Consider the following 56,019-nt stretch of genomic DNA (forward strand, 5'->3'; position numbering starts at 1 on the left):
GCCGCGTCTGATTTTGCGCACGTGGCCGTCGAGGTAGCTGTAGTAGGTGGGTTCGTCCTGGGGCGGGATCAGGGCCGTAAGAAGTCCGCTTTCGTTGTACTGGTATTCGGTCACCGCGCCGAGGGGGGCTTTTTCAGCGATCAGGCGGCCTTGTTCGTCGTAGATTTTTTGATGGGTGGCGCCGTCCGGGTCGGTCTGGCTGACGAGGCGGGCGTTGCTGTCGTGTTCGTAGAGTTGTCGGCTGCCGTCCTGATGGTGGACGGTGACGGTGCCGGCGTCGTCCCATTCATAGCGGGCGTGCATCTGCCCGAAGTTGTTCCAGTGGCGGATGCAGCGCGCCTGTTTGCCGCGGTGTTGCCACTCCCAGTAAAACGTCGCGCCACCGGCCAGTTGCCGTTCCTGGATGACGTGGTCGGCGTCGTAGCGGTAGTGCTCGGTTTCTTGCAGGGCGTTGGTGGCGCCGATCAGTTGGCCCGCGTCGTTGTAGGTGTAGGAGACGGCAGTGTGCAGGGTGGTCCAGCGTTCTAAACGCACGCGGTGTTTGGCGTAGTGCTCGTCGGAGCGTTCGATGAATTCGCGGCTGTGGTCGTAGTACTGGTAGTCGACGGCGCACAGTCGGTTGTTGTGGTAGCGCAGCATCAGGGCGCGTTCAAACTTGTCTTCGATGCGGTGCAGGCGACCGTCGCGATGGGTGATGGTCAGGCGGTTGCCGTAGGCGTCGCTGATGGCGATCAGTTTTAAGTCTTGAAAGTGGTAGAAGCGGCGGGTTGCGCCCGCTTGGGCGAGGATCAGTTCGCCGTCTTTTTCGCCGAGGTAGATCGCGGCGCGGGCCAGGCTGTTGGTGATGGCCGGGCGTTGTGCTGTGGGGCGCGGGAAGCGGGTCTGGCGGTTTTCGTGATCGGTCCAGAGCAGTTCGTCGCCGTCTTCTTGCAGGCGATGGTTCAGGCTGTGGCTCCAGCCGAAACCGAGGCTGCTTTGGCTTTCGACGGCGCTGGTGCGGTACAGGCGCGTCCACTCGAAGGGCAGCACGCCATCGAGCACGGTGTCGGTGAGGGTCAGCAGTTCTTCGCCGGTGACCATCGACACCGGACAGCCTTGGGTGCAGGTTTTGTCAGCCGGTTCGGCGGGCTGGTCGTTGAGGTTTTTCGATTGTGCCGGGACGTCGTCGACGTGCTGGACTTGCACGATTTCGGTGTAGCTTTGAGGTTTTGCGCGAACGGCTAATGAGGCGTCTGCGATGGATTCTGTAACCGCTCCACTCTCTGGATGAGTGACCTCAACCAGGCCTTTTTTCGCCGAATTAAAAACGCCTTCACCCTGTAAGAGTATGGGTTTGCTGAATTCAGTGTGGGTCGTCGAGCGGGCTTTGCTGGTGCGCATCAGCATGTCGATAAATGCATCCAGCAACTGCGTGGATTTGGCTGCTTTGCTCACGCCAACTGCAGCTGTTATCGCAGCTGTTATCGCAGCTTTTGCTACTAATCCCAGGCCGCCAGTCAGGATCAAGCAGACGCCAATGTTGATGAATGCTTCGCCGGCCAAGAGCCCGGCTTCGCCGGCCAAGAGCCCGGCTTCGCCGGCCAAGAGCCCGACTATTTCGCTAAGGATGGGTGGCGGCATTAACCTGAGCCACGCAATAAGCGCTGAGAAATACGCCCATAACAGCGGCTCGTCAGTGGCCACCAAGTACAGGGGGTTGAGTGACTCTTTGGTACCGTTTAATAATTTTTCGAGTTGATCAGCACTGAAAAAAGCGCTCAGTCTTTTGAGGTGTTCCTCCGGGTGAGTCACGATGTGGAGCAGCTTGTTGATGTTTTCCCACAACGTCATCAAAGATTTGATAACGCCCTCGATCAGCGCCTCTGCATTGATCCATAGACGGCCTGCGCTACTGGCTTGCTCATACCTCTGCCACAACGGTAAATACTCGGTGTTCCATTGAGTGGTTAGCCAAGTGCCGAGCTCGTTGAGCAAGCCCTGATAGGAATTGAAAAAACGATCGATCTGCTCCGGGCTCGTCTGGGGGAAAAACGTAACGCGGTATTCCTGATTGGGTTTGCAGCCCTCCAGCAGCTTGCGGCCGCTTTCATCAATGAACGTGTTGATTTCCGGCGCATCGATGGCTTCTTCAAAGCCTTTGTTTCTGCCACTGAGGGGGTGAGGACGCAGCGGAGTCAGGCGTACCGGAGTGTTGCCAATCGGTACAAAATGCGCGGACTCAAAGGCGTGAACGAGCGTCAAGGTTCCGTCTATCGCACACTGGGCGTAGTTATTGGACGGGCCACGGCGCTTAACAGGACGGGTGATGGTGCTATCACCGGCACTGAACTTTTGCTCGACATCAAGCATGCCGCCAAAGCGTTTTTCGGTCTGTTTGCGATAGCCCACCAGGCAATCGTTGAATTGCACAAGGATGGTCTGCACATCCGGCAGAATGCTGTTGTGCCCGGTCGGCGTGTTGGCACTCATCGACCGAGTTCCTGCTGTATGTAGGCTATAAATCGCTGGTTATCGTCGTCCTGGGATGCATCCGAAAACGTTACGAAATGCTCGACCTTCTGGCGCAAGACCGACTCGGGCGTGGAGAAATACAGCTCGGCTCGAGTTTCTTTCAGCCACAGCATCAAATTGTTGATCACGTTAGTGAGGTCCTTGTCGGCGAGGGTGTTGAGCAGGTTTTGGGGAACCTCCCACCAGGGAAATGATTGAGCCGGGCGCGCCGCACCCTGGCCTACTGCCACGGGCTGGCCGTTGATCCAATAGCGGTCAAACACCGGTAGAACGTCAGTCGCCGCAGTGCTCAGGTGCTGAAGAATCGGCAGCCAGTGGCGGCCGTCCCAGAACCGAAAAAACACGGCCTCGCCGGCAGGCATCAAGACTTGAGTCAGGCCGCGTAAATGCTCAGTGATCAGTTCTGGGGCAGCGGTAGACACGGCCAGCCAGCCCCAATCGTCAGCGTCGGTTTCAGCTACCCACTGTAGAAACCCGCTGTCAGGCGTCAGGCTCAGTAAATAAGGCATGACAGGCAGCCAATCGGCGTAGGGCGTGTTGGCCCACAGCGCTATCGCTGGCTCGACCCCGCACCGTTTGCGGTAGGCCGCGAGCGGGTCGGCATCACTGGTTGAGCTGATCACCGCGTACAGGCTTTCACCGGGACGCAGCGGGTTTTTGGTCAGCCATTGCTGTGGGTTGAGGGGGTCAGAAATCACACACACCTCCTTCGCACTCTTCGCACAAAGGTGCGTGGCGTTTGGGGCTGTTGATTGGGTTGGGGGTCAGCAAGGCGGGTTTAGGCAGCAGTGCCACCAGATCCAGATCTAATCGGTCACTGACCCGTAGCCAATAAGAGAGGTAGGGCGTACTGATGAGCTGTTCGCCATCAATGGTCAGGTTGAAACGAAACGGGGGCTGTGAGGGTGACATCCTCGATTCCTTACGCTGCGGTCGCCCTGATGTAACAAAACGTCAGGGCCTAATCAGTGCGCAAGTGTGCAAAGGCTGTGTTGGTGCTGTATGTAGGATGGGTCTTATCGCGCTAGGGTTTTGTTTGATTGTTGAGTAGGAGAAATAATTTTGATGACGGTCTCCAGCGACATATTCAACTATACGAATGTCTGGGATCGCGCCTGATTCGCGGCATGTAACTTAATAGCCGTGTTGCACTCGACGGCTGCAACCGACCTACTTCATGACGAGACTTTAAGGGGGTTTCACAACGTTAATATGCCGCGAAACTTAACAAACAGGGTTATTTGTAGGCTAATTCACACAATATTAAAGCCAACTTCCTACCCAATAAAACATTGTAGATGTCAGTTAGTGTGGACTATAAATGTAATACGTTATTACAAGTTACTTCAGCACTGATGTTTCTTGGCGCCATCCCGTTTTGCATATCATCTTTAGTTACTGTGCTGACAAGGAGTAAGGATGTTGCGTTCCCTGACCCCTCCCGCCGCAAGTCGTCCCTATAGCGAAGTTTGCCAACCCCATGAAGTGCCACAGCCGGCAGGTTCAACTGCTGACTTGGTGTGTGCTCGCATGGATGCAGGCAGGTTGCGTTTCTCCAGTCAGGAAGACCGACACCAAGCCTTTTCCAACGGTGTATTCCTGCTGCAAATTCCCGATGATCTGGATGTGGGCGCAGCCGATCAATTCGCCAATGAGTTCTATCGAGGGGACGCCAGCCTGTACGGCGGGTTCAAGGCATTAACCTCTACCTCATTTGACGACGCCTTGTTGGGGTTCCATCGCTGGGTCGATCAGATAGAGCAATTCTTGCTCGAACGCAGGTTCTGGGGCAGTCACTACCCCGTCGAGATTGCGCTTATCGGCGAACAAATGACCGCTTTATCCCAACAAATAGTCTGTGCCGCGCTGGAGTTTGCGGGCATCCCGCCTTCAGTCTGGCTAAGGGGGAGCGGCAGCTGTTCTCACGCAGAAGGCGCCTATCATCTGACGTTCAATCATTACCGCGCACAGCTGGACGCCGTGGGTTTGAGTTCGCACAAAGATGATGGCTTTCTGACGATTTTACGAACCACCCGCCAGGGACTTGAAGTGAATCGGTGTGATCGCTGGGAACGGGTCGACGCCACACAAGATCTGTTCGTGATTAACTTTGGCTTATCAATGGAAATCCTGACGGCCCGCTGCCCGTCGCCGGTATCGGCTATTTTGCATCGGGTCTCGAAACAAACCGAGGATCGAACCAGCTTTGGTCATTTCAGCTCGAGCAACTTTATAGAGCGTGATCAAGGCTGCTTTACGTATTGTCCTGAACAAGGCCTGCAACGGGCACTCGGTAAACCGGCACTGTTACAGGCTCAAAGCCGCGAATATTGCTCGCACATTCTTTATTCGGGTTGTTCTCGAGATGAAACAGCCTGATTGGCACTCGCCCAAGGGCAATAACAGCCTACCGCCAGAGTATGCGTGGCGTTTGCCGGGCGGCCTTGGCTCAGGGCTTGCAAAACAGGTTCGACAAAGCTGTTGCTCGCGTTGCAGGTAGCCCCTTCACTGTAAGGCCCGATGTAAGCCAATTTACCGCTGCGGTCCCAGATCGCGATGGCCGGACTGGCGCTCAAATGTTCTGCGCCGTGGACATTGGCCAATGGTTTGAGGGCACCCAGGCTGATGGGCAATTGGCCGTGTGTGCCGGGTCGTTGAACGGCATAAAACTCGACACCTTGTGGCGCGTAGTGGGCGACCAGCTCACTCAAGTGCTGGTAGTTGCCCACATTGCACGGGCAACCCGGGTCCCAGAAGTGCACGACGCGAATGGCGCCCGGCCCTGACAATTCAGCAGGTAAACGCAGCGTGTCCCCGGCGAACAGCACTGCTTGATCACTGAACGTGCGAATGTAACGGCCTTGAAACCAGTCGTAGGCCCACCATAACCCCACAGCGCATAACAGCGTCAGCAGACAGGCCAGAAGGTTTTTTAACGTGAACACAGGCATGCCATCGGGTCCTCGAAGGACGCGTAGCTTGCCATGCTTGAGCCGACAGATGAATATCGTCGGTCTATAAAGCCTGTTTGGAAATTGCTATGTCCTCACCCTTTTCTCCCGATGGCTTGCGCGCCAGCTTGCAACCCTTGAGCACAGGTCAGCCACTTTCGAGCGATGGTTTGGCGTACCAGCATTTTTACGGGCTGGATTTTGCCCAACGACCTGCACCTGTGCGCCGGCAATTGGGACGCTTCAGTGCGGCAGGTTACGATTTGGTCAGCCAAGTCTGGTGGCCCGAACGTGCGGTAGCAACGCTCTTTGTGATCCACGGGTTTTACGACCACATGGGCTTGTACCGGCATGTCATCGAGTGGGGGTTGAACCACGGTTTCGCGGTGATTGCCTGTGACTTGCCAGGGCATGGGTTGTCGAGTGGCGAGCGCGCCAGGATTGATGATTTCGCGCAGTATCAGGCGGTGTTACAGGGTTTGTTTATCGAAGCACAAACACTGGATTTACCTAAGCCCTGGCATCTATGTGGCCAGAGTACGGGGGGCGCCATTGTGCTGGACCATGTCCTGCGCTATGGCGATTCAAGCCCGGCTCAGGGGCAGGTGGTATTGCTGTCGCCATTGGTCAGGCCCAAGGACTGGAACTGGTCGAAATTCAGTTATTACCTGCTTAGGCCTTTCGTCAAAGGAATCGCCCGGCGCTTCAGCGAGAATTCCAATGACCCCGACTTCTTGCCTTTTCTTCAAGCCGATCCCTTGCAGCCATTAAGGCTGCCAACCGCATGGGTCGGGGCGCTCGCACGCTGGATACCCCGTATCGAAAACGCACCGCCTTGCACCCGGCAGCCCATAGTCATTCAGGGCTCGGCCGACAAAACCGTCGATTGGCAACATAACCTTGAAGTGTTGAACGCCAAGTTCAAGCAGCCGCAGGTGCTGGTGTTGCCGAACGCGCGGCATCATCTGGCGAATGAGACGGCTGAGATACGCGAGGAATATTTTGCGTTTCTGGACCGTTTTTTTTGAGCTGAGTCGAGGGTGTAGAACCCTGCTGAGTACCGTGTTTCATAGGTACTCAGCAGAGTCTGCTCAGTCCTTTTTGAGGACTTTGGCCAAGACGATTTTCGGCCCTTTCATCTTCTTGATGATGATGCGCAAGCCTTCCACTTCAAGGGTTTCTTCTTCCTCCGGCACCCGCTTCAAGGTGTCGTAGATGAGCCCCGCAATGGTTTCGGCCTCTACGTGATCCAGGTCAACGCCCAGCAAGCGCTCGATCTTGAACAACGGCGTGTCACCGCGCACCAGCAGTTTGCCCGGCTGGTACGAAAGAATGCCGCGCTCAGCCTTGCGGTGTTCGTCTTGAATATCGCCGACCAATACTTCCAGCACGTCTTCCATCGTCAGGTAACCGACCACTTTGCCATCGGCTTCTTCAACCAGAGCGAAGTGCGCGCCGCCCTTGCGGAAGCGTTCGAGCAACTGCGACAGCGGCATATGACGCGACACGCGCTCCAGAGGGCGGGTCAGCTCTTCAAGATTGAAGGTCTCGGGCAAGTGATCGAGGTCGGCCAGTTCCAGCAATAGGTCTTTGATGTGCAGCAACCCGAGGAACGTGTTGGTTTCAGCATCGTAGACCGGGTAACGGCTGAATTTGTGACGACGAAACATCGCCAGAATTTCTTTCAGCGGTGCTTTGGAGTCCAGGGTCACCAGGTCTTCACGGGAGTTGGCCCAGTCGACCACTTCCAGCTCACCCATCTCGACCGCCGAGGCCAGTACGCGCATGCCTTGGTCGCTGGGGTCCTGACCACGGCTGGAGTGCAGAATCAGCTTAAGTTCTTCACGGCTGTAAGCGTGGTCATGATGGGCACCCGGCTCGCCCTGCCCTGCAATCCGCAAAATGGCATTGGCACTGGCGTTGAGCAAATAAATGGCCGGGTACATCGCCCAGTAGAAGAGGTACAGCGGCACGGCGGTCCACAGCGACAACGTCTCAGGTTTGCGGATGGCCCAGGATTTTGGCGCCAGCTCGCCCACCACAATATGCAGGTACGAAATGACAAAGAAGGCGGCAAAGAACGACACGCCTTTAATCACTTCGGGCGATTCGACACCGATAGCGCCCAGCAGCGGCTCCAGAATATGGGCGAACGCCGGCTCACCAACCCAACCCAGGCCCAGCGATGCCAGCGTAATACCCAGCTGGCAGGCTGACAGATAGGCGTCGAGCTGATTGTGAACAATGCGCAGGATCCGGCCGCTCCAGCCGTTAACGTCGGCAATGGACTCGACCCGTGTGGCGCGCAATTTGACCATGGAGAATTCAGCGGCAACGAAAAATCCGTTGAGCAGAACCAGGATCAGAGCAAAAAGAATCATGCCGAAGTCGGCGAAGAGTGAGGCGAGGGTCAAACCAGGGGAAGGGTCCATGATGGAGTTTTACGGGTTCCGTTATTTCGAGAAAAGAAGGGGTTCAGGTCTGTTAATCAGACAGATGTAACGCAATGTAGCGGCAGATGCGGCCCTTGCCTAGTGGGCAAAAGCCGCAGGTGCTTAGTCATTGGCTGTCGAAAGCGCAGGTCTGGTCACCTGCAAGGCAGCGAAATGGCAGGTAAAGGTGCTGCCATGCCCCAGCACGCTGCTGATTTCCAGACGCGCGCGGTGGCGCAGCAAGACATGTTTGACGATGGCCAGGCCCAATCCGGTGCCACCCGTGCTGGCATTGCGACTGGAGTCCACGCGATAGAAACGCTCAGTAAGACGCGGCAGGTGCTTGTTGTCGATGCCGACACCGGAGTCCTGAACACTGAGGTGCGCGCCCGATGCATCGGCCCACCAGCGGATCTGAATGCTGCCACCGTCCGGGGTGTATTTGACCGCGTTGAAGATCAAGTTGGAGAACGCACTGCGCAGCTCGGTTTCACTGCCCTTGAGGGCGGCATGACTTTCAACGTCCAGCGTGATGGTCTGGTTGCGCTGCCCGGACAAGGCTTTGGCATCGCCCTTGATCGACTGCAACAAGGCGTCGATGGCCACCGGCTGGTTATCGGACGGGTAGTCCGTGGCCTCAAGCTTGGCCAGTAACAGCAGGTCGTTGAGCAAGGTTTGCATACGTTCGCCCTGTTGCTGCATTTGCGACAGCGGGCGTTTCCAGCGCGGGTTCACATCATCAACGTTATCGAGCAAGGTTTCGAGGTAGCCGCAAATCACCGTCAGCGGTGTGCGCAACTCATGGGAGACATTGGCGATAAAGTCTTTACGCATTTGTTCAAGCTGGTGCAGGCGGGTGACATCACGCACCAGCATCAGGTGTTCATTATTGCCGTAGCGCGTGATGTAGAGCTGGATGTGCAGGTGGTCGTTGACCGGCGAGGGAATGTCCAGCGGCTCAACGTAGTTACCCGCCTCAAAATATTCCTTGAAGCGAGGGTGACGCACCAGGTTGCTGACGGGCTGACCGCTGTCCTGAGGGGTCTTGAGCCCCAGCAAGGTCTCAGCGGCACGGTTCCACCATTCAAGGTTGCCATCGCTGTCGAGCATCACCACGGCGTCCTTGAGCGCAGCCGTGGACTCTTGTACCCGATCGATGACCGCCTGCAGACGCCCCCGTGCACGTTGGTCGCGACGTTGCAGGTGGTAGATGCTGTCAAACACTTCCCCCCACAAGCCGTAGCCGTCTGGAGGTGGTTCATCAGGTTTGTGCTGGCGCAACCAGTGGTGCAAGCGCAGTAACTGCTTGAGGGTCCAGCCCAGATAAAGTGCCAGGCCCACAGCCAGGCTCAATCCGTAATAGCCGCTGACAAGCCCGATCAACAGGCAACCGCCGATCAGAAGCACTAAATGACGAATCAGCGTGCTATGCCATTTTTGATTCAAGATCATACGTCCTGTTATGAGCTACTCGTTGCTAGCCTACAGCGCAACCGCATCAGGCTGGGCACTGGCGAAAGGCGGCTGGCAGCTTATGTCAGGCTTTGGTGGAAAACCGGTAACCGGTGCCGCGCACGGTTTGTACCAGATTTTCATACGCCTCGCCGAGCGCCTTGCGCAGGCGGCGGATGTGCACGTCTACCGTACGCTCTTCCACGTACACGTTGCCGCCCCAGACCTGATCAAGTAATTGACCACGGGTATAGGCGCGTTCCTGATGGGTCATGAAAAACTGCAACAAGCGGTATTCGGTGGGGCCCATTTCGGCCGGAGTGCCGTCAATGGTCACTCGGTGGCTGATGGGGTCGAGCAGCAAACCACCGATTTCGATAGGTGACTCGGTATCGGCCGGGCCGGCACGGCGCAGCACAGCCTTGAGGCGGGCGACGAGTTCACGGGGTGAGAAGGGTTTGGTGATGTAGTCATCAGCCCCCACTTCCAGGCCCTGGATTTTATTGTCCTCTTCGCCTTTGGCCGTCAGCATGATGATCGGAATATCGTTGGTCAGCTCTTCACGCTTGAGGCGGCGGGCCAGTTCGATGCCCGATGTACCACCGGGAAGCATCCAGTCGAGCAGGATCAGATCGGGTTTGCGATCAACGATGATGGCGTGGGCGTCTTGAGCATTGTCGGCTTCAAGGCAGTCATAGCCTGCCATTTCCAGTGCCACCGCGATCATCTCGCGGATGGGTGCCTCGTCATCAACGATCAAAATGCTCCTGCCAGCCATGCCTTAATCCTCTTGTCATTTAACTGTCTTGTGGCGCATTAGATAACGCAATTATTGCAGTTGTGTGACAGGTTTGCCGGTTACGGGACTGGCGACACCAAACTCCCACACCCGGCATTGTCTAAAACGCTATTCTGTAGGGGATTTTTCCCACGCAGAATGTGAACCGCCCCATGCCTAACTGGAACCATTACGTACAGCGCGTCCTTGAATTGATGAAGCGCTATCCAGGGCTGATCGCGGTGTTCGGCTTTTTCTCGGGCGTGGGCAGTTTTATTCTGGTAGACCGTCAGCAAGGCATGGCCCGCTGGATCGCGGTCATCCTGTTGGTGAGCTGGGTTTGGCTCATGCTGGAAAATACCTTTACGCAATTGTTCACTCGGGTGTTCAAGCGCGAAATCCCGCCCCCCCTGCTGCGCTATGCCACACAGATGATCCATCAGGAGAGTCTGTTTTTCGTCTTGCCGTTTTTCTTCATCACCACGACCTGGAACAGCGGCCAGCTGGTGTTTACCGGACTGCTCGGTGCCAGCGCACTGGTCACCATTACCGACCCTCTGTATTACCGATGGCTGGCCCCCCGGCGCTGGCTGTTTTTGGCGTTGCATACGCTGGCCCTGTTTGCGGCGCTGCTGACAGCCCTGCCCATCATCCTCAACCTGACCACTTCAGAGAGCTACAAGTTGGCACTGGGGGCCGCCGTACTGCTTTCAATCCCAAGCTTGGCCGTCAGCTTGCCCCTTAAAACCTGGCGCGGCTGGTTGGTATTGCCTTTGATCGTATTGGCGCTGGGCAGCACCGGCTGGCTGCTACGCTCCTGGGTGCCGCCCGCCACGCTGTGGATGACCGAAGTGGCCGTAACCACGCAACTGCAAGACCGCACACCGGGTGACAGCATCAAGCAGATCAGCGTGAGTGAGCTACGCAGTCGCGGGTTGTACGCCTACACATCAATCAACGCCCCTCGGGGCCTGAATGAGCGGATTTACCACGTATGGCAGCTCAATGGTCAGGAAGTAGACCGCATTGCGCTGGACATTCATGGCGGGCGCAAAGAAGGCTATCGCGCCTGGACCCACAAGCAGAACTTCCCGCCCAACCCGGTGGGTCGCTGGCAAGTGAGGGTACTGACAGAAGACGGGCAGATGATTGGTGTCTTGCGCTTCAGGGTTAACCCAGATCAATCGCCAGCGCCTGATACTCAGGCAAACTGAGGCACTTTTTCGAGACTGTGCTATTACATAGAGTCTGCGTTTAAGCGTATTGAGCATGGAGCTGACGACCATTACAGCCACGGCGGGCACTGCCCAACTAGACACCTCAAGCAATCCGGCGCGGCTGCGACTCAGCGGCGACTGGACGCTTGCTCATTACACCAACCTCAAACAGCAAACCGAGCAACTCGCTGGCCAATACGACGCCCAGACGTCGATTGATCTGGACGAAGTCTCGAACATCGACACCGCCGGGGCTTCATTGCTGGTTGAGTTGCTGGGTGCTGAGCGCGTCAGTCAATTGACCGAGACCGCACAAACACTTCCCGCTGCCGATCGGGCCCTGCTGCAAACGGTTTACTCGTCCATGCGCGACTTTTGCGTGCCGGTCAAAACGGTTCAGCAGAATGTCATTACCCAGTTGTTGTGCCGAATTGGCAGCGCCGTCTACAAGCTTTGGCAGGACACGCTGCAACTGCTGGGCTTTATCGGTCTGATCCTGCAAACCCTGGCGCGCAATCTGCTTCGGCCTACGCAGTGGCGTATTACCCCCGTGGTTGCGCACATCGAACAAATTGGCCTCAATGCTGCGCCCATCGTCATGTTGCTGACCTTCATGGTGGGCGCCGTGGTGGCCTTTCTGGGGGCTACGGTGCTGGCCAACTTTGGTGCCGGCATTTTTACCGTCGACCTGGTGGCGTTTTCCTTCTTGCGCGAATTTGGCGTATTGCTCACCGCCATCCTGCTGGCAGGCCGCACAGCCAGCGCCTTTACGGCACAAATCGGCTCGATGAAAGCCAATGAAGAAATTGATGCCATCCGCACCCTGGGCCTTGACCCAATGGACCTGCTGGTTTTGCCAAGGGTGCTGGCCCTGCTGATTGCCCTGCCCTTACTGACCTTTCTGGCAATGATGGCCGGCATCATCGGCGGCGCCGTGGTCTGCGTGGTCTCGCTGGGCATCTCGCCCGACATGTTTATTTCAATGCTGCACTCCGACATCAGCGTCAAAAACTTTCTGGTCGGCATGGTCAAGGCACCGTTTTTCGCCTTTCTGATCGCGGCAGTGGGGTGCCTTGAAGGCTTTAAAGTCAGCGGCAGCGCTGAGTCGGTGGGCGAACACACGACGTCCAGCGTGGTGCAATCGATCTTTATCGTGATTGTGCTCGACGCGGTAGCGGCGCTGTTCTTTATGGAGATGGGCTGGTGAAAAGTCCAACGCGAACGCCCGGCGAGGCGGTCATCGAGGTACGAGACCTGTGCAATCGCTTTGGCACCCAGAGCGTGCACGAGCATCTGGACCTTGATGTGTATAAAGGGGAAATATTGGGCGTAGTGGGCGGCTCGGGTACCGGCAAATCGGTATTGCTGCGCAGTATTGTCGGCCTGCGGCGGCCCAATGAAGGGCAAGTGCGCGTGTTCGGGCAAGACTTGATGAGCCTGCCCGAGGAACAGCGCTCCAAGCTTGAGCGACGTTTCGGCGTGTTATTCCAGATGGGCGCGTTGTTTTCATCGCTGACCGTGACCGAGAACATCGCCCTGCCCTTGATCGAACACGCTGGTTTGAGCCGCCCTGACGCCGAACACCTGGCACTGGTCAAATTGGCGTTGGCCGGGTTGCCGCTGGTGGCGGCCAATAAATACCCGTCCGAGCTGTCTGGCGGGATGATCAAGCGTGCGGCACTGGCCCGAGCGCTGGCGCTGGATCCGGACATCCTGTTTCTCGATGAGCCTACGGCCGGCCTGGACCCGATTGGCGCGGCGGCATTTGATCAACTGATTCTAACCCTGCGCGATGCGCTGGGTTTGAGCGTGTTTCTGGTCACTCACGACCTCGATACGCTGTACACCATCACTGACCGGGTGGCGGTGTTGTCACAGAAAAAAGTGTTGGTGGCAGCACCGATCAGCGAGGTCGAGAACTTCGACGACCCTTGGATTCATGAGTATTTCCATGGCCCCCGTGGCCGCGCCGCGTACGAAGCGGCAACCCAGCGCAAGGAGCATTAACATGGAAACCCGCGCCCATCATGTACTGATTGGCTTGTTCACCGTTCTGGTCGTGGTGGGCGGCATGCTGTTTGGCCTGTGGTTGGCCAAATCGAGCATGGACAACACCTTCAAGGACTACGAAGTGGTGTTCAACGAGGCTGTCAGCGGCTTGTCCAAAGGCAGTTCGGTGCAATACAACGGCATCAAGGTAGGCGATGTCATTGAACTGCGCCTCGATGACAAAGACCCGCGTCGGGTTTTGGCATTGATTCGCCTGGCCGCCAACACGCCCGTCAAGGTCGACACCAAGGCCAAACTGGCACTGACCGGTGTAACGGGAACCTCGATCATCCAGCTCAGCGGGGGCGACCCCAACAGCCCGCCTCTCAAAGGCAAAGACGGCAAGTTGCCCGTGATTGTTGCCTCACCCTCGCCCATTGCGCGCTTGCTCACCGATGGCACCGACGTGATTTCCAACGTCAATATGTTGCTGCACAACGCCAACAAACTGTTCTCGCCTGAAAACGTCGACAGCTTTGGTAAAACGCTGAGTAATCTTGAACAGACGACGTCGGCCATTTCGAGCCAGCGTGGCGATATTGCCCAAACGCTCAAACAGCTTTCGCTAGTTGGCAAGCAGGCCACGGCAGCGCTGGAGCAAACCACCACGCTGATGCGCAACGCCAATGGCATTTTGAATACCAAGGGCCAGCAGATGTTCAGCGACGCGGGTCAGGCGATGAAATCGCTGGAGCAGAGCACTCAGACCATCAATACGCTGATCAACAACAACGAGGATTCGCTCAACAATGGCATGCAAGGGCTTAACCAGCTTGGCCCAGCGGTCAATGAACTGCGCGAAACGCTGAGTACGTTGCGCGCCATTTCGCGGCGACTGGAAGCCAATCCAAGCGGTTTCTTGCTGAACCGCGAACAGACCAAGGAATTCACGCCATGATCCGTCCCAATCGCCTTGCTGGTTCAGTGTTTTTGGCTGTAGGCCTGGGCTTGCTCAGCGCTTGTTCGATCTTGCCCAAACCGCAACTGGTCGACCAGTACATCCTGCCCAGCGCACAAGCCCCCGTGGCCAGCCGCAGCGGTGCAGTCGACTGGTCGCTGCGGCTCGACAAGCCGATGGCCAGCCTGGCGCTGAACAACCAGAACATCGCCGTCGTACCGCAGAGCAATCTGGTCAGCTATTACAAGGGCGCACGCTGGAGCGACCCCGCACCGGCGCTGGTGCGTAACCGACTGCTCGATGCCTTTTTGCAGGATGGCCGAATTAAAGGCCTGAGCACCGATGACAGTAACTTGCAGGCCGACTATGAGTTAGGCGGTGAGCTGTTGGCGTTCCAGACCCATTACAACGGTAACAACCCTGAAGTACTGATCCAGTACAACGCACGGCTGGTGCGCACCAGTGACCAGCGCGTGATCGGCTCCAAACGATTTGATGTTCGCCAGCCGTTGAATGATCCAAAAGTGCCGAGCGTAGTAGCCGGCTTCGGTCAGGCCGCTGATGTGATGTCTGCACAAGTGGTTCAGTGGGTCATACAGCAGGGGCAAGGGCAAAAATCACTAAAACCTTAATGGGCAAACCCACGCCCTGCCTGCCGGATGATTCTCACGGCTGGGTCGAATCCTGCCCCAGCCACTTCTGAGACAAAGCGGCCAGACGACCGTCAGCTTTGATGCGCTGCAGAGCCTTGTTCAAGCTGGCTTGGAAGGCGGGATTACCTTTCTGAAACGGGATGCTCAGGTTCACTTGCGACTGCAAGTAGGTGTAGCTGTAGGGTTCGGTGAAGTCGAAGCGAGCCTCATGTTCAGGGGGCATAGCGGCAGGGATAATGGCCACGTCGTATTTGCCGCTTTCTACACCTGACAGCAGGTCATCGTTGTCCGTGATCAGAAGCGAGGGTTTAACCTCCAGCTCTTTGGCCAATAATTCCCCCAGCTCCACGTCGAATCCCGTTAACCGGCCCTCTTGCTTGAAGCTGAAAGGCGCCAGGTCGGCGCTCAAGGCAACACGCAGTTCGCCACGGTCGTTCACCTCGTCGATCAACTCTGCTTGAGCAAAAGGGCTCGCCAGCGGCAATAAAAGCATAAGTCCCGACAGAAAACGCATGGTCACTCCTTTGAATGTGATGCAGCGATTGGCACTCAGCGTGCGCTTTGCTTTATGTTGTTCGAATGCGGCGTTTGACAGCGTTTTGCCAAAAAGTTGTCTTACCCCCACGCATTTCGCAAAAAACCGGAGAAATAAATGAAAGCTCTACTGTCTCGTGTTGCGCTGGCTTCTATGCTGATGGGCGCCTCGGTCATGGCCACTGCAGCTGGCCTGGAATCCGAGCCGGCTCCAAAAGGTGCCAAGGTGTTTATCATCGAGCCTAAAGACGGTGCGACCGTTGATCAAACCTTCACCGTCAAGTTCGGCATCGAAGGCATGCCTTTGGCACCCATTACCGAAGCCACTCCGCACGCAGGCCATCACCATCTGCTGATCGACGTTGACCAACTGCCCGCTGAAAACGCGCCCATCCCGGCAGATGCCAACCACATCCATTTCGGCAAAGCCCAAACCGAAACGCAAGTGACCCTGCCACCGGGCAAACACACCTTGCAGCTGGTGCTGGGCAACCAGGTTCATGTGCCCTTCAAGCCAAGCCTCGTGTCGGAAAAAATCACGGTTAATGTGAAGTAAGGTTTCGCCCATAAAAAAGGGAGACCCGAGGGTCTCCCTTTTTCAATGAAGCGCAATCAGAACAATACGCGGCAACGAATAGTGCCATTGATCTTTTGCAGCTTCTCTTGCGCCAGGTCCGAGGACTCGGCGTCGACGTCGATCACTACGTAGCCAACTTTTTCATTGGTTTGCAGGAACTGGCCGGAGATGTTGATACCGTTTTCGGCGAAGACCTTGTTGATCTCGCTCATCACACCCGGAATGTTTTCGTGGATGTGCAGCAGGCGGTGCTTGCCAGGGTGAGCAGGCAGGGCAACTTCCGGGAAGTTCACCGACGATACGGACGTACCGTTGTCGCTGTACTTGACCAGCTTTTCTGCCACTTCCAGACCGATGTTAGCTTGCGCTTCAGCGGTGGAACCGCCGATGTGCGGGGTCAGGATCACGTTGTCCAGACCACGCAGCGGGCTTTCGAACACGTCGTCGTTGGAACGCGGTTCAACCGGGAACACATCGATTGCCGCGCCGATCAGGTGTTTGTCCTTGATCGCATCGGCCAGCGCGTCCAGTTCAACCACGGTGCCACGTGCCGCATTGATCAGAATGCCGCCCTTTTTAATGGCACGGATTTCTTTCTCGCCGATCATCCACTGAGTCGCTGCAGTTTCTGGCACGTGCAAGGTCACGATATCGGACATGCCCAACAGTTCGTGCAGATTGCCGACCTGTGTCGCGTTGCCCAATGGCAGCTTGGTCACGGTGTCGTAGAAGAACACCTGCATACCCAAACCTTCAGCCAGAACAGACAACTGAGTGCCGATCGAACCGTAGCCGACGATGCCCAGTTTTTTGCCACGGATTTCAAAGGAGTTGGCAGCGCTTTTGATCCAGCCACCACGATGGCAGGATGCGTTCTTCTCAGGGATGCCACGCAGCAACAGGATCGCTTCAGCCAGCACCAACTCAGCCACCGAACGGGTGTTGGAGTAAGGGGCGTTGAAAACAGCGATACCGCGTTCGCGAGCAGCGTTGAGGTCTACCTGGTTGGTGCCAATGCAGAAACAACCAACAGCAACCAATTTCTTGGCGCAGTCGAACACTTCTTCGGTCAGCTGGGTACGAGAACGGATGCCGATAAAATGGGCATCAGCGATCTTTTCCTTCAGCTGGGCTTCAGGCAAGGAGCTGGTGATGTACTCGATACTGGTATAACCAGCCGCTTTAAGTACTTCAACAGCCGATTGGTGGACGCCTTCCAAAAGAAGGAACTTGATCTTGCTCTTATCGAGAGAAGTCTTGCTCATCTGCGTAAACCTGTGTCCCAGAGAAAAATGGCAGGGAATTGGACAGCCTGAGCTGACCTGACCGGCGAGAATCCTGCACCGAGAATCGTCCTACGGCTCGATTCTGCGCGGGGGCCGTATGCTAGCATAAGCGCCCCGCTAAACACCCATTCCTGCGACGTGAAGCGTTCTCAGGATGACCATGAATTGTTCGAGAGTTCTGTTGATGACCCATCCTGCCGTAATTGAAGAGCTAAAGACCCTGGTTGAACCTGGAAAGGTTTTGACCGACGCCGATTCCCTCAATGCATATGGCAAGGACTGGACCAAGCATTTCGCCCCTGCGCCCGTGGCCATTGTGTTCCCCAAAACCACCGAGCAAGTGCAAGCCATCGTGCTGTGGGCCAACACTCATGACGTGGCACTGGTGCCTTCGGGCGGGCGCACGGGTTTGTCCGCAGCGGCGGTGGCGGCCAATGGCGAAGTGGTGGTGTCGTTCGATTACATGAACCAAGTGCTGGACATCAACCTGACCGACCGCACGGTGGTTTGCCAGCCGGGCGTCGTGACCCAACACCTGCAAAATCTGGCCGAAGAAAACGGCCTGTACTACCCGGTAGATTTCGCTTCGGCAGGTTCCAGCCAGATTGGCGGCAACATCGGCACCAATGCCGGTGGTATCAAGGTGATTCGCTACGGCATGACCCGCAACTGGGTGGCGGGCATGAAAGTCGTGACCGGTAAGGGCGACGTGCTTGAGCTCAACAAAGACCTGATCAAAAATGCCACGGGCTATGACATGCGCCAGCTGTTTATCGGCGCCGAAGGTACGCTGGGTTTTGTGGTCGAAGCCACCATGCGCCTGGATCGCGCGCCTAAAAATCTGACTGCGATGGTCTTGGGCACGGCGGATTTCGATTCCATCATGCCGGTGTTGCACGCCTTCCAGAACAAGCTGGACCTGACGGCCTTCGAGTTCTTCTCAGACAAGGCGCTGGCCAAGGTCATGGCACGCGGTGATGTACCTTCGCCCTTTGACACTGACTGCCCGTTCTACGCCCTGCTGGAATTTGAAGCGACCACGGAAGAAGTGGCCAATGCGGCGCTGGAAACGTTCGAACACTGCATGGAAGAAGGTTGGGTACTCGATGGCGTGATGAGCCAGAGCGAGACCCAACTGCAAAACCTGTGGAAATTGCGCGAGTACATCTCCGAGACCATTTCCCACTGGACGCCGTACAAAAACGACATTTCGGTGACCGTCTCGAAAGTCCCGGCGTTCTTGAAAGAAATTGACGCCATCGTCGGCGAACACTACCCGGACTTCGAAATCGTCTGGTTTGGTCATATTGGCGACGGCAACCTGCACCTGAACATCCTCAAGCCTGAAAACTTGAGCAAGGACGAGTTTTTCGCCAAGTGCGCCACGGTGAACAAATGGGTATTTGAAACCGTCGAGAAGTACAACGGTTCAATTTCGGCTGAACACGGTGTGGGCATGACCAAACGCGACTACCTGACCTACAGCCGTTCGCCGGTAGAAATCGAATACATGAAGGCGCTCAAAGCGGTATTCGACCCTAAGGGCATCATGAACCCCGGCAAGATTTTTGCGGTTTAACCTACAACACTGATCAAGTAGCAGCGGCCGCAGGCCGCGTTCGATTGCGCAGCGATGGTACATCCTGAGAACACGGTTAGGCAGGCCACTGCGGTTTTCCCATTTCGACGGCTACGCCGCCGGACGCAGCCTGCGGCAGTTGCTACGAGATCACGTTCAGTCCTTTGAAGCACCCACCAGCGGAGTCGGTCAATGAGCTATCAGCACCAGTATGTCGACGGTACCCGGATTCACTTTCCTATCGGCAAGGTGGTCTGCATCGGGCGTAACTACGCCGAACACGCCAAAGAGCTGGATAACCCGATCCCGACTGAACCCCTGCTTTTTATCAAGCCGGGCAGTTGTGTTGTCGCGCTGGACGGTGGCTTTGCCATTCCTAAAGGTCGCGGCTCGGTGCATTACGAAGCCGAGATTGCAGTGCTGATCGGCAAGCCACTGTCGAATAACCCAAGCGCTGAAGAAGTCCTGGACGCCATCTCCGGTTTCGCCCCCGGCCTGGACCTGACCCTGCGCGACAAGCAGGCCGAGCTCAAAGGCAAAGGCTTGCCGTGGGAAATCGCCAAATCCTTTGACGGCGCCTGTGTGCTCGCACCTTTCGTGCAAAGCAGCACCTTCGCTGACCTCACTGACATTGGTATTCGCCTGACCATCAACGGTGAAGTCGTTCAGGACGGTAACAGCTCCATGATGCTTAACCCGATCGTACCGATGATTCAGCACATGGCGTCGTGCTTCTCGTTGCAAGCCGGTGACGTGATCATGACCGGCACCCCGGCGGGTGTCGGCCCGCTGAATGTGGGCGATAAGTTGATCCTTGAGTTGCCGGGCGCGAGTCGTTTCGAAGGCACCGTGGGTTAATACGGGATTAAAGGCCTCCCCTTTCCATAACGGGAAAGGGTGAGAGCCCTCCTGCCATAAACCTTCCATTTCGTATGGTCTGCTGCGCAAACGCTGGGTTAGACTCCTTGGTCCCTGCCAACCCGCCCAGTGAAGCTTTCCGATGCTCGAACAGTACGTTAAGAAAATCCTCACCTCGCGCGTTTATGACGTTGCCGTAGAAACGCCCCTGCAAGCTGCCAATCAGTTGACTGAGCGTCTGGGCAATCAGATTTTGCTCAAGCGCGAAGACTTGCAGCCGGTTTACTCGTTCAAGATTCGTGGCGCTTATAACAAGCTGATGCACCTGAGCGACGCCGAGCGCGCCTGTGGTGTGGTCACGGCGTCGGCGGGTAACCACGCGCAAGGCCTGGCACTGGCCGCCAAGGTACTGGGAGTCAAAGCCACCATCGTCATGCCTAAAACCACGCCCGAGATCAAGATTGAAGGCGTGCGCTCACGTGGCGGCATCGTGGTGTTGCACGGCGACTCATTCCCCGAGGCATTGGCCTATTCGCTCCAGCTGGTCGAACAGGAGGGCTACGTTTACGTTCACCCCTACGATGACCCGCACACCATTGCCGGGCAGGGCACCGTGGCCATGGAAATTCTGCGCCAGCACCCGGCCCCTCTGGACGCGATCTTCGTGCCTGTGGGTGGCGGCGGGCTGATTGCGGGTATTGCGGCGTATGTGAAATACCTGCGGCCTGACATCAAGATCATCGGCGTCGAGCCCGATGACTCCAACTGCCTGCAAGCGGCGATGGCCGCGGGCGAACGTGTGGTGTTGCCGACAGTAGGGATCTTTGCCGACGGCGTGGCCGTGGCGCAGATTGGCCAGCACACCTTCGACATTTGCAAAAACCATGTGGATGAAGTGATCACGGTGAGCACCGATGAGATCTGCGCCGCCATCAAGGATATCTTCGACGATACCCGCTCGATCACCGAACCTGCGGGCGCTTTGGGCGTAGCAGGGATCAAAAAGTACGTTGAGCAACGTGGGGTGCGCGGCCAGACACTGGTGGCTATCGACTCCGGAGCCAACGTCAACTTCGACCGTTTGCGTCATGTAGCAGAACGCGCCGAACTGGGCGAAGGCCGCGAAGCCATCATTGCCGTGACCATTCCTGAAGAACCGGGCAGCTTCAAAGCCTTCTGCCAGGCCATTGGCAAGCGTCAAATCACCGAGTTCAACTACCGGTATCACACGGGCAGTGAAGCGCACATTTTTGTCGGCGTGCAAACGCACCCGGTCACTGACCCGCGCAGTGCATTGCTGAGCAGTTTGGCGGAGCAGGGTTTTCCGGTGGTTGATTTGACGGACAACGAGCTGGCCAAGCTGCACATTCGTCACATGGTGGGCGGGCACGCAGCCAAGGTCAGTGATGAGCTGTTGTTCCGCTTTGAGTTCCCTGAGCGGCCGGGCGCGCTGTTCAACTTCCTCAACAAGCTGGGTGGTCGCTGGAATATCTCAATGTTCCATTACCGCAATCATGGCGCAGCAGATGGCCGTGTGATGGCGGGCCTGCAAGTACCGGCAGACGAGCGTCATCTGGTGCCGGCGGCGCTGGCTGATATCGGCTACCCGTATTGGGATGAAAGCGACAATCCGGCGTATCAGCTGTTTCTTGGCCGATAGCCGCTACGCTGAATGAAAGGCTCAAGGAATAAATCGCATGGAAACCTTCACTGCGTTGAAGCTGCTGCACGGCGTCTCGACACTCCTGTTGTTTGTCAGTGCGCTTGCGTTATTGATAGTGATCATTCGGCGCTGGCGGGCGGGCGATAAACATCTCGCGGGCGGTGCCTTGCGGCGTCCGTGGGGGTTTGTATGGGCTTTGATGGGGCTGTGCCTGCTGGCATTGCCTGTCAGCGGCTGGTTTCTGGTGCACATGGCGGGCTGGCCGCTGAGTCAGCTGTGGTTGCTGGCCGGGAGTGTTTTGTACCTGCTGGGCGGCCTGAGCTGGCTGTGGCTGGTGGTGCGGCTTAATCGCCTGCGACTGGGCCGAGTGGCCAAACACCCGGGGTTTAGCGTGGTGCTGGCGGTGTTTTGTGCCCTGTGCTTTATCGCCATTGCCGGGTTGATGGGCGCCAAGCCGGTTTAAAGCCCCTCCCTCACCCCAACCCTCTCCCAAAGGGAGAGGGGGCTGACTCGGTGGCGTTGCGCAAATCTGCTTTCACTTTTAATCCCCTCTCCCTGCGGGAGAGGTGGCTTAAGTCAGTAGCGGTACGCAAATCTGCTTTCGCTTTTAGTCCCCTCTCCCTGCGGGAGAGGTGGCTTAAGTCAGTAGCGTTGCGCAAATCTGCTTTCGCTTTTAGTCCCCTCTCCCTCTGGGAGAGGGTTAGGGTGAGGGGCTTTTGCAGTTAATCGCGCAAGGAAATCACTGGCCAACCGCGCTTAAGGGCCTCAGCCCGCAAGTTCGGATCAGGATCAACCGCCACCGGATGCGTCACTTGCTCCAGCAATGGCAAATCGTTCAGCGAGTCGCTGTAAAAATAACTGTCATCCAGAGTGTGGCCGTTTTCAGCCATCCAACGCGTAAGGCGAGTCACCTTGCCCTCGCGAAAACACGGCACATCCGTGACCTTGCCGGTGTAACGCCCCTCAATCATTTCGCATTCAGTGGCGATCAAATGTTCCACGCCCAGCTTCTGCGCAATCGGTGCCGTGACCACTCGATTGGTCGCCGTGATGATGACCAGCGTGTCACCCGCCTGGCGGTGCTTATCCAGCAAGGCAATGGCTTTGGGCAACATCAACCCTTCAACCCGGTCACGCATGAAATCACGGTGCCACTGATCCAGTTCAGCCCGATCAGTACGGCCAAAAATAGCCATGCTGAAATTGAGGTAAGCCTCGTTATCGAGCTTGCCGGCCAGGTAATCCTGATAAAACTCGTCGTTACGCGCCTTGTAGGCCGCACCATCGAGAATGCCGCGTTCGCACAGGTAATCGCCCCATGCGTGGTCGCTGTCGCCGCCTAAAAGGGTGTTGTCCAAGTCGAATAAAGCCAGACGCATTGCAATTACCCGCGCACTTGTCAGTAGAAAGCCCACAAGAATACGGTCTTTTCATAAGAGTGCACATAAGGCAGGAAGGCGCGTTGCTGCTTTAACAACCTTTGTGGAACAATGCGGCGACATGCGTTTGCGAGGTTGTTGCCGTGATCGACCCCGATGGTTTCCGCCCTAATGTCGGGATTATTCTGACAAATGATGCTGGTCAGGTACTTTGGGCTCGCCGAATCAATCAAGACGCGTGGCAGTTTCCACAGGGCGGTATCAACCCTGACGAAACGCCGGAAGACGCCTTGTACCGTGAGCTGAACGAAGAAGTTGGCCTTGAACGCGAAGATGTTGAAATACTCGCCTGTACGCGAGGCTGGTTGCGCTATCGTTTGCCGCAACGTCTGGTCCGTACCCACAGCCAACCGCTGTGCATCGGCCAGAAACAGAAGTGGTTTTTGCTGCGCCTGGTCTCTAACGAGCAACGGGTGCGGATGGATTTGACCGGTAAACCGGAATTCGATGGCTGGCGCTGGGTCAGCTATTGGTATCCGTTGGGCCAGGTGGTGACATTCAAGCGCGAGGTGTACCGTCGCGCTCTCAAAGAGCTTGCCCCGCGCCTTTTAACGCGCGCCTGACACGGAGTTCGACCCCGAGCCATGCTCAATACGCTGCGCAAGATCGTCCAGGAAGTTAACTCCGCCAAGGATCTCAAGGCGGCGTTGGGCATTATTGTGCTGCGCGTCAAAGAGGCGATGGGCAGCCAGGTCTGCTCGGTCTACTTGCTTGACCCGGAGACCAATCGCTTCGTTCTGATGGCCACCGAGGGCTTGAACAAGCGTTCGATCGGCAAAGTCAGCATGGCGCCCAACGAAGGCCTTGTCGGCCTGGTGGGCACCCGCGAAGAACCCCTGAACCTCGAAAACGCCGCCGATCACCCACGCTATCGCTACTTTGCTGAAACCGGCGAAGAGCGCTACGCCTCCTTTCTGGGCGCACCGATCATCCACCACCGCCGTGTAGTCGGGGTGTTGGTCATCCAGCAAAAAGAACGCCGTCAGTTCGATGAGGGCGAAGAAGCCTTCCTCGTCACCATGAGCGCGCAGCTGGCCGGGGTGATCGCCCACGCTGAAGCGACGGGATCGATTCGCGGGCTTGGGCGTCAGGGCAAGGGCATACAAGAGGCCAAGTTTGTCGGTGTACCGGGGTCACCCGGCGCAGCAGTGGGTACGGCGGTGGTCATGCTGCCACCCGCCGATCTGGATGTGGTGCCGGATAAAACCATTACCGACATTCCGGCTGAAATCGCCCTGTTCAAAACGGCCCTCGAAGGCGTGCGCAGCGACATGCGCGCGGTGTCGAAAAAACTCGCCACTCAGTTGCGACCCGAAGAACAGGCGCTGTTCGACGTGTACCTGATGATGCTCGACGACGCCTCGCTGGGCAGCGAAGTCAAAAATGTGATCAAGACCGGCCAGTGGGCACAGGGCGCGTTACGCCAAGTGGTCACGGATCACGTTAACCGTTTTGAATTGATGGACGACGACTACCTGCGTGAGCGGGCGTCGGACGTACGTGACCTCGGGCGCCGTCTGCTGGCCTATTTGCAACATGATCGCCAGCAATCCATGGTCTACCCCGACAACACCATTCTGGTCAGCGAAGAACTGACCGCAACCATGCTCGGCGAAGTGCCTGAAGGCAAGCTGGTCGGTCTGGTCTCCGTATTGGGTTCGGGCAACTCCCACGTGGCGATTCTGGCCCGGGCCATGGGCATTCCAACGGTCATGGGTCTGGTCGACCTGCCGTATTCCCGGGTCGACGGCATTCAGATGATCGTCGACGGCTATCACGGCGAGGTCTACACCAACCCCAGCGACGTGCTGCGCAAGCAATACGCCGAGGTGGTCGAAGAAGAGCGTCAGTTGTCCCAGGGGCTCGACGCCCTGCGCGAGCTGCCCTGCATCACCCCGGATGGCCATCGCATGCCGCTGTGGGTCAACACCGGCCTGCTGGCCGATGTTGCCCGGGCGCAGCAGCGAGGCGCTGAAGGCGTAGGTCTGTACCGCACCGAAGTGCCGTTCATGATCAATCAGCGCTTTCCGAGCGAAAAGGAGCAGTTGGCGATTTATCGCGAGCAACTCGCCGCCTTCCATCCGCAACCGGTGACCATGCGCAGTCTGGACATTGGCGGCGACAAGTCACTGTCGTACTTTCCGATCAAGGAAGACAACCCGTTCCTGGGCTGGCGCGGGATCCGCGTGACCCTCGACCACCCCGAAATTTTCCTGGTCCAGGCCCGCGCCATGCTCAAGGCCAGTGAAGGCCTGAACAACCTGCGCATCTTGCTACCGATGATTTCTGGCACCCACGAGCTCGAAGAAGCCCTGCACTTGCTGCACCGTGCCTGGGGAGAAGTGCGCGACGAAGGCACCGATGTGCCGATGCCGCCGATAGGCGTGATGATCGAAATCCCGGCAGCGGTGTACCAGACCAAAGAACTGGCGCGCCAAGTGGATTTTCTGTCGGTGGGTTCCAACGACCTGACCCAATACCTGCTGGCCGTCGATCGCAACAACCCGCGAGTCGCCGATTTGTACGACTACCTGCACCCTGCGGTGCTGCAAGCTTTGCAATCAGTCGTGCGCGATGCCCATGCCGAGGGCAAGCCGGTGAGCATATGCGGCGAGATGGCCGGTGATCCGGCGGCCGCCATTTTGCTGATGGCAATGGGCTTTGACAGCCTGTCGATGAACGCCACCAACTTGCCCAAAGTGAAATGGATGCTGCGTCAGGTCAGTTTGAGCCGGGCGAAAGAATTGCTGGCCGAAGTCATGACCATCGACAACCCGCAGGTCATTCGCAGCACCGTGCAACTGGCCCTGAAAAACATGGGCCTGACCCGCATGATGAACCCGGCAGCCATCAAGCCTTATTGAAATCGGCCCTCTTGGCGAAAGAGGGCCGCTCCTTCAGTCTTCAAACAAAATGGGGCAGTTCGCAGCGCCTTCCAGCTTTTTCAGTTCCTCCACCACCTGCGGGCGTGCGCCTCGCAAGGTCAGGCTGCGCCCCATCTCACGCAGCCGCCTGGCCTCCTGATGGAGCATTTCAACCCCCGAATAATCGATAAAGTTGATGTGCTGCGCTTCAATCACCACCCGCTTTCCCTGCGTACGTTGCAGGCGCACTTGCAAATAATGGGCGGCACCAAAAAAAATCGAACCGCCGACTCGCAATACCTCATCATCCCCCTCCCGCCAGCGCTGAATGCGAGGCCGTGACGTGCGTTTGAGATAGAAAAACAGCGAGGCCAACACCCCGGCATAAATCGCCGTTTGCAGCTCCAGCAACAAAGTGGCCACACACGTCAGCGCCATGACCGCGAACTCGGCCCGGCTAACCCGCCACAGCGCGCGAATGCCACGGGTGTCCACCAGCCCCCAGCTGATCAACAAGATGCCGCCCGCCATGGCCGGAATCGGGATATGAGCAATCAGTTTTGCCCCGGTGACGGCAAACAAAGCCACCCACAGCGCTGAAAACACCCCGGCCAGCGGCGACCGGGCACCGGCCTCAAAGCTCAACCCTGAACGGGTAAAGGAGCCTGAAGACAGGTACCCGGAGAACAGTGCACCGACAACATTGGATAAACCCTGTGCGCGAATTTCCTGATTGGCATCGAGCATTTGTTGCGAACGCGCGGCTAACGAGCGTGCAATCGACAAGCTGGTCACCAGCCCCAGCATCCCCACCGCCACTGCACTGGGCAGCAGGCGCAGTATGGCCTCCAGATCCAGTGGCAACGGGCTGAAGGGCGGCAGGCTTGCGACAAACGACTGCACCAGCCGTACATGCCCAAACACCTGCGGCCAACACCACACCACCAGGCTGGCACTGACCAGCGCAATCATTAAGCCCGGCCAGCGCGGCAGCCAGCGCTTGAACACCACCCCCACCAGCAGTGTTGCCAGCGCCAATCCCAGCGAAGCCGAATCAAACTCGCGTATATGGGCAAGCAGTGTCATCAAGCTGTCGAGGGCGGTTGCTTTACCCGGTATGTCCAGCCCCAGCGCATTGGGTAACTGGCCCAAGGCGATCACCACGGCGGCACCCAACGTGAATCCAAGTACCACTGAGTGCGAGACAAAATTGGCCAACGCGCCAAACTTGAGCAGGCCCATCAGCCACTGAAAAATACCGGCCAAAAACGTCAGCAGCAGGATCAAGCCAATGTAATCCTGCGAGCCGGGCACCGCCATCGGGCTGACGCTGGCGAACAGCACGATCGAGATCGCCGCCGTGGGGCCGCAAATCAAATGCCACGAAGAGCCCCACAGGCAGGCAATGATCACCGGCACAATCGCCGCATACAGCCCGTATTCTGGAGGTAACCCGGCAATCAGCGCATAGGCGATAGATTGCGGCAACGCCAGAATCGCCCCGCTCAGACCTACGACCGCATCACGGCCAACGCTGGCGCGGGTTTGCTTGGGCAACCACGATAAAAATGGCAGGATGTCAGCGCGGTTGGGCCAGGCCATAAGGGTCTCGTTAAACATATTCAGGCAGAACCCTATCATGCGCCAACGCTTGTATGGGTTCACGATCCAGAGGTGAACATGCACCGAATCAAGGGTTACCACGCGCACATCTATTTCGACGCCTCCACCCTCGAACAGGCACGCGCCATGTGCGAAGAGGCCGCGCTGCTCTTTGGCGTCACCCAGGGCCGGGTCCACCAGCGCCCGGTCGGCCCGCACCCGGACTGGAGCTGCCAACTGGCCTTCGGCCCCGAATTGATCACCGTGATGTTGCCGTGGCTGGCGCTTAATCGGCATGGGCTGGTGGTGTTCCTGCACCCTGAAACCGGTCACGATCTACTCGACCACACCGACCATGCCATCTGGATGGGTGCGATTCGGCCGTTGAATCTGTCTATTTTTTAACCAGCCGCACACCCTTTCAAAATTTTTTTCGCCCGGTAAAACGCCCGTCTTTCCCTACCAACCGCAAATCTCTGATAGCCCCAGCCTATAACGGCTGAACGTTGATCATGGCCATGTGTCATACCCTCCCATGAGCTAACGTATTAGACGCGTAGCCGTGGGCAGCGATTAGTTCTAAAAAGCCATTTATGTTTAACTTGAATGCTTGTTCAAGTTAAACCGGTGGTCCGCTGCCCGCTCATAACAGGAGGCTAACCTTTGCCGAATTTGCTCTTTTTGCCCGCGTTTTACCTTTACAAGGTGCACATCCAATGAGTGCCCCAAGCACGTCTGAGACGTCTGTCATACGCATGAACCCGCCGGTGTTTTACTTTGCTGCCGCGTTCATTCTGATCTTCGGTGTGGTGGTGATCTCCATGCCCGCAGCGGCCGGTGAATGGCTGCTGGCTGCACAAAACTGGGCGGCCAATACGGTCGGCTGGTACTACATGCTAGCGATGACCCTGTATCTGATCTTCGTGGTCGTCACCGCCTTGTCCGGCTACGGCAAGATCAAGCTCGGTGCCGACCACGACGAACCTGAGTTCAGTTACCTGTCCTGGGCGGGGATGTTGTTCGCCGCCGGGATCAGCATCACGCTGTTTTTCTTCTGTGTCTCTGAACCTCTGACCCACATGCTCGCCCCGCCCCAAGGGCCAGCCGGTACGTCAGAAGCTGCACGCCAGGGCATGCAGCTTCTGTTCTTGCACTGGGGTCTGCATGGCTGGGGCGTGTTTGCCTTTGTCGGCATGGCGCTGGCGTACTTTGCCTACCGTCATAACCTGCCGTTGGCCCTGCGTTCGGCGCTGTACCCGCTGATTGGCAAACGTATCAACGGCCCCATCGGTTACGCCGTGGACGGCTTTGGCATCATCGCCACGGTGTTCGGGCTGGGCGCGGACATGGGCTTTGGGGTGTTGCACCTCAATTCTGGCCTCGACTACCTGTTTGGTATTCCGCATACCCAATGGATACAGGTCGGCTTAATCACCCTGATGATGGGCGCGGCCATTCTGGTGGCCATTGCCGGCGTCGATAAAGGCGTACGGGTGATGTCCGACATCAACATGCTGCTGGCCTGTGCGCTGCTGCTGTTTGTGTTGTTCGCAGGGCCGACCCAACATTTGCTCAACACCCTGATCCAGAACATCGGCGATTACTTGGGCGCATTGCCCGTGAAGAGTTTCGATGTGTATGCCTATAACAAACCAAGCGATTGGCTGGGCGGCTGGACGGTGTTCTATTGGGCCTGGTGGATTGCATGGTCGCCGTTTGTGGGCCTGTTTATTGCGCGTATTTCCCGTGGCCGCACCATCCGCGAGTTCGTCTTTGGCGTGTTGCTGATTCCGCTGGGCTTTACGTTGGCGTGGATGTCGATCTTCGGCAACAGTGCCATCGATCAAGTGCTCAACCACGGCATGGTTGCCTTGGGCCAGTCGGCCATTGATGACCCGTCGCGCACCCTGTACTTGCTGCTGGAAACCTATCCGTGGAGCAAAACCGTGATCGCCGTGACGGTGTTCATCAGTTTTGTGTTCTTCGTGACCTCGGCCGACTCTGGCACCGTGGTGCTGTCTACCTTGTCGGCGCGTGGCAATAATGCTGACGAAGACGGCCCGAAATGGCTGCGGGTATTCTGGGGCGCAATGACGGCGCTGGTGACCAGTGCACTGTTGTTCTCGGGCAGCATCGACGCGCTTAAGTCGGCGGTCGTGCTGACGTCGCTGCCGTTCTCGTTGATTCTTTTGCTGATGATGTGGGGGCTGCACAAAGCGTTCTACCTTGAGTCGCAGAAGAAAATCGCTCAGACGCACTCATTGGCGCCCGTGTCTCACTCGCGCCGTGGCGGCTGGCGTCAGCGCTTGAGCCAGGCCGTGCACTTCCCGTCACGTGACGAGGTGTACCGCTTTATGGACTCCACCGTGCGCCCGGCCATTGAAGAGGTGAGCGCGGTGTTCCGCGAAAAAGGCTTGAGCGTTGTCACCCAGCCGGACCCGGCCAACGACAATGTCAGTCTGGAGATTGGTCATGGCGAGGAGCACCCGTTCATCTACCAGGTACAGATGCGCGGTTACTTCACACCGTCGTTCGCACGCGGTGGCTTTGGTAAAAAAGAGCAACTGCGCAACCGCCGTTATTACCGGGCGGAAGTGCATTTGGCCGAAGGCAGTCAGGACTATGACCTGACGGGCTATACCAAAGAGCAAATCATCAACGACATCCTCGACCAGTACGAGCGGCATATGCAGTTCTTGCACTTGGTGCGTTGAGGTAACGGCTGACCCTCACCCCAACCCTCTCCCAAAGGGAGAGGGGGCTGATCGATGTGTTTTTGGATTCAGCGCATGGGCTTCAGATTGCCGACGGTTTTGGCCATTCGCCCATCGAGTCCCCTCTCCCTCTGGGAGAGCGCTAGGGTGAGGGCTGGCGACAGACCCTTCCCTGACTTGTGTGGGACACGGCTCGGCCTGTGTAGGGCCTATTGTGGCGTCAGAGGCGGCCTGCCTATAGTCCGCCGTCGCTGACAATCAGCGATCAGGCGTGCAAGCCTGCACCTACCAATTTCAACTTTCCGTCACGCTTGATAGGCTCTGCGCCTGCAACTTGCGTTATGGCAGTTGTGCGCGGGAGATCCTCGGGTCTGCCGGGTGGGTAGGTAACCGGTCTTGCACACCCGCGCACAACGGCCACCCACTTTCTGCGTGCAAGCTGATTGAAGTGGCTCCTTTTTATTATTAGGAGTTAGACCATGTCGCATTACCTTCCACAAACCGACAACCCCGCCGATTCAAACGTTTTATTGATCGATACCCGTGCCCCGCTTCACGCCCTGCTGGCGTGCGCAGAACAGCGCATTCAGGCGGCCAAGAATCTGCTGCGCTGCCTCTCACACATAAACGCTTACAGCAGCGACCCCCACGATTTGAGCGCCGTGTGCGAGGCCTCCTCACTGTTGCTGCAAGAAGGCTGCGATGTGCTGGGGGTTCTGGTCATGCGAGAAATGTAACGTCAGGCTCAAGCGGTTGCGACAAAAGCCCGGTGCATGTCTGCCAACGTCTCGAAATGATACGTGGGCGCAAACGAACTCAACTCTTCAAAGCTGCCAAAACCGTAGCCCACGGCGGCCGCGTCCATGCCGTTGTCCCGCGCACCGATCAGATCGTGCTTGCGGTCGCCGATCATCAAGGTGTGTGCCGGGTCGAGGCCTTCGAGGGTCATCAGGTGCTTGATCAGCTCCACCTTGTTGGTGCGGGTGCCGTCCAGCTCACTGCCGTAAATGACCTTGAAATGCTTGCCAAAGTCGAAATGACGGGCAATTTCACGCGCGTAAATCTGCGGCTTGGAGGTGGCAATAAACAGGTTACGACCCTGCTCATTCAACGCTTCAAGCAACGGCGTAATGCCTTCAAACACCTGATTCTCATACAGCCCGGTCACCGCGAAACGCTCGCGGTAATACCCCACCGCTTCCCACGCCTGCGCTTCAGTGAAGGCATAGAACTCCATGAAGGCTTGCAACAGCGGCGGGCCAATAAAGTGCTCCAGCCGGGTCAGATCAGGCTCTTCGATGCCCATTTTGCTCAAGGCAAACTGGATCGAACGGGTGATCCCCTCACGTGGGTCGGTGAGGGTGCCATCGAGGTCGAACAAAACGTTTTGATAGTGCATGCAGGGCTCCAAAAAATGCGTTTAAACCGGCTGGTCGTAGCCTTCGGCCAGATGCTGATCTTTGAGTTTCACGTAATTGCCCGCACTGTAGGTGAAGAAGGCCTTTTCTTTGTCGCTCAGCGCGCGCACCTGTTTGGCCGGGCTGCCCACATACAGAAACCCGCTGACCAGACGCTTGCCCGGTGGCACCAGGCTGCCCGCGCCCACGATCACGTCATCTTCAATCACCGCACCGTCCATCACAATGCTGCCCATGCCGATCAAAATACGGCTGCCGACGGTGCAGCCGTGCAACATCACTTTGTGGGCGATGGTCACGTCATCGCCGATCAATAACGGGAAACCCTCAGGATTGAAGGGCCCGGCATGGGTGATATGCAGCACACAGCCGTCTTGCACACTGGTGCGCGCCCCGATACGGATGCGGTGCATGTCGCCACGAATAACGGTCAGCGGCCAGACCGAACTGTCGCTGCCAATCTCGACGTCGCCTATCACCACGGCCGAGCGGTCAACGAAGACGCGCTCACCCAAGGCCGGTGTGTGCTGCTGAAATGGACGAATGGACACAAATAGCTTCCTTCTTTAGCCGTAATAGGGCGTTGCAATGCTGCGTGCAACGACGATTGTAATTAAGATGGCCCAATGTTTCTTCCAGCCAAGGTGCCAACGTGAGCGAGAACAACCCTCTTTTGCAGCCCTACGACCTGCCGCCGTTCTCGGCGATCCGTCCTGAGCACGTACAGCCGGCCATCGAGCAGATCCTCGCCGACAACCGCGCCGGCATTCAAAACATCCTTGCCGACCAAGGCCAAAACCCTACGTGGGCGGGTCTGGTGCTGGCCATGGACGAGCTGAACGACCGTCTGGGCGCAGCCTGGAGCCCGGTTAGCCACCTCAATGCGGTGTGCAACAGCGCAGAACTTCGTGAAGCCTATGAGGCTTGCCTGCCGGCGTTGAGCGCTTACTCCACCGAGATGGGCCAGAACCGCGCGTTGTTCCAAGCCTTTGAAGCGCTGGCCCACAGCCCGCAGGTGGCTGATTTCGATCAGGCCCAACTGACCATCCTTGAGCACTCGCTGCGTGACTTCCGCCTGTCGGGCATTGACCTGCCTGAGGCCGAGCAAAAGCGTTACGCCCAGGTGCAGAGCAAACTGTCCGAACTGGGCAGCAAGTTTTCCAACCAACTGTTGGACGCCACTCAAGCCTGGACCAAGCACATCACGGATGAAGCCGCGCTGGCGGGCCTGACCGATTCGGCCAAGGCACAAATGGCTGCGGCAGCTCAAGCCAAAGGTCTGGATGGCTGGCTGATCACCCTCGAATTCCCAAGCTACTACCCGGTCATGACGTACGCCGAAGACCGCGCCCTGCGCGAAGAAGTCTACGCTGCGTACTGCACCCGTGCGTCGGACCAAGGCCCGAATGCGGGCACGTTCGACAATGGCCCGGTCATGGAAGAAATTCTCGACCTGCGTCAGGAACTGGCAAAACTGCTTGGCTTCGGCAGTTTTGCTGAATTGAGTCTGGCCACCAAAATGGCCGAGACGCCGGATCAGGTACTGACCTTCCTGCGCGACCTCGCCAAGAAGAGCAAGCCCTTCGCTGCCCGCGACCTTGAACAGTTACAAGCCTACGCCACCGAACAGGGTTGCCCGGAGCTGAAAAGCTGGGACGTTGGCTTCTATGGCGAGAAGTTGCGCGAGCAGCGTTACAGCGTGTCGCAAGAAACCTTGCGCGCCTACTTCCCGATCGACAAGGTACTGAGCGGCCTGTTTGACATCGTGCATACGCTGTACGGCATCGACATCGTTGAACTCAAGGGCTTTGACAGCTGGCATCCGGACGTTCGCCTCTTCGAAATAAAGGAAAACGGCCAGCACATCGGGCGTTTCTTCTTTGACCTGTATGCCCGCGCCAACAAACGTGGCGGCGCATGGATGGACGGCGCCCGCGACCGCCGTCGCACCGTGGCGGGTGTGTTGCAGAGCCCGGTGGCCAACCTGGTGTGCAACTTCACCCCGGCTGTTGCAGGCAAGCCTGCGCTGCTGACCCACGATGAAGTGACCACCTTGTTCCACGAGTTTGGTCATGGCCTGCACCACATGCTGACCGAAATCGAACACGCGGGCGTGTCGGGTATCAACGGCGTGGCCTGGGATGCGGTCGAGTTGCCAAGCCAGTTCATGGAAAACTGGTGCTGGGAGCCTGAAGGCCTGGCGTTGATCTCCAGCCATTACGAAACCGGCGAAGCACTGCCTAAAGACTTGCTGGACAAGATGCTGGCCGCCAAAAACTTCCAGTCCGGGCTGATGATGGTTCGCCAGCTGGAATTTTCGCTGTTCGACTTCGAACTGCACGCCACCCACGGTGACGGTCGCAGCGTGGCCCAGGTGCTCGATGGCATCCGCGACGAAGTGTCGGTGATGCGTCCGCCAGCCTATAACCGCTTCCCGAACAGCTTTGCGCACATTTTCGCGGGTGGCTACGCGGCGGGTTACTACAGCTACAAGTGGGCTGAAGTGCTGTCGGCGGATGCGTTTTCGCGCTTTGAAGAAGAAGGTGTGTTCAACCCGCACACGGGCAAGGCTTTCCGCCAGGCCATTCTGGCCCGTGGTGGCTCGAAAGCACCGATGGAACTGTTCAAGGACTTCCGTGGGCGTGAGCCGTCGATTGACGCACTGTTGCGCCACAGCGGCCTGACCGAGGACGCCGCGGTATGAGTGAGGCCCCTGTGCACGTGACTAAAAAGCGCTTTATCGCCGGGGCTGTTTGCCCGGCGTGCAGCGAGCCTGACAAGTTGATGATGTGGAACGAAGACGACGTACCGCACCGCGAATGCGTGGCCTGCGGTTATTCGGATACGTTGAATGAGCAGGGTTTGTCGGTGCCCAAGGAATTGGGTACGCGGGTGAACGTATCGGCATTGAAAAAAACGCCGGACCCGAAGGTGCAAGCAGTGCAGTTTTTTCCGAATCCGAAGCTGAAAAAGCCTTAAACGTTAAAAGCCCCTCACCCTAGCCCTCTCCCGGAGGGAGAGGGGACTAAAGGCAAAAAGCAGATTTGCGCAGCACCCCCTATCAGCTCCCTCTCCCTTTGGGAGAGGGTGCTTTTGCTCTTAAGCCTTCTGCCATACCTTTGGCTTGAAGAACAATGTCTCGCCCCGCGTCAGATCGGTCAGGCTGTCATGGTCTTTGACCACTTCCACTTCGATCAGCTCGCTCTGCCCTTCTACCTTCAATGTCACCCGGGTGGTCGCACCCAATGGGCGAATGTCACGCACCTGCGCAGCATGGTGGTCTTCGAGCTCGTGACGCGACAACGACACTTCGTGCGGACGGAACAGCACATGCTGATCCTCACCAATGTGCAGGCGGTTGGAATCACCCAAAAAGTGATACACAAAGTCGCTGGCCGGGTGTTCGTACACCTCGCCCGGTGAGCCGATCTGTTCGATCACGCCTTTGTTCATGACCACGATACGGTCCGCGACTTCCATCGCCTCTTCCTGATCGTGGGTCACGAAGACGGAGGTCAGGTTGATGTCTTCGTGCAAGCGCGCCAACCAGCGACGCAGTTCTTTACGCACCTTGGCATCCAGGGCGCCAAACGGTTCGTCCAGCAGCAAGACCTTGGGCTCGACGGCCAACGCACGGGCCAGGGCAATACGCTGGCGTTGACCGCCAGAAAGCTGCTCGGGATAGCGATCCGACAACCAGTCCAGTTGCACCATGTTGAGCAACTCGTGGACCTTTTCGGCAATGCGGGTTTCGCTCGGACGCTCTTTTTTCGGCTTCATGCGCAAGCCAAACGCCACGTTGTCAAACACCGTCATATGACGGAACAAGGCGTAATGCTGGAAGACAAAACCGACGTTACGATCACGTACGTCGTGACCCGAGACGTCTTCACCGTGGAACACAATGTTGCCTTCGTCCGGGGTTTCGAGACCGGCGATGATGCGCAACAAGGTGGTCTTGCCGCAGCCCGAAGGGCCGAGCAGCGCCACCAGTTCACCACTGCGGATATCTAAATTGATGCTGTTCAGGGCCTTGAAGGCGTTGAAGTTCTTGCTGACGTTACGGACTTCGATCGACATGGTTTATTCCTCCGCGGCGCTGGCGCGCAGGCGGTTAATACGGGATTCGCTCCACTGCTTGAGCAGCAGGATGAAGAGCGCCAGGATCAGCAACAGAGTGGCCACGGCGAAGGCGGCAACGTGGTTGTATTCGTTGTAGAGGATTTCGACGTGCAGCGGCAGGGTGTTGGTCACCCCGCGAATGTGCCCGGAAACCACCGATACCGCACCGAATTCACCCATCGCCCGCGCTGTACACAGCACCACGCCGTAGATAAGACCCCATTTGATATTGGGCACCGTGACGTGCCAGAACATCTGCCAGCCATTAGCGCCCAGCAGGCGTGCAGCTTCTTCTTCCTGGGTGCCCTGTTCCTGCATGAGCGGGATCAGTTCACGCGCCACAAAGGGCACGGTGACGAAGATGGTGGCCAGCACAATACCCGGCAGGGCGAACACGATCTGGATGTCATGGTCTTGCAGCCAAGGCCCCAAGAAGCCCTGCGCGCCGAACATCAGCACGTAGACCAGACCGGCAATCACGGGCGAGACCGAAAACGGCAGGTCGATCAGGGTCACCAGGATGCTTTTGCCGCGAAAGCTGTACTTGCTCACGCACCAGGCAGCGCTGACGCCGAACACCACGTTCAGCGGCACCGAAATCACCACGGCGATGATGGTCAGCTTCAGGGCCGACAAGGCATCCGGCTCCAGAATCGCGTCGAAGAAAGCACCAAGGCCGAGCTTAAGCCCCTGGGACACGACGATCAGCAGCGGTAACAGCAGGAAGACAATGAAGAACAACCAGCCAAAGCCGATCAGCAAGCGTCGCGACAGCGGGCTGCCCCGGCGGGCGGCGTTGGCCACGGATGAGGCACTCAGTGTTGAATTGGACATGTCAGGCCTCCTTCACGGCTTTTCGATGCGTCGCTGAATCAAGTTGATGATCAGCAGCAAAATGAAGGAAACCACCAGCATCATCACGCCAATGGCGGTGGCGCCGGTGTAGTCGTATTGGTCCAGCTTGACCATGATCAACAGCGGCAAGATTTCGGTTTTGAACGGCATGTTGCCGGCGATAAATATCACCGAGCCGTATTCACCGACACCCCGAGCAAAGGCCAATGCAAAACCGGTTAACCACGCCGGCAACAAGGCAGGTACCAGAATGTAGCGGAAAACCTGTAAAGGATTGGCGCCCAGGCATGCAGCGGCTTCTTCGATTTCACGCGGAATATCCGCCAGCACCGGCTGCACCGTACGCACCACAAACGGCAAAGTGACGAAGGTCAGTGCCAGCGTAATACCCATAGGGGTGTAGGCTATTTTAAAGCCCAGATCAGCCGCGAACTGGCCGATCCAGCCGTTAGGGGCATACAACGCGGTGAGCGCGATACCGGCGACGGCGGTCGGCAATGCAAACGGCAGGTCGATCATGGCGTCGATGACCTTGCGGCCGGGAAAGGTGTAACGCACCAGCACCCAAGCCAGTACCGTACCGATGACGCCATTGATCAGGGCGGCGACAAAGGCGGTGCCAAAGCTCAATTGCAACGCCGCTAACACTCTGGGAGCGGTAATGATTGCCCAAAACTGTTCCCAGGTCAGTTGCGCGGCATGCACAAACATCGCGGCCAATGGAATAAGCACAATCAGGCTGAGGTACACCAAGGTGTAGCCCAGCGTCAGCCCGAAGCCGGGTATGACGGGGGAAATACGACGTGACATAGAAATCCTTGGTTAACGCACGAAGCCCGCAACGGAGTCGCGGGCTTTATGTTCTAGCTTTCAGCGAGGCTCAACACCCCCCGCTCCACAGGTTATTGCGGCTTGTAAATCTGGTCGAACACGCCACCGTCATTGAAAAATTTGGGTTGCGCAGTTTTCCAGCCACCGAAGTCTTTGTCGATAGTCACAAGGTCCAGCTTCGGAAATTGCTGTGCATATTGGGCCGCCACTTTTTCGTCACGCGGGCGATAGAAGTTCTTTGCCGCGATCTCCTGACCGGCCGGGCTGTACAGATGCTCGAGGTACGCTTTGGCGATTTCGGCATTGCCTTTTTTGTCGGCGTTTTTGTCAACGACGGCCACGGGAGGCTCTGCCAAAATCGACAATGAAGGGACGACGATGTCGAATTTGTCGGCGCCGCCGTCTTCTTTCAATGCCAGGAACGCTTCGTTTTCCCACGCCAGCAACACGTCACCCTGACCGTTGTTGACGAAGGTGATCGTTGAGCCGCGAGCGCCGGTGTCCAGCACAGGAACGTGTTTGAACAGTTGGCTGACGTATTCTTTTGCTTTGGCTTCATCACCGCCGTTGGCTTTCAGACCGTAGGCGTAAGCCGCAAGGAAGTTCCAGCGAGCGCCGCCGCTGGTTTTAGGGTTCGGGGTAATGACCGACACGCCATCTTTGATCAGATCACCCCAATCCTTGATGCCTTTAGGGTTGCCCTTGCGCACCAGAAATACGATGGTCGAGGTGTACGGAGTGCTGGCATCCGGCAGGCGGGTTTGCCAGTTTTCTGGCAGCGAACCTTTGTTCAGCTTGCTGATTTCGTCAATGTCACCGGCCAGCGCCAAGGTCACTACGTCGGCACGCAAACCGTCAATCACGCCGCGGGCCTGCTTCCCCGAACCGCCGTGCGATTGCTGAATTTTCACCGTATCGCCGGGATGGTTTTGCTTCCAGAACGTGCTGAACTCAGCGTTGTAATCCTGGTACAACTCACGAGTCGGGTCGTAAGAAACGTTCAACAACTCGTAATCTTTGGCCACAGCGGAGCCGGCAAAAATGGCACTGGCCAGCGCGGCCAAAGCGTAACGGCGTAGGGACATAGGTGAGGCTCCAAAGCACTTTTTAGTTTTTATCAAGCGCACTCAGGTGAATGCGCTTAGGACATGTCAGGTGTTTTTTTGGCCAGGGTTTTGTAAACGGAATTTTTCTTTGCGTTCGATCTGAACCACTTGTGCGTTGTGCACGGTGATTTCCACAGCGCCAAAACGCAGATCTCGCAGCGCACTCTGGATTTCCCGCAGAATGGTGGCTTCGTCCTGACCGTCAACGCTACGCAGAGATGCGCTCATGGTGCTGCTCCTGAAATAAAATGCCGAGGGAATGCTGGCTTGGGAGCAATAGTAGTGAGACGGGATTATTCTTAAAAATACTATTTAAGAATGTTTATATAACTGAAATGACATTTGACGTTGAACACCCTTGCTGCCGCTGGCGCAGGCTGCGCTGTGTCGGCTAAATCAGAGGCTTTGCGCACCTTATTACAAGCTTGTGCAGCGACTTCGCAGGTTCGCAGGCGTTATTCAAGACAGTGACTACACTCCAACTGCCTCGCGTGCGCGGGGCAGGCACGACAGGATGCTTTATCTCGCTGGACAGTCAGCGCAAGTGGGATCACCTTAGAGCCACTGTCGTCTTTTCCTGCAAAGCCTGGAGTCTTTATGTCGTTCACCCCTGAGATGGTTGCCGAAATGAAAGTCCTTGCCCTGTTTGACCTGAACAGCACACAGGAGGGCCTTAAAGTCCATCACACCGCCGATCCTGCACTGATTGAAGCCGCAAAGCGTTTGTATGATAAAGATCTGATTACTCAGACAGATGGCGGCTACCTGACCAGCTTGGGTCGTGATTCGGTTGAAAACGTGAAAACACTGCTCTCAATTCTCACCACAGAGACTTTCGTTAAAGTGCCCCTGAAAGAACTTGCCTAAGGGCACGCCATGCCCACGGGATCCAGACACTCAACGATTCCGCGGGCACGCTTTTGGTGCAAGCAAATTTCTGACGCCAAAAAACACATCCACCTAAGCCTTTTGCATCACGAACTGTAAACTTCTGTTACGTTTCCTTTCTTCCTGACGTGGCAAGCTTGTTTGTGTTTGAGATGACACACCTACTTGAAAAACGCCCAACGTTAAAGAGCGCCCGCGACGGGCAGTCTCTTGCGTACATACGTGAGCGTTTTTTGAGGGTCAATCAAGGACGAATAGCTCGGGCAATGGAAAGCCTGACGCCCAATCAGCAAACCTTCCTTCGCCTGCTGGCATTGTTCTTCCATGTAAACCACCCATCACTGCCAGGTTATGTGTCGGACTGCACCCCTGCCGGGGTATCCGGTTATGAACCCGATGGGTCAGTCATCGCCACAGCTAAACATGTGGCCCGTGAATTTACTTACGCGTCGAGCCCCGAGCGGCGACAGCCCATCCACAGTGTCTTTTTGATGGGCAGCCTCGGCACTCTGGCTCAGACCGATCAAAGCGATATGGACGTGTGGGTTTGTCATAGCCCGCAGTTAACGCAGGCCGAGCGACAAGCCTTGCGGGATAAATGCCGGCGGCTGGAAGTGTGGGCGGCGAGTCAAGGCTTCGAAGCGCATTGCTTTTTAATTGATACGCAGCGCTTCGCTCAGGGCGAGCATGAGGTTCAACTGTGCACCGAAGATGGCGGTAAGACCCAACACCATTTGCTGCTTGATGAGTTTTATCGCACCGCCATCTGGCTTGCAGGGCGCACACCCTTGTGGTGGTACGTGCCTGTGTGCGAAGAATCTCGATACGCTGAATTCACCCATGCCACAGATGACCAGCATGTGATTGGCAGCGATGACCTCATGGATCTTGGTCATCTGGCGCGCATACCCTCAAGCGAGTTTTTGGGGGCCGGGTTATGGCAATTATTCAAAGGCATTGAATCACCCCACAAATCATTGCTCAAAATGTTGCTGATTGAGGTGTACGCCAGTGAGCATCCGCACGTGAGCTGCTTGAGCCTGGACTTCAAGCAGGCGATATACGCCAATCATCTGAACCTCGATGAGCTGGACCCTTACGTGATGGTGTACCGACGTATTGAGCGGTATCTCAAGGCAGTGGGCGAAATGCCGCGCCTGGAGCGGGTACGCCGCAGCTTGTACCTGAAGGTCAATTGCACGCTGACAGGGCCAGCAGCCCGACGTGGCAGGCCTTGGCAGCGTCAATTGCTGGCACGACTGACCGCCGAATGGGGCTGGGACGAAAGCCTGCTGACTTCGCTCGACAATTGCTCACAGTGGAAGGCCGAAGAGGCCCGTCAGGAGCGTCTGGCGGTGGCCCGCGAACTCAGCCTCAGTTATCGTTTTTTGAGGCAACTTGCCCGCAATAACTCCCGAAACCCAGGCTTTCGGGTAGCGCCGCGAAACTGAGCGCTACCGTCGATAAAGGGCAGGGTTAGAGGTCGAAGTCGCCAGCGGCTTCAGGCTGATATTCAACTTCGAGCAGCTTCAGCTTAAGGGTTTTGCCACCCGGCGCAGGCCAGTTGATGTGCTGAGCCGTCTGCAAGCCCAGCAACGCGCTACCGACAGGCGCAAGAATGGAGATTTTGCCTTCGTCGGCGTTGGCATCTTTCGGATAAACCAGGGTCAGGTGATAGTCCTTGCCGCTGATTTCTTCGCGACAGTGCACGCGAGAGTTCATGGTTACAACGCCTGCTGGCACTTCTTCATGGCCAACCACGGTTTCTGCCCGGTCCAGTTCAGCTTGAAGGGCAACCACTCCCGGCAACGTGTCGTCCAGGCTGTCGATCAGTTTCTCCAGACGCTGAACGTCCAGGCGAGTGAGGATGATTTGAGGTTCTGTACCCATGACCTGGCAGACTCCTTTTTTCTGCACGAAAAAGCAAAACCCCGCCGGGAAATGGCGGGGTTTTGACCAACCTCGGTAGTGCGAGGCGAACCCGGACACTACCACAGCACAATAAATACACAAGCCGTGCAAGGACTCTGTAAACGCTGCCGAAGGCGGCGATTGGAGACTTAGCCCTTTCGTTGCCGGGCCTGCTCACAAATCATCCGCCGACGCTGGTCGTCTGCCGAGCGCCACTCGCGGATGTCTTCGACATGCCGAAAGCAGCCCAGACAGACTTTGTGCTCATCCAGCCGGCACGTGCTGATGCAGGGTGAAGCCACGGCCGGGCTGACGTTGCTGTAGAGCGGTTTTGCGGGTTTAGCAGGAGCAGTCACTATTAAATCTCTTCAAAGTCCAGCTCAGCGCCGGAATGATCCTTTGTCAGGTGCAATACCATTTCGCTGAGCAGTTCGTCGCTTTTATCGCATTTCCATGCACTGAGTTTTTCATCGTAGTCAAAGTGAAAACCGCCACCTGGTGCAGCGAGCCAGAGCTGGAGCAAAGGCTCCTGGCGGCTGAAAATCAGCGATTTACCATTCTCGAACGTGACCGTCAGAACGCCGGCCGAGTTCTCAAGGTCTACATCCAGACCACTATCGTCAAAAATGTCTTCCAGTACTTGCTGGGTTGCATCGACCAGATCGTGAAAACGGGCTTCAGTCAAACTCATGGTGGAACCTCGTAATATCTAGTCATGCTCGGAACTCGCAAGATACGGGCGCTCCAGAGCGATTGCAAACCCTAAGACGACGCGTCTCGACGCAATACTGATTATCCAGACAGGCCGTTTTGCGCGAGCCGTCTACTGCATAGGCAAGCTGCTGGGTGCTCGGTATACTCGGGCGCAATTAATGCTTTTCAAAGGATTTCGCCATGAAGCGCCTGATCTCTTCTATTGCTGCGCTCGTCGCGGTTGCCTGCCTTGTTTCTGCCTGTGGTCAAAAAGGTCCGCTGTATCTGCCCGATGACAGTAAATCTCCCGATGAGCAAGCGAAGTCGTCGCAATCGCAAGCGCACAAGCACCAATAATAAGGGAGCACCATGGACGCTTTTAACTACCGGGATGGTGAACTGTTCGCCGAAGGTGTCGCGCTGACGGCTATCGCCGAGCGTTTTGGCACGCCGACTTACGTTTACTCCCGTGCGCACATCGAGGCGCAATACAACGCTTACGCTCACGCGCTGAACGGCATGCCGCACCTGGTGTGTTTCGCTGTCAAAGCCAACTCCAACCTGGCAGTCCTCAATGTCCTGGCGCGCTTGGGCGCCGGTTTTGACATTGTCTCCCGTGGCGAGCTGGAACGTGTTCTGGCCGCTGGCGGCTCGGCAGACAAAATCGTGTTTTCCGGTGTTGGCAAGACCCGCGACGATATGCGCCGTGCGCTGGAAGTGGGTGTGCATTGCTTCAACGTTGAATCCACCGACGAGCTGGAGCGCCTGCAAGTGGTGGCCGCCGAGCTGGGTGTTCGCGCGCCGATTTCGCTGCGAGTCAATCCGGACGTTGATGCGGGCACTCACCCGTACATTTCCACCGGTCTTAAAGAAAACAAATTCGGTATCGCCATCGCGGATGCCGAGGATGTGTACATACGTGCGGCCCAGTTGCCGAACCTCGAAGTGGTAGGCGTGGATTGCCATATCGGTTCGCAACTGACCACGCTTGAGCCGTTTATCGACGCACTGGACCGCCTTCTGGCGCTGGTCGACCGACTGGGCGATTGCGGCATCTACCTGCGCCACATCGACCTTGGTGGTGGCCTGGGTGTGCGTTATCGCGATGAAGAGCCGCCACTGGCGGGTGACTACATCAAAGCGGTACGTGAGCGTATCGACGGCCGCGATCTGGCGCTGGTGTTTGAGCCGGGTCGGTTTATCGTGGCCAATGCCGGCGTGCTGCTGACGCAGGTCGAGTACCTCAAGCACACCGAGCACAAAGACTTCGCCATTGTCGATGCCGCCATGAACGACTTGATTCGCCCGGCGCTGTATCAGGCCTGGATGGATGTGACTGCAGTACGCCCACGCGACACTGAAGCCCGTGCTTATGACATCGTTGGGCCGATCTGTGAAACCGGCGACTTCCTGGCCAAAGACCGCCAGTTGGCACTGGCTGAAGGCGATTTGTTGGCCGTGCATTCGGCCGGTGCCTACGGTTTTGTGATGAGTTCGAACTACAACACCCGTGGTCGCGCCGCAGAAGTGCTGGTGGATGGCGATCAAGCGTTTGAAGTTCGCCGTCGCGAGACTGTCGCTGAGTTGTTTGCTGGCGAAAGCCTGCTGCCGGAGTAATCCCATGTTGCTGCGTTTTACTAAAATGCATGGCCTGGGCAATGACTTCATGGTGCTCGACCTGGTCAGCCAGCACGCGCACATCCTGCCCAAACACGCGAAGCAATGGGGTGACCGCCATACGGGTGTCGGCTTTGATCAGCTGTTGCTGGTTGAAGCGCCCAGTAACCCGGAAGTGGATTTCCGTTATCGGATCTTTAACTCCGATGGCTCGGAAGTGGAGCAATGCGGCAATGGGGCGCGCTGCTTTGCGCGCTTTGTACTCGACAAGCGATTGACCACCAAGCGTCAGATCAAGGTTGAAACCAAAAGCGGCATCATTGAGCTGAACATTCGCAGCGATGGGCAAATCAGTGTCGATATGGGCCCACCTCGCTTGCTCCCGCAAGACATCCCGTTTGTAGCCGACGCTCAAGCGTTGAGCTATGAGCTGGATGTGGACGGGCAGAAGGTTGAGTTGGCAGCCGTTTCAATGGGTAACCCACACGCAGTCCTGCGTGTGGATGACATCAATAACGCGCCAGTGCATGAGTTGGGGCCAAAGATCGAGCATCACCCGCGCTTTCCGGCCCGGGTCAATGTCGGTTTTCTGCACGTGGTTGATCGCCAGCGCGGGCAATTGCGGGTATGGGAGCGCGGTGCCGGGGAAACTCAGGCATGCGGTACAGGCGCCTGTGCGGCGGCAGTGGCAGCCATCAGCCAAGGCTGGATGGACTCACCCTTGATCCTCGACTTGCCAGGCGGGCGATTGTCGATTGAATGGGCCGGCCCGGGCCATTCGGTGATCATGACCGGCCCTGCCATGCGCGTTTACGAAGGACAAGTCCGTTTATGAGCGAGCGCACACAATGACCGATCAGCCACCGTCTTCAGACCTCGAACTTACTGAGCAAAGCCCCGAAGCTGTCGCGGTGGTCGCCTACCTGGAGGCCCATCCCGACTTCTTCAGCCAGCACGACGAACTGCTGCTGTCGTTGCGCATACCTCATCAGCGTGGCGATACCATTTCGTTGGTAGAGCGCCAGCTGGAATTGTTGCGGGGCCGTAATATCGAAATGCGTCATCGTTTGTCGCAACTGATGGACGTGGCACGCGATAACGACCGCCTGTTCGAAAAAACCCGTCGCCTGAACCTGGCCTTGATGGACGCCACCAGCCTTGAAGAATTGGTGATCGCCGTCGAAGACAGCTTGCGACAGGACTTTAAGGTGCCGTTCGTTAGCTTGGTGCTGTTTGGCGACAATCCAATGCCTGTTGGCCGTTGGGTCAGCAGTGCAGAAGCTCAGCGCGCCCTGGGCGGTTTGCTGGCAGAAGGCAAAGCGGTGAGTGGCAGTTTGCGCGAGCATGAGCTGGACTTTTTGTTCGGCGAAAGTCAGCGCAAGGAAATCGGCTCCACCGCTGTGGTTGCGCTCAATCATCTGGGCTTGCACGGCGTACTGGCGGTGGCCAGTCGCGACCCGCAGCATTACAAAAGCTCGGTGGGTATGTTGTTTCTGAATCACATCGCCGAAGTCTTGGGGCGTGTGTTGCCGCGCTTTACCCACGCACTGCGTTCGGTACGTTAGTTGTGGAACGGCAACTGGACGCTTACTGCACTCACTTGCGCAGTGAGCGCCAAGTGTCGCCCCACACGCTGCAAGCCTATCGCCGCGACCTGAATAAGGTTCTGGCGTTTTGCGACAAAGCGTCCATCGCCAGTTGGGCCGCTCTGGATATACAACGCCTGCGCCAGCTTGTGTCGCGCTTGCACCAGCAAGGTCAATCATCACGCAGCATTGCGCGGCTGTTATCAGCCGTTCGCGGGCTTTACCACTACCTGAACCGTGAAGGCCTGTGCGACCACGACCCGGCCAATGGTCTTGCGCCGCCAAAGGGTGAACGTCGCCTGCCCAAAACCCTTGATACCGATAGAGCCCTTCAGTTACTGGAAGGAGCCGTTGAAGAGGACTTTCTGGCGCAGCGCGATCAAGCCATTCTGGAGCTGTTTTATTCCTCGGGCTTGCGCCTGTCAGAGCTGACCGGGCTCAATCTGGAGCAACTGGACTTGGCCGATGGCCTGATTCAGGTGCTCGGCAAAGGCAGCAAAACCCGCGTGTTGCCCGTGGGCAGAAAAGCGCGTGAGGCCTTACAGGCGTGGTTGCCCCTGCGCGCACTGGCTAACCCGCAGGATGATGCCGTTTTTATCAGCCAGCGGGGCCAACGCCTGGGTCCCAGGGCAATTCAGCTACGGGTCAAAGCAGCAGGCGAGCGCGAGCTCGGTCAGAATCTGCATCCACACATGCTTCGCCACTCGTTTGCCAGCCACTTGCTGGAGTCTTCGCAGGACTTGCGTGCGGTGCAAGAGTTGCTGGGTCATGCCGACATCAAAACCACTCAAATCTATACCCACCTGGATTTCCAGCATCTGGCATCGGTTTATGACAGCGCCCACCCACGGGCCAAACGCAGCAAGGACAGTGAATGACGATTGAGCTGATTACCTTCGACCTCGACGACACACTGTGGGACACCGCCCCTGTGATCGTGCATGCAGAAACTCAATTGCGTGACTGGCTGTTGACTCATGCACCAAAAGCGGGCGCTCTTGATGTTGCCGACTTTCAAGCACTTCGCCTGCGGGTTTTAACGGAGCAACCACAGCTTAAGCACCGAATCAGTGCACTGCGTCGTCGCGTGTTGTTTCACGCGCTTCAAGACACGGGTTACGCCAATGCTCAGCAACTGGCTGATGAAGCGTTCGACGTATTTATCGAAGCTCGGCATGCACTAGAGGTTTTCGAGCAGGCGGAGCCGACGCTGGAGGCACTGGCCCGGGAATACGCGCTAGGCGTGGTGACCAATGGCAACGCTGATGTGCGGCGCATCGGGCTGGGGCATCATTTCAAATTCGTGCTGTGCGCCGAAGACATCGGAATCGCCAAGCCAGATGCACGGCTGTTTCACGAGGCATTGTTGCGGGGTGCCGTGACGGCAGGCGCAGCGGTGCATGTGGGCGATCATCCGGGTGATGATATTGCCGGTGCACAGCAAGCCGGTTTGCGGGCGGTGTGGTTCAACCCTGGCGGCAAGCACTGGAACGGCGACAAGGCTCCTGATGCCGAGATCGGGTGTTTGAGTGAGTTGCCGACGGTACTTAAGCAATTCAAATAACCACTTTTCGAACCCCACAAAAAAAACCCGCAGCGACGGCGGGTTTTCTTTTCAAGCCCAGTGGCAATCCTTAGATAGGACGGCTGCCGTACTTGTTGTCTGGCTTTTTGGGTGGGTCTGCCACCACGTTCGCCTCGACTTCCTGCACCTTGCCACCACGGGATAGGAACTCTTCCATCGCGCGAGCCAGAGCATCACGCTCTTTGTTTTTGGCTTCTACGCTGGGCAGGTCATCAACCGACACTGCAGCTTTGGATTTGCCTTTGGCCACAGGGACCGGCGTATCTTCGCCATCGTCGTCGGCCACGTCATCGGCAGCGGCTTCAAGACCCTCTTCGGTCTCGTCCTCGTCACCTACTTCGAGGTCATCATTTTCCAGATCGTCGTCGCTCATGTTCTACCTCATGACTTTCGTAAAGCAGATTATTTATATAGACCAGATGCGACAAATGTCGACCTCGGGTGGCGAAAAAGTAGCCCTGGTCAATCCCCGGCTTACGCCTCTTCACCGCGAAGGGTGATGAGGACTTTACAAGCACCGTCATATTCACGCTGCCCGTCCAAAAACACTGTGCCAGCGAGCCTTCTGCCACCGACCTTGCCCTACAGACACGATCTGCAACAGCCCGACTTGCAAAGCATGGAAACGTCAGGAGATTGTCCACGTCTTCATCTTGCACAGGGAGCAGCTTTGCTGCCCTCGGCGCGCATTCTAGCGTGCTCTAGAAAAAAACAAAGCAGCTAATAGTCGAGTTGTGCGGTAAGTGTTCATCCTACAAATTTTACCCGCGGGGATCCTTCTTAAAACTGTAGGAAAAATCATTGTCTTGAAGGGGATAACGCACATTCGAGACAAAAAAATACCCGGCAAGCCGGGTATTTTTAAAAAGTGCTACTTACAAGTTGTAGCCTCTTTCGTTGTGTTGTGCCAAATCCAGACCAACCGCCTCTTCCTCTTCGGTCACTCGAAGGCCCATGACGGCATCCAGCACCTTGAGAATGATGAAGGTCACCACCGCTGTGTAGACGATGGTAAAGGCGACGCCTTTGAACTGAATCCAGACTTGGGCACCAATGTCGGTTACCGCGCCGAAACCACCCACTGCAGGGGCCGCAAACACGCCGGTCAGAATGGCGCCTACGATACCGCCGATGCCGTGAACACCGAACGCATCCAGCGAATCGTCATAGCCCAGCTTGCGCTTGAGTGCAGTGGCGCACAGGAAGCAGATCACGCCTGCTGACAGGCCGATCACAATGGAGCCCATAGGGCCTACGGTGCCTGCGGCGGGAGTGATGGCCACAAGGCCGGCTACCACGCCTGAGGCGATGCCCAAGGCGCTTGGCTTGCCGTGGGTGATCCACTCGGCAAACATCCAGCCAAGCGCAGCAGCGGCCGTGGCAATCTGCGTCACCAGCATGGCCATGCCCGCAGTGCCGTTAGCGGCGGCGGCGGAGCCTGCGTTGAAGCCGAACCAGCCGATCCACAGCATGGCGGCACCGACCAAGGTGTAACCCAGGTTATGGGGAGCCATCGGGGTGGTTGGGTAGCCTTTGCGCTTGCCCAGTACGATGCACGCCACCAGACCTGCGATACCGGCGTTGATGTGCACCACTGTGCCGCCCGCGAAGTCGAGTACACCCCAGTCCCACATCAGACCGCCAGGACCGCTCCAGACCATGTGCGCGATAGGCGCATAAACCAGCGTGAACCACACGCCCATGAAGATCAGCATGGCCGAGAACTTCATGCGTTCAGCAAAGGCGCCTACGATCAGTGCCGGGGTGATGATGGCAAAGGTCATCTGGAAGGTGATGAACACTGCTTCCGGGAACAGTGCCGTGGCCGAGGTGAGGCTGGCCGGCGTCACGCCCACCAGAAATGCCTTGCCGAAACCGCCGATGAACGAGTTGAAGTTGGTGACGCCTTCTTCCATGCCCGTCGTATCAAACGTAATGCTGTAGCCGTAAATGACCCACAGAATGCTGATCAGCCCGGTAATGGCAAAGCACTGCATCATCACGGATAGAATATTTTTGGAGCGCACCATGCCGCCGTAAAACAGCGCAAGGCCGGGAATGGTCATCAACAGCACCAAAGCGGTTGCAGTCAGCATCCAGGCGGTATCGCCGGAGTTCAGGACTGGAGCGGCCACTTCGTCTGCGGCCATGGCCAGGCCAGGCATTACGACAGACAACAGGGCTCCGAGCCCTGCGAATTTACGCAGAGTCATTGTGTTTTCTCCTGGGGCGTTGGGGTTTGGCGGCTTAGATTGCGTCGGTATCGGTTTCGCCGGTACGGATGCGAATAGCCTGTTCCAGATTGACTACAAAAATCTTGCCGTCACCGATTTTGCCGGTGTTGGCAGCCTTGGTTATCGCCTCGATAACCCGGTCAAGATCTTTGTCTTCAATGGCGACATCAATCTTCACCTTTGGCAGAAAATCGACCACATATTCCGCGCCGCGATACAGCTCGGTGTGACCTTTCTGACGGCCGAAGCCTTTAACCTCAGTAACGGTAATGCCCTGCACGCCGATTTCAGACAGCGACTCGCGTACGTCGTCTAACTTGAACGGCTTGATAATGGCGGTGACTAGCTTCATGAAACTTCTCCCGAATTGGTGGACTTGCCCCAGGAAAACAAACCCGGCTCAAGTCTAAGCGCAGTGTCTGGCTTTGTAACGCGTCGTTGCCAGTTGCAAGCAACACAACGTGTATCAATCGCTGGTGACGAAAACACTCCCTGAACCACCTGCCGCACTACCATCGTCACAGCAACTGCATCAGTACATGAGTCACTGGCAACTAAGCAGAAACCTTGCCATGTCTGAAAAAACCAATCATTACAGTCAATTATCATGAACAGATGGCATTTTGCTCTTGCGCCGACGGCATTTATGCACCCAAACAGTGCACAGCCTGCGAGCAGCCTGCGCGAAAGCTGTGCGCCGAGCCGTGTACATGGGGCCCAAAGCCTGCGTGCTACACTCGCCACCATCAGTTTTCAGGACCTTACCCATGCTCGCTCCCAAAGACCTTCTCGACGCCCTGAGTGGCCAAGCCTCCCGTTTGTTCAGTGGCGAAACGCCGTTGCCACGTAACGAAATCGAAAGCCAGTTCAAAGCCTTGCTGCAAAGTGGCTTCAGCAAACTGGACCTGGTCAGCCGCGAAGAATTCGACAGCCAAATGGTGGTACTGGCCCGCACCCGCGCTCGTCTCGAAAGCCTGGAAGCCAAAGTCGCGGAGCTTGAAGCCAAGCTGTTGCCGCCCGGCGAATAACGCTCGACGGCGGTGCGTTAGCTCACGATTTTTAGCTCTAAGAGCGGGTAGCCGCATCGTCTTACAAACACATCCCGTATCCATTCACGCCCTGCCCTTGGCCTGTGATTCGCGCACCATGCGTCTTTTGCCCGCTCAAGGAATGAGTCATGTCGCTGGCCATCGTTTACAGCCGCGCCCAAGTCGGTGTGGAGGCGCCCGCCGTCACGGTTGAGGTTCATCTGGCGAATGGTTTGCCAGCGCTGACACTGGTCGGGCTGCCCGAAACAGCGGTCAAGGAAAGCAAGGACAGGGTACGAAGCGCCATTCTGAATTCGGGGTTTGATTTCCCCGCCCGACGCATCACCTTGAATCTGGCGCCCGCCGACTTACCCAAAGATGGCGGACGCTTTGATCTGGCGATAGCGCTGGGCATATTGGCTGCCAGTGGGCAAATGCCCGCAGCGGCGCTGGAACAAGTGGAGTGTCTCGGTGAACTGGCGTTATCCGGCGCTATTCGCCCTGTGCAGGGCGTTCTTCCAGCCGCACTGGTGGCTCGTGCGGCGGGTCGTGCTCTGGTTGTGCCGATGGCCAATGCAGAAGAAGCCAGCCTGGCTTCAGGTTTGACGGTCATTGCCGCTGAACATTTGCTGCAAGTCGTGGCGCACTTTTCTGCCCGTTCGGTGATTGAACCCTATGTGGCGAGCGGCTTGTTGCACGCCAGCAAACCTTATCCAGACCTCAGCGATGTACAAGGGCAACTCTCAGCCAAGCGTGCACTGTTGATCGCCGCAGCGGGCGGCCACAACTTGCTGTTCACCGGCCCTCCCGGTACGGGCAAAACCCTGTTAGCCAGCCGCCTGCCCGGCTTGCTGCCGCCGCTGAACGAGCAGGAAGCGCTGGAAGTGGCCGCCATTCAATCCGTTGCCAGCCATGTGCCGTTAAGCTGCTGGCCGCAACGCCCTTTTCGTCAGCCGCACCATTCAGCCTCTGGCCCCGCATTGGTGGGGGGCGGCTCTAAACCGCAACCGGGCGAAATCACCTTGGCGCATCACGGCGTATTGTTTTTGGATGAACTGCCCGAGTTTGACCGCAAGGTTCTGGAGGTTTTAAGAGAACCGATGGAATCGGGTTTTATCGTGATTGCCCGCGCTCGCGACCGCATGCGCTTTCCGGCTCGGTTTCAACTGGTCGCCGCCATGAACCCCTGCCCCTGTGGCTATCTGGGTGAACCGACAGGACGCTGCCGCTGCACGCAGGAACAAATCCAGCGATACCGCAACAAACTCTCCGGCCCCTTGCTCGACCGGATCGACCTGCACCTGACCGTGGCGCGCGAAACCACCTCGCTTAATCCTGCGCAGGCCACAAACGACACCACGGCCAATGCTGCCGAACGAGTGGCGGCTGCCCGTGAGCGGCAATTGCAGCGTCAGGGGTGCGCCAATGCCTTTCTCGACTTGCCGGGTGTGCGAGCCCAATGCACGTTAAGGGCTGTGGATAACACTTGGCTGGAGACCGCGTGTGAACGCATGAGCTTATCTCTGCGCGCAGCCCATCGTTTATTGAAGGTCGCGCGAACATTGGCGGATTTGGAGCAAGTAAAAGAGATAAAGAGGAAGCATTTGGCGGAAGCGTTGCAGTATCGGCCGGACAGTCGGTGAAGGTTATAAACTGTAGGAGATTTCATTAAACAAATAAGGCTTATTCTATACACTCACCCAGAAACCATCCTCCCAACAAAAAAATCTTTGTCCTCACCTAATTTACTGATTATTATTTGGCCAATCCTACATAAATATATTATTAACTGATGAACTTCATAACAATCAGATATAATTGCGCCGTTGCCTTACCGGTGTTTAGCTGCTTAATTTTCTACACAATGCTTTTCGTTTGGTCATTACAAAAAGCAGGGCTCATCGATGGAAACTTTTTGAAAATCACCTGTATATAGCTGTGTATTTGTCTACATGCTATTTAGGCTTGCGCTTTTATATTCCTAGACTGCGCGAAAAACATGACAAACCACTGCCTCCTAGCCAACAATACAACTGAGCTATTTATGAATTTAAATAATTTTCTCCACTCATTAAGCTTGTACATACTGGTCATCACATGTGATGTTTTTTATACATCCCTATTGATGTGGGGAATAGAAATGATAATTACGCTTGACCACATGAGTTATTGGGTATTAACGCTAATTGTATTTCTAATAATTTTATTCTTAAGCATCCGATACTCAGTTCCGGAGCTGAGGAAAGTGTGGTAAAGCGCGACTTCTATAACTAACGCATGCCTATTTTGACATCCTCACATATAAACCCCAAAGACAAACATCACTGAATCTTATTCTCCACTCTATCCTCATAGTGAGCAGGCACGATCGAATTAAGCGTATTGTAATCTGAGAAAACCTCTAACAAGAGGGCTGCTCGGCCCGTTTGCTTATATGCTTTTTCATAATTAATCTTGTCTCTAACGAAAAGTTCTACGGAACCAACCCTTCGAACTGAGCGAATCAGCCCTCCCAGTGACAAACTTAAATCCAATGCCCCATATGCGAAATCACCTTTTTCTTCACTGTTCAAAATTTTTTGGTAAAACTTTCTCGTTGCTCCTTGGGCTGGATGCGCATCCGGCCCATTTAACATGTTTGAAGCTCCTTCATAAATATTGTTGCCACCATGAGCTATTAGTAATGCTCCGAAGGGAGTAGCCGCGCCCAAAGTTGTCCCTATTGTAGTTACACCTAAGGTTGTCTGCGCAGCTCCCGCAGCCAAAGTAACGCCATTCAACCAATAAAATCTCACCTGAGTTTGTAACGCCTGCTGCTCATCCCAAAAAACAGCAACGCCTTCAGCCGCACTAATAACGCCCTCTTTCACATCTTCAACCACCTCATCCACAAACGCCGAGACTTCCCCGAGAAACCCCAGCCGGGCAACACCGTCATGGATATGCATGGCACCAGCCGCACAGCCCAGCGCAATCAGTTCCTCGGCGGCTTGGTTAAGGTCTTCCAGTGAGCCCTGGGCCTCATCGTTCATGAGGAACCTGCCACGTCATGCCTGCGCTGGTACGGGCGGCGATATGTTCGAGGATGATGTCGCGATAGCGAATGGCGACCGTTTCGATCGGTTGCGATTGACCATTTGCACTCGAGGTAGGGACGTGCAGAACAATTTGGGCAATACGGGCTTCTCGCAATTCGATTCTGAAGTACTTCTCTTCACCTACAGTGGGTGACGCCCGATAGAGATGAATAATGCAATTCACCTTTTCGCCGTCATCCAATGCTTTAGCCAGAAGAGGCGAAGACTTGTCGATGTATTTGGTGATCACCACAGGGGAGTGATTGGCGTTGCTACCGAACGCGCTGGTGACCTGCCCGGCGAGCAAACCATGGGTCACCGATAACACCATGATCTCGTCCAGATGTGAGGTTTGACATTTATTACCCATGGACTGCGGGGTCGAACACCCCGCGGAGATCAGGCCGTTATTGACACCCTTAATGGTCATGTAACTGTTATTGGCCATGCGCTGCTCACGATCAGGTTGAAGCCTGCATTTTGAGCGAGTGGCGATACAAGCTTTGTAGGGGCTTTCTGAAGTTTTCAAAAGAACCGCTCAACAAAACCGGCAATGATCAGACTCAGCCCAGCCGTTCCACCGGTGGCAGTTCCATGGCATCCACCTCTTGCAGCAAAAAGTCGCTCAAGCGGCGCAACCGTTCGCCCCCGGGCCGGGTTTTGGGCCATACCAGGTAGTAATTTTCACCGCTGGCCACCGCCGCGCGAAAGGGCAGGCTCAAGCGGCCCTGAGCAACGTCTTCGGCAACCATCAACAAATCGCCCATTGAGATGCCATAACCCCGAGCCGCAGCAATCATGCCCAACTCCAGCGTGTCGAATACCTGGCCGCCTTTAAGGGAGACCTGTGCGGTCAGCCCCATGCAGTCGAGCCAGCGCCGCCAGTCTCGACGGTCAGGCGTGGGGTGCAACAATTCGGTGGCCGCCAGCCGTTCGGCATTCCAGGGCAAATCGTCTTGCACGTTGGGCGCTCCCACCGGGATCAGCATCTCGGGAAACAGCAAGGTCGCTTCCCAGTCAGGCGGGAAGTGACCGTTGCTCAACAGCACGGCGCAGTCGAAAGGCTCTTGATTGAAATCCACATGATCAATGTCCATCCACGCGCTGGTCAGTTGCACTTCATTGCCTGCCTGCAAATGGCGAAAGCGGCTCAAGCGCGCCAACAGCCAGCGCATGGTCAGCGTTGAAGGCGCCTTCATTCGAAGAATGTCATCTTCAGCGCGCAAGGTGGTGCACGCGCGCTCCAGCGCGCTAAACCCTTCGCGTACGCCGGGGAGCAACAGCCGGGCGGCCTCGGTCAGTTGCAATGTGCGCCCATTACGCTGAAACAAACGGCAGGCGAAATGAGCTTCAAGGGTTTTGATATGCCGGCTCACCGCGCTTTGGGTGATCGACAACTCTTCGCCCGCACGGGTAAACGAGCTATGGCGGGCGGCGGCTTCAAAAGCGCGCAGGGCATAGAGCGGCGGTAGATTACGAATCATCAGGGTTGTTCCGATAGCGCAAGGCGATAAGTAGCAAAGAGACGCATGAGTTTAAATCATGTCACTAATCATTTTTATCCCTTTGCTTAAATCAGTCAGGGCACCGAAAATTCAGCCTTTAAACGCACTTGAAGACAATTGACCGATGATCAAAAAGCATCCTGCACGTATCGAACTCGGGGCCATTCTGCGGCTGGCAGGGCCGCTGATTGCCTCGCAGTTGGCTCACATGTTGATGGTGCTCACCGACACGCTGATGATGGCGCGCCTCAGCCCCGAGGCATTGGCCGGTGGCAGCCTTGGGGCCGCCAGTTACTCATTCGTGTCTATTTTCTGCATCGGCGTCATTGCCGCCGTCGGTACGCTGGTGTCTATTCGCCAAGGAGCGGGGGACATAGAAGGGGCTACCCGCCTGACCCAGGCCGGATTGTGGCTCGCCTGGGCGCTGGCGCTGGTGGGGGCCGTGGCGCTGTGGAATATCAAACCTCTGTTGCTGCTGTTCGGCCAGACGCCCACCAACGTCGAAGCGGCGGGTCAGTTTCTGCTACTGCTGCCGCTGGCCCTGCCCGGCTACATGACCTTCATGGCACTGCGCGGGTTCACCAGTGCGATGGGGCGTGCAACGCCAGTGATGGTCATTAGTCTGATCGGCACCGTTGCCAATTTTTTGCTCAATTACGCACTGATCACAGGCATGTTCGGGCTTCCGAAGTTGGGCCTCATGGGTATCGGTCTAGTGACAGCGATTGTGGCCACGGCCATGGCGCTGGGGCTTGCGTGGCATATCCATCGTCACCCGGCCTACGATGCGTATCCGATCGGCAAAGGTTTATCCCGGCTTAATGTCACGTACCTGCGTGAACTGTGGCGGCTTGGCCTGCCCATCGGCGGCACCTATGCCGTGGAAGTCGGCTTGTTTGCGTTTGCCGCACTGTGCATGGGCACCATGGGCAGCACGCAACTGGCCGCCCATCAAATCGCCCTTCAGATTGTGTCTGCAGCTTTTATGGTGCCAGCCGGTCTGTCCTACGCGATCACCATGCGTATCGGCCAACATTATGGCGGTGGCGATTTACTGCGAGCACGATTGGCAGGCCGCGTCGGCATCGGTTGTGGCGCGTTGATCATGCTGGGTTTTTCAGTGGTGTTCTGGTTCTGGCCCACTCAACTTATCGGGCTGTTCCTGGACTACAACGACCCGGCGTTCCGTCCGGTCTTCGAGCTGGCCGTGAGCTTATTGGCGGTAGCCGCCTGGTTCGAGCTGTTTGATGGTGCACAAACCATCGCCATGGGCGCCATTCGCGGGCTCAAAGATGCCAGAACCACGTTCCTGGTCGGTCTGTTTTGCTACTGGGTCATTGGCGCCCCGATGGCATGGCTATTAGCGTTCACTCTGGGCTGGGGCCCTACGGGTGTTTGGTGGGGGCTCGCATTGGGGCTGGCCTGCGCGTCAATCAGCCTGACATTGGCCTTTGAATGGAAGATGCGGCGCATGCTCAAGCGCGCGCGTAAGGCCGAGAACGCTGC

The 56,019-nt window shown here is 56.8% G+C and carries 56 protein-coding genes and 1 pseudogene (1 of these 57 only partly in view); 30 read left to right on the forward strand and 27 right to left on the reverse strand.

Annotation, left to right across the window (positions count from 1 at the left end; genetic code table 11):
- From FJD38_RS12295 to FJD38_RS12305, 3 genes are all read right to left on the reverse strand, one after another.
- The coding region (locus tag FJD38_RS12295) for a DUF6531 domain-containing protein (RefSeq protein WP_146385542.1) at nt 1-2,469 on the reverse strand (2,469 nt) is incomplete at its 3' end.
- Nucleotides 2,466-3,209, reverse strand: a complete 744-nt coding sequence (locus FJD38_RS12300; protein ID WP_122781937.1) for a DUF4123 domain-containing protein — start codon at nt 3,207-3,209, stop codon at nt 2,466-2,468. The genes FJD38_RS12295 and FJD38_RS12300, both read right to left, overlap by 4 nt.
- Nucleotides 3,199-3,423: a hypothetical protein gene (locus FJD38_RS12305; RefSeq protein WP_146385544.1), complete on the reverse strand. Its 225-nt coding sequence runs from the start codon at nt 3,421-3,423 to the stop codon at nt 3,199-3,201. Before FJD38_RS12305 ends, FJD38_RS12300 begins: the two co-directional genes overlap by 11 nt.
- 507 nt (nt 3,424-3,930) lie before the next feature.
- Here FJD38_RS12305 and FJD38_RS12310 point away from each other — a divergent pair.
- Entirely contained in the window at nt 3,931-4,890 is a 960-nt protein-coding gene (locus FJD38_RS12310) for a 2OG-Fe(II) oxygenase family protein (RefSeq protein WP_146385546.1), read from the forward strand.
- Here the strand turns inward: FJD38_RS12310 and FJD38_RS12315 are convergent.
- On the reverse strand, nt 4,857-5,462 hold the full coding sequence (locus FJD38_RS12315; protein WP_122781940.1) for a DUF6436 domain-containing protein: 606 nt from the start codon (nt 5,460-5,462) through the stop codon (nt 4,857-4,859). The genes FJD38_RS12310 and FJD38_RS12315 overlap by 34 nt on opposite strands.
- Nucleotides 5,463-5,551: 89 nt before the next feature.
- Between FJD38_RS12315 and bipL the strand changes: the two genes are divergently transcribed.
- Nucleotides 5,552-6,490: a phospholipase BipL gene (gene bipL / locus FJD38_RS12320; protein ID WP_146385548.1), complete on the forward strand. Its 939-nt coding sequence runs from the start codon at nt 5,552-5,554 to the stop codon at nt 6,488-6,490.
- Nucleotides 6,491-6,553: 63 nt separating this feature from the next.
- On the opposite strand, the gene FJD38_RS12325 is transcribed toward bipL, so the two are convergent.
- The 3 genes from FJD38_RS12325 to phoB form a co-directional block, all read right to left on the reverse strand.
- Nucleotides 6,554-7,894: a hemolysin family protein gene (locus FJD38_RS12325; RefSeq protein WP_122781942.1), complete on the reverse strand. Its 1,341-nt coding sequence runs from the start codon at nt 7,892-7,894 to the stop codon at nt 6,554-6,556.
- Between the two features lie 123 nt (nt 7,895-8,017).
- The gene (gene phoR / locus FJD38_RS12330; RefSeq protein ID WP_167654268.1) at nt 8,018-9,346 is read right to left on the reverse strand and encodes a phosphate regulon sensor histidine kinase PhoR; all 1,329 of its coding nucleotides are present in this window, start codon (nt 9,344-9,346) and stop codon (nt 8,018-8,020) included.
- Nucleotides 9,347-9,431: 85 nt separating this feature from the next.
- A complete protein-coding gene (phoB, locus tag FJD38_RS12335; RefSeq protein ID WP_122781943.1) occupies nt 9,432-10,124 on the reverse strand; it encodes a phosphate regulon transcriptional regulator PhoB in 693 nt (230 codons plus the stop codon).
- Nucleotides 10,125-10,297: 173 nt separating this feature from the next.
- On the opposite strand from phoB, the gene FJD38_RS12340 reads away from it, so the two are divergent.
- From FJD38_RS12340 to FJD38_RS12360, 5 genes are read left to right on the forward strand one after another with little or no spacing between them, the layout of a single operon-like run.
- Nucleotides 10,298-11,338 (forward strand): DUF5924 family protein, encoded by a 1,041-nt coding sequence (locus FJD38_RS12340; protein ID WP_122781944.1) that lies wholly within the window; start codon nt 10,298-10,300, stop codon nt 11,336-11,338.
- A gap of 55 nt (nt 11,339-11,393) precedes the next feature.
- Nucleotides 11,394-12,548, forward strand: a complete 1,155-nt coding sequence (locus tag FJD38_RS12345; protein ID WP_122781945.1) for an ABC transporter permease — start codon at nt 11,394-11,396, stop codon at nt 12,546-12,548.
- Nucleotides 12,542-13,348: an ABC transporter ATP-binding protein gene (locus FJD38_RS12350; protein WP_272492548.1), complete on the forward strand. Its 807-nt coding sequence runs from the start codon at nt 12,542-12,544 to the stop codon at nt 13,346-13,348. Before FJD38_RS12345 ends, FJD38_RS12350 begins: the two co-directional genes overlap by 7 nt.
- A 1-nt stretch (nt 13,349) precedes the next feature.
- Entirely contained in the window at nt 13,350-14,288 is a 939-nt protein-coding gene (locus tag FJD38_RS12355; RefSeq protein ID WP_122781947.1) for an MlaD family protein, read from the forward strand.
- Nucleotides 14,285-14,920: an ABC-type transport auxiliary lipoprotein family protein gene (locus tag FJD38_RS12360; RefSeq protein WP_122781948.1), complete on the forward strand. Its 636-nt coding sequence runs from the start codon at nt 14,285-14,287 to the stop codon at nt 14,918-14,920. Before FJD38_RS12355 ends, FJD38_RS12360 begins: the two co-directional genes overlap by 4 nt.
- Before the next feature lie 34 nt (nt 14,921-14,954).
- Here the strand turns inward: FJD38_RS12360 and FJD38_RS12365 are convergent, their stop codons facing one another.
- The gene (locus tag FJD38_RS12365; RefSeq protein WP_122781949.1) at nt 14,955-15,455 is read right to left on the reverse strand and encodes a transporter substrate-binding domain-containing protein; all 501 of its coding nucleotides are present in this window, start codon (nt 15,453-15,455) and stop codon (nt 14,955-14,957) included.
- A gap of 138 nt (nt 15,456-15,593) precedes the next feature.
- Between FJD38_RS12365 and FJD38_RS12370 the strand changes: the two genes are divergently transcribed.
- Entirely contained in the window at nt 15,594-16,031 is a 438-nt protein-coding gene (locus FJD38_RS12370) for a DUF4399 domain-containing protein (protein ID WP_122781950.1), read from the forward strand.
- Between the two features lie 56 nt (nt 16,032-16,087).
- On the opposite strand, the gene serA is transcribed toward FJD38_RS12370, so the two are convergent.
- Nucleotides 16,088-17,317: a phosphoglycerate dehydrogenase gene (gene serA, locus FJD38_RS12375; protein WP_048381242.1), complete on the reverse strand. Its 1,230-nt coding sequence runs from the start codon at nt 17,315-17,317 to the stop codon at nt 16,088-16,090.
- 205 nt (nt 17,318-17,522) lie between these two features.
- On the opposite strand from serA, the gene FJD38_RS12380 reads away from it, so the two are divergent.
- From FJD38_RS12380 to FJD38_RS12395, 4 genes are all read left to right on the forward strand, one after another.
- Nucleotides 17,523-18,917 carry an FAD-binding oxidoreductase gene (locus tag FJD38_RS12380; RefSeq protein WP_122781951.1) on the forward strand — a complete coding sequence of 465 codons (1,395 nt, stop codon included), beginning with the start codon at nt 17,523-17,525 and terminating at the stop codon, nt 18,915-18,917.
- A gap of 192 nt (nt 18,918-19,109) precedes the next feature.
- Nucleotides 19,110-19,775, forward strand: coding sequence for a fumarylacetoacetate hydrolase family protein (locus FJD38_RS12385; RefSeq protein WP_146385552.1), 666 nt, complete (start codon nt 19,110-19,112; stop codon nt 19,773-19,775).
- A 142-nt stretch (nt 19,776-19,917) separates the two neighbouring features.
- Nucleotides 19,918-21,435 (forward strand): threonine ammonia-lyase, biosynthetic, encoded by a 1,518-nt coding sequence (gene ilvA, locus FJD38_RS12390; RefSeq protein ID WP_122781953.1) that lies wholly within the window; start codon nt 19,918-19,920, stop codon nt 21,433-21,435.
- Nucleotides 21,436-21,472: 37 nt separating this feature from the next.
- Nucleotides 21,473-21,901, forward strand: coding sequence for a DUF2269 family protein (locus tag FJD38_RS12395; protein WP_122781954.1), 429 nt, complete (start codon nt 21,473-21,475; stop codon nt 21,899-21,901).
- A gap of 259 nt (nt 21,902-22,160) precedes the next feature.
- On the opposite strand, the gene FJD38_RS12400 is transcribed toward FJD38_RS12395, so the two are convergent.
- Nucleotides 22,161-22,817 (reverse strand): histidinol-phosphatase, encoded by a 657-nt coding sequence (locus FJD38_RS12400; protein WP_122781955.1) that lies wholly within the window; start codon nt 22,815-22,817, stop codon nt 22,161-22,163.
- Nucleotides 22,818-22,960: 143 nt separating this feature from the next.
- Between FJD38_RS12400 and FJD38_RS12405 the strand changes: the two genes are divergently transcribed.
- Complete coding sequence (locus FJD38_RS12405) at nt 22,961-23,440, forward strand: RNA pyrophosphohydrolase (protein WP_019828104.1); 480 nt, start codon at nt 22,961-22,963, stop codon at nt 23,438-23,440.
- Nucleotides 23,441-23,461: 21 nt separating this feature from the next.
- Nucleotides 23,462-25,741: a phosphoenolpyruvate--protein phosphotransferase gene (gene ptsP / locus FJD38_RS12410; RefSeq protein WP_122781956.1), complete on the forward strand. Its 2,280-nt coding sequence runs from the start codon at nt 23,462-23,464 to the stop codon at nt 25,739-25,741.
- Nucleotides 25,742-25,774: 33 nt separating this feature from the next.
- On the opposite strand, the gene FJD38_RS12415 is transcribed toward ptsP, so the two are convergent.
- On the reverse strand, nt 25,775-27,343 hold the full coding sequence (locus tag FJD38_RS12415; protein ID WP_146385554.1) for a SulP family inorganic anion transporter: 1,569 nt from the start codon (nt 27,341-27,343) through the stop codon (nt 25,775-25,777).
- A 78-nt stretch (nt 27,344-27,421) separates the two neighbouring features.
- Between FJD38_RS12415 and FJD38_RS12420 the strand changes: the two genes are divergently transcribed.
- The 3 genes from FJD38_RS12420 to FJD38_RS12430 all read left to right on the forward strand — a co-directional run bounded on the left by FJD38_RS12420 (nt 27,422) and on the right by FJD38_RS12430 (nt 30,794).
- Nucleotides 27,422-27,748, forward strand: coding sequence for a DOPA 4,5-dioxygenase family protein (locus tag FJD38_RS12420; protein ID WP_122781958.1), 327 nt, complete (start codon nt 27,422-27,424; stop codon nt 27,746-27,748).
- 311 nt (nt 27,749-28,059) lie between these two features.
- Entirely contained in the window at nt 28,060-30,057 is a 1,998-nt protein-coding gene (betT, locus tag FJD38_RS12425; protein WP_122781961.1) for a choline transporter BetT, read from the forward strand.
- A gap of 479 nt (nt 30,058-30,536) precedes the next feature.
- Nucleotides 30,537-30,794 carry a hypothetical protein gene (locus tag FJD38_RS12430; RefSeq protein ID WP_122786301.1) on the forward strand — a complete coding sequence of 86 codons (258 nt, stop codon included), beginning with the start codon at nt 30,537-30,539 and terminating at the stop codon, nt 30,792-30,794.
- Nucleotides 30,795-30,802: 8 nt separating this feature from the next.
- Here FJD38_RS12430 and FJD38_RS12435 read toward each other — a convergent pair whose 3' ends face one another.
- Both FJD38_RS12435 and FJD38_RS12440 read right to left on the reverse strand, forming a co-directional pair.
- Complete coding sequence (locus FJD38_RS12435) at nt 30,803-31,456, reverse strand: HAD family hydrolase (RefSeq protein WP_122786300.1); 654 nt, start codon at nt 31,454-31,456, stop codon at nt 30,803-30,805.
- A gap of 21 nt (nt 31,457-31,477) precedes the next feature.
- Entirely contained in the window at nt 31,478-32,026 is a 549-nt protein-coding gene (locus FJD38_RS12440) for a gamma carbonic anhydrase family protein (RefSeq protein WP_122786299.1), read from the reverse strand.
- 101 nt (nt 32,027-32,127) lie between these two features.
- Between FJD38_RS12440 and prlC the strand changes: the two genes are divergently transcribed.
- Together prlC and FJD38_RS12450 are read left to right on the forward strand one after the other, a co-directional pair.
- Nucleotides 32,128-34,179, forward strand: a complete 2,052-nt coding sequence (gene prlC / locus FJD38_RS12445; protein ID WP_122786298.1) for an oligopeptidase A — start codon at nt 32,128-32,130, stop codon at nt 34,177-34,179.
- The gene (locus tag FJD38_RS12450) at nt 34,176-34,454 is read left to right on the forward strand and encodes a YheV family putative zinc ribbon protein (protein WP_146385557.1); all 279 of its coding nucleotides are present in this window, start codon (nt 34,176-34,178) and stop codon (nt 34,452-34,454) included. Before prlC ends, FJD38_RS12450 begins: the two co-directional genes overlap by 4 nt.
- Before the next feature lie 120 nt (nt 34,455-34,574).
- Here the strand turns inward: FJD38_RS12450 and FJD38_RS12455 are convergent, their stop codons facing one another.
- From FJD38_RS12455 to oscA, 5 genes are all read right to left on the reverse strand, one after another.
- Nucleotides 34,575-35,555, reverse strand: coding sequence for a sulfate/molybdate ABC transporter ATP-binding protein (locus FJD38_RS12455; protein WP_122786296.1), 981 nt, complete (start codon nt 35,553-35,555; stop codon nt 34,575-34,577).
- 3 nt (nt 35,556-35,558) lie between these two features.
- Complete coding sequence (gene cysW / locus FJD38_RS12460) at nt 35,559-36,431, reverse strand: sulfate ABC transporter permease subunit CysW (RefSeq protein WP_122786295.1); 873 nt, start codon at nt 36,429-36,431, stop codon at nt 35,559-35,561.
- A gap of 12 nt (nt 36,432-36,443) precedes the next feature.
- A complete protein-coding gene (gene cysT / locus FJD38_RS12465; protein WP_122786294.1) occupies nt 36,444-37,262 on the reverse strand; it encodes a sulfate ABC transporter permease subunit CysT in 819 nt (272 codons plus the stop codon).
- A 92-nt stretch (nt 37,263-37,354) separates the two neighbouring features.
- A complete protein-coding gene (locus tag FJD38_RS12470; protein WP_122786293.1) occupies nt 37,355-38,368 on the reverse strand; it encodes a sulfate ABC transporter substrate-binding protein in 1,014 nt (337 codons plus the stop codon).
- Between the two features lie 66 nt (nt 38,369-38,434).
- Nucleotides 38,435-38,617 carry a sulfur starvation response protein OscA gene (oscA, locus tag FJD38_RS12475; RefSeq protein WP_048381447.1) on the reverse strand — a complete coding sequence of 61 codons (183 nt, stop codon included), beginning with the start codon at nt 38,615-38,617 and terminating at the stop codon, nt 38,435-38,437.
- A 369-nt stretch (nt 38,618-38,986) separates the two neighbouring features.
- Here oscA and FJD38_RS12480 point away from each other — a divergent pair, with 369 nt between their 5' ends.
- Both FJD38_RS12480 and FJD38_RS12485 read left to right on the forward strand, forming a co-directional pair.
- Entirely contained in the window at nt 38,987-39,256 is a 270-nt protein-coding gene (locus FJD38_RS12480) for a TIGR02647 family protein (RefSeq protein ID WP_122786292.1), read from the forward strand.
- A gap of 173 nt (nt 39,257-39,429) precedes the next feature.
- A pseudogene (locus tag FJD38_RS12485) lies at nt 39,430-40,689 on the forward strand (class I adenylate cyclase); the annotation flags it as partial.
- 64 nt (nt 40,690-40,753) lie between these two features.
- Here the strand turns inward: FJD38_RS12485 and rnk are convergent.
- The 3 genes from rnk to cyaY all read right to left on the reverse strand — a co-directional run bounded on the left by rnk (nt 40,754) and on the right by cyaY (nt 41,879).
- Entirely contained in the window at nt 40,754-41,167 is a 414-nt protein-coding gene (gene rnk / locus FJD38_RS12490) for a nucleoside diphosphate kinase regulator (RefSeq protein ID WP_122786290.1), read from the reverse strand.
- Nucleotides 41,168-41,337: 170 nt separating this feature from the next.
- On the reverse strand, nt 41,338-41,544 hold the full coding sequence (locus FJD38_RS12495) for a DUF1289 domain-containing protein (protein WP_146385561.1): 207 nt from the start codon (nt 41,542-41,544) through the stop codon (nt 41,338-41,340).
- A gap of 2 nt (nt 41,545-41,546) precedes the next feature.
- Nucleotides 41,547-41,879: an iron donor protein CyaY gene (gene cyaY / locus FJD38_RS12500; protein WP_146385563.1), complete on the reverse strand. Its 333-nt coding sequence runs from the start codon at nt 41,877-41,879 to the stop codon at nt 41,547-41,549.
- Between the two features lie 203 nt (nt 41,880-42,082).
- On the opposite strand from cyaY, the gene lptM reads away from it, so the two are divergent.
- The 6 genes from lptM to FJD38_RS12530 are packed head-to-tail and all read left to right on the forward strand — an operon-like array spanning nt 42,083 to nt 46,648.
- Nucleotides 42,083-42,238 (forward strand): LPS translocon maturation chaperone LptM, encoded by a 156-nt coding sequence (gene lptM, locus FJD38_RS12505; protein WP_122786287.1) that lies wholly within the window; start codon nt 42,083-42,085, stop codon nt 42,236-42,238.
- Between the two features lie 12 nt (nt 42,239-42,250).
- A complete protein-coding gene (lysA, locus tag FJD38_RS12510; protein ID WP_122786286.1) occupies nt 42,251-43,498 on the forward strand; it encodes a diaminopimelate decarboxylase in 1,248 nt (415 codons plus the stop codon).
- 4 nt (nt 43,499-43,502) lie between these two features.
- On the forward strand, nt 43,503-44,333 hold the full coding sequence (gene dapF / locus FJD38_RS12515) for a diaminopimelate epimerase (protein ID WP_122786285.1): 831 nt from the start codon (nt 43,503-43,505) through the stop codon (nt 44,331-44,333).
- Between the two features lie 13 nt (nt 44,334-44,346).
- Entirely contained in the window at nt 44,347-45,063 is a 717-nt protein-coding gene (locus tag FJD38_RS12520; RefSeq protein WP_122786284.1) for a DUF484 family protein, read from the forward strand.
- A gap of 2 nt (nt 45,064-45,065) precedes the next feature.
- Nucleotides 45,066-45,962 (forward strand): tyrosine recombinase XerC, encoded by an 897-nt coding sequence (gene xerC / locus FJD38_RS12525; RefSeq protein ID WP_122786283.1) that lies wholly within the window; start codon nt 45,066-45,068, stop codon nt 45,960-45,962.
- On the forward strand, nt 45,959-46,648 hold the full coding sequence (locus FJD38_RS12530; protein WP_146385564.1) for an HAD family hydrolase: 690 nt from the start codon (nt 45,959-45,961) through the stop codon (nt 46,646-46,648). Before xerC ends, FJD38_RS12530 begins: the two co-directional genes overlap by 4 nt.
- A 70-nt stretch (nt 46,649-46,718) precedes the next feature.
- Here the strand turns inward: FJD38_RS12530 and sutA are convergent, their stop codons facing one another.
- The 3 genes from sutA to glnK form a co-directional block, all read right to left on the reverse strand.
- Nucleotides 46,719-47,042 carry a transcriptional regulator SutA gene (sutA, locus tag FJD38_RS12535; protein ID WP_146385566.1) on the reverse strand — a complete coding sequence of 108 codons (324 nt, stop codon included), beginning with the start codon at nt 47,040-47,042 and terminating at the stop codon, nt 46,719-46,721.
- 502 nt (nt 47,043-47,544) lie between these two features.
- Nucleotides 47,545-48,882: an ammonium transporter gene (locus tag FJD38_RS12540; protein WP_122786280.1), complete on the reverse strand. Its 1,338-nt coding sequence runs from the start codon at nt 48,880-48,882 to the stop codon at nt 47,545-47,547.
- Between the two features lie 34 nt (nt 48,883-48,916).
- On the reverse strand, nt 48,917-49,255 hold the full coding sequence (glnK, locus tag FJD38_RS12545; protein WP_146385568.1) for a P-II family nitrogen regulator: 339 nt from the start codon (nt 49,253-49,255) through the stop codon (nt 48,917-48,919).
- A gap of 415 nt (nt 49,256-49,670) precedes the next feature.
- Here glnK and FJD38_RS12550 point away from each other — a divergent pair, with 415 nt between their 5' ends.
- Both FJD38_RS12550 and FJD38_RS12555 read left to right on the forward strand, forming a co-directional pair.
- Nucleotides 49,671-49,931 carry an accessory factor UbiK family protein gene (locus FJD38_RS12550; protein WP_122786279.1) on the forward strand — a complete coding sequence of 87 codons (261 nt, stop codon included), beginning with the start codon at nt 49,671-49,673 and terminating at the stop codon, nt 49,929-49,931.
- Nucleotides 49,932-50,080: 149 nt separating this feature from the next.
- Nucleotides 50,081-51,574, forward strand: a complete 1,494-nt coding sequence (locus FJD38_RS12555; RefSeq protein WP_146385570.1) for a YifB family Mg chelatase-like AAA ATPase — start codon at nt 50,081-50,083, stop codon at nt 51,572-51,574.
- Between the two features lie 678 nt (nt 51,575-52,252).
- On the opposite strand, the gene FJD38_RS12560 is transcribed toward FJD38_RS12555, so the two are convergent.
- The 3 genes from FJD38_RS12560 to FJD38_RS12570 form a co-directional block, all read right to left on the reverse strand.
- On the reverse strand, nt 52,253-52,963 hold the full coding sequence (locus FJD38_RS12560) for a DUF4225 domain-containing protein (protein ID WP_146385572.1): 711 nt from the start codon (nt 52,961-52,963) through the stop codon (nt 52,253-52,255).
- A complete protein-coding gene (locus tag FJD38_RS12565) occupies nt 52,953-53,456 on the reverse strand; it encodes an Hcp family type VI secretion system effector (protein WP_146385574.1) in 504 nt (167 codons plus the stop codon). The genes FJD38_RS12560 and FJD38_RS12565 overlap by 11 nt, the downstream gene beginning before the upstream one ends.
- Before the next feature lie 115 nt (nt 53,457-53,571).
- Nucleotides 53,572-54,492 (reverse strand): LysR substrate-binding domain-containing protein, encoded by a 921-nt coding sequence (locus FJD38_RS12570; RefSeq protein ID WP_146385576.1) that lies wholly within the window; start codon nt 54,490-54,492, stop codon nt 53,572-53,574.
- Nucleotides 54,493-54,637: 145 nt separating this feature from the next.
- On the opposite strand from FJD38_RS12570, the gene FJD38_RS12575 reads away from it, so the two are divergent.
- Nucleotides 54,638-56,019, forward strand: partial view of a NorM family multidrug efflux MATE transporter gene (locus FJD38_RS12575; RefSeq protein ID WP_146385578.1) — the 5' portion only. It continues 22 nt past the right edge of the window; the window shows 1,382 of its 1,404 coding nt (coding positions 1-1,382); it begins with the start codon at nt 54,638-54,640; the stop codon falls past the right edge of the window.

Source organism: Pseudomonas saxonica (assembly GCF_007858365.1).
Classification (GTDB): Bacteria; Pseudomonadota; Gammaproteobacteria; order Pseudomonadales; family Pseudomonadaceae; genus Aquipseudomonas; species Aquipseudomonas saxonica.

What these genes read in the sequence shown, in the direction of transcription:
- FJD38_RS12305 (WP_146385544.1), bottom strand. Translation starts at nt 3,423, where the DNA reads ATGTCACCCTCACAGCCCCCGTTTCGTTTCAACCTGACCATTGATGGC.
- FJD38_RS12310 (WP_146385546.1), top strand. Translation starts at nt 3,931, where the DNA reads ATGTTGCGTTCCCTGACCCCTCCCGCCGCAAGTCGTCCCTATAGCGAA.
- FJD38_RS12315 (WP_122781940.1), bottom strand. Translation starts at nt 5,462, where the DNA reads ATGCCTGTGTTCACGTTAAAAAACCTTCTGGCCTGTCTGCTGACGCTG.
- bipL (WP_146385548.1), top strand. Translation starts at nt 5,552, where the DNA reads ATGTCCTCACCCTTTTCTCCCGATGGCTTGCGCGCCAGCTTGCAACCC.
- FJD38_RS12325 (WP_122781942.1), bottom strand. Translation starts at nt 7,894, where the DNA reads ATGGACCCTTCCCCTGGTTTGACCCTCGCCTCACTCTTCGCCGACTTC.
- phoR (WP_167654268.1), bottom strand. Translation starts at nt 9,346, where the DNA reads ATGATCTTGAATCAAAAATGGCATAGCACGCTGATTCGTCATTTAGTG.
- phoB (WP_122781943.1), bottom strand. Translation starts at nt 10,124, where the DNA reads ATGGCTGGCAGGAGCATTTTGATCGTTGATGACGAGGCACCCATCCGC.
- FJD38_RS12340 (WP_122781944.1), top strand. Translation starts at nt 10,298, where the DNA reads ATGCCTAACTGGAACCATTACGTACAGCGCGTCCTTGAATTGATGAAG.
- FJD38_RS12345 (WP_122781945.1), top strand. Translation starts at nt 11,394, where the DNA reads ATGGAGCTGACGACCATTACAGCCACGGCGGGCACTGCCCAACTAGAC.
- FJD38_RS12355 (WP_122781947.1), top strand. Translation starts at nt 13,350, where the DNA reads ATGGAAACCCGCGCCCATCATGTACTGATTGGCTTGTTCACCGTTCTG.
- FJD38_RS12360 (WP_122781948.1), top strand. Translation starts at nt 14,285, where the DNA reads ATGATCCGTCCCAATCGCCTTGCTGGTTCAGTGTTTTTGGCTGTAGGC.
- FJD38_RS12365 (WP_122781949.1), bottom strand. Translation starts at nt 15,455, where the DNA reads ATGCGTTTTCTGTCGGGACTTATGCTTTTATTGCCGCTGGCGAGCCCT.
- FJD38_RS12370 (WP_122781950.1), top strand. Translation starts at nt 15,594, where the DNA reads ATGAAAGCTCTACTGTCTCGTGTTGCGCTGGCTTCTATGCTGATGGGC.
- serA (WP_048381242.1), bottom strand. Translation starts at nt 17,317, where the DNA reads ATGAGCAAGACTTCTCTCGATAAGAGCAAGATCAAGTTCCTTCTTTTG.
- FJD38_RS12380 (WP_122781951.1), top strand. Translation starts at nt 17,523, where the DNA reads ATGACCCATCCTGCCGTAATTGAAGAGCTAAAGACCCTGGTTGAACCT.
- FJD38_RS12385 (WP_146385552.1), top strand. Translation starts at nt 19,110, where the DNA reads ATGAGCTATCAGCACCAGTATGTCGACGGTACCCGGATTCACTTTCCT.
- ilvA (WP_122781953.1), top strand. Translation starts at nt 19,918, where the DNA reads ATGCTCGAACAGTACGTTAAGAAAATCCTCACCTCGCGCGTTTATGAC.
- FJD38_RS12395 (WP_122781954.1), top strand. Translation starts at nt 21,473, where the DNA reads ATGGAAACCTTCACTGCGTTGAAGCTGCTGCACGGCGTCTCGACACTC.
- FJD38_RS12400 (WP_122781955.1), bottom strand. Translation starts at nt 22,817, where the DNA reads ATGCGTCTGGCTTTATTCGACTTGGACAACACCCTTTTAGGCGGCGAC.
- ptsP (WP_122781956.1), top strand. Translation starts at nt 23,462, where the DNA reads ATGCTCAATACGCTGCGCAAGATCGTCCAGGAAGTTAACTCCGCCAAG.
- FJD38_RS12415 (WP_146385554.1), bottom strand. Translation starts at nt 27,343, where the DNA reads ATGGCCTGGCCCAACCGCGCTGACATCCTGCCATTTTTATCGTGGTTG.
- FJD38_RS12420 (WP_122781958.1), top strand. Translation starts at nt 27,422, where the DNA reads ATGCACCGAATCAAGGGTTACCACGCGCACATCTATTTCGACGCCTCC.
- betT (WP_122781961.1), top strand. Translation starts at nt 28,060, where the DNA reads ATGAGTGCCCCAAGCACGTCTGAGACGTCTGTCATACGCATGAACCCG.
- FJD38_RS12430 (WP_122786301.1), top strand. Translation starts at nt 30,537, where the DNA reads ATGTCGCATTACCTTCCACAAACCGACAACCCCGCCGATTCAAACGTT.
- FJD38_RS12435 (WP_122786300.1), bottom strand. Translation starts at nt 31,456, where the DNA reads ATGCACTATCAAAACGTTTTGTTCGACCTCGATGGCACCCTCACCGAC.
- FJD38_RS12450 (WP_146385557.1), top strand. Translation starts at nt 34,176, where the DNA reads ATGAGTGAGGCCCCTGTGCACGTGACTAAAAAGCGCTTTATCGCCGGG.
- FJD38_RS12455 (WP_122786296.1), bottom strand. Translation starts at nt 35,555, where the DNA reads ATGTCGATCGAAGTCCGTAACGTCAGCAAGAACTTCAACGCCTTCAAG.
- cysW (WP_122786295.1), bottom strand. Translation starts at nt 36,431, where the DNA reads ATGTCCAATTCAACACTGAGTGCCTCATCCGTGGCCAACGCCGCCCGC.
- cysT (WP_122786294.1), bottom strand. Translation starts at nt 37,262, where the DNA reads ATGTCACGTCGTATTTCCCCCGTCATACCCGGCTTCGGGCTGACGCTG.
- FJD38_RS12470 (WP_122786293.1), bottom strand. Translation starts at nt 38,368, where the DNA reads ATGTCCCTACGCCGTTACGCTTTGGCCGCGCTGGCCAGTGCCATTTTT.
- oscA (WP_048381447.1), bottom strand. Translation starts at nt 38,617, where the DNA reads ATGAGCGCATCTCTGCGTAGCGTTGACGGTCAGGACGAAGCCACCATT.
- FJD38_RS12480 (WP_122786292.1), top strand. Translation starts at nt 38,987, where the DNA reads ATGTCGTTCACCCCTGAGATGGTTGCCGAAATGAAAGTCCTTGCCCTG.
- rnk (WP_122786290.1), bottom strand. Translation starts at nt 41,167, where the DNA reads ATGGGTACAGAACCTCAAATCATCCTCACTCGCCTGGACGTTCAGCGT.
- cyaY (WP_146385563.1), bottom strand. Translation starts at nt 41,879, where the DNA reads ATGAGTTTGACTGAAGCCCGTTTTCACGATCTGGTCGATGCAACCCAG.
- lptM (WP_122786287.1), top strand. Translation starts at nt 42,083, where the DNA reads ATGAAGCGCCTGATCTCTTCTATTGCTGCGCTCGTCGCGGTTGCCTGC.
- lysA (WP_122786286.1), top strand. Translation starts at nt 42,251, where the DNA reads ATGGACGCTTTTAACTACCGGGATGGTGAACTGTTCGCCGAAGGTGTC.
- dapF (WP_122786285.1), top strand. Translation starts at nt 43,503, where the DNA reads ATGTTGCTGCGTTTTACTAAAATGCATGGCCTGGGCAATGACTTCATG.
- FJD38_RS12520 (WP_122786284.1), top strand. Translation starts at nt 44,347, where the DNA reads ATGACCGATCAGCCACCGTCTTCAGACCTCGAACTTACTGAGCAAAGC.
- FJD38_RS12530 (WP_146385564.1), top strand. Translation starts at nt 45,959, where the DNA reads ATGACGATTGAGCTGATTACCTTCGACCTCGACGACACACTGTGGGAC.
- sutA (WP_146385566.1), bottom strand. Translation starts at nt 47,042, where the DNA reads ATGAGCGACGACGATCTGGAAAATGATGACCTCGAAGTAGGTGACGAG.
- FJD38_RS12540 (WP_122786280.1), bottom strand. Translation starts at nt 48,882, where the DNA reads ATGACTCTGCGTAAATTCGCAGGGCTCGGAGCCCTGTTGTCTGTCGTA.
- glnK (WP_146385568.1), bottom strand. Translation starts at nt 49,255, where the DNA reads ATGAAGCTAGTCACCGCCATTATCAAGCCGTTCAAGTTAGACGACGTA.
- FJD38_RS12550 (WP_122786279.1), top strand. Translation starts at nt 49,671, where the DNA reads ATGCTCGCTCCCAAAGACCTTCTCGACGCCCTGAGTGGCCAAGCCTCC.
- FJD38_RS12555 (WP_146385570.1), top strand. Translation starts at nt 50,081, where the DNA reads ATGTCGCTGGCCATCGTTTACAGCCGCGCCCAAGTCGGTGTGGAGGCG.
- FJD38_RS12560 (WP_146385572.1), bottom strand. Translation starts at nt 52,963, where the DNA reads ATGAACGATGAGGCCCAGGGCTCACTGGAAGACCTTAACCAAGCCGCC.
- FJD38_RS12565 (WP_146385574.1), bottom strand. Translation starts at nt 53,456, where the DNA reads ATGGCCAATAACAGTTACATGACCATTAAGGGTGTCAATAACGGCCTG.
- FJD38_RS12570 (WP_146385576.1), bottom strand. Translation starts at nt 54,492, where the DNA reads ATGATTCGTAATCTACCGCCGCTCTATGCCCTGCGCGCTTTTGAAGCC.